The 57,671-nt window shown below is 38.0% G+C and carries 52 protein-coding genes, 1 tRNA gene and 1 pseudogene; 11 read left to right on the top strand and 43 right to left on the bottom strand.

The genetic code is table 11. From position 1 onward, the window contains the following. Positions 1-48 precede the first annotated feature (48 nt). The 5 genes from PTRA_RS02370 to PTRA_RS02350 all read right to left on the bottom strand — a co-directional run bounded on the left by PTRA_RS02370 (position 49) and on the right by PTRA_RS02350 (position 5,498). The gene (locus PTRA_RS02370) at positions 49-468 is read right to left on the bottom strand and encodes a group I truncated hemoglobin (RefSeq protein WP_058372555.1); all 420 of its coding nucleotides are present in this window, start codon (positions 466-468) and stop codon (positions 49-51) included. Then, positions 468-1,301 carry a DUF3034 family protein gene (locus PTRA_RS02365; protein ID WP_058372554.1) on the bottom strand — a complete coding sequence of 278 codons (834 nt, stop codon included), beginning with the start codon at positions 1,299-1,301 and terminating at the stop codon, positions 468-470. Before PTRA_RS02365 ends, PTRA_RS02370 begins: the two co-directional genes overlap by 1 nt. Next, positions 1,288-3,603 (bottom strand): putative bifunctional diguanylate cyclase/phosphodiesterase, encoded by a 2,316-nt coding sequence (locus PTRA_RS02360; protein ID WP_058372553.1) that lies wholly within the window; start codon positions 3,601-3,603, stop codon positions 1,288-1,290. The genes PTRA_RS02365 and PTRA_RS02360 overlap by 14 nt, the downstream gene beginning before the upstream one ends. Beyond that, positions 3,596-4,273 carry a methylamine utilization protein gene (locus PTRA_RS02355; RefSeq protein WP_058372552.1) on the bottom strand — a complete coding sequence of 226 codons (678 nt, stop codon included), beginning with the start codon at positions 4,271-4,273 and terminating at the stop codon, positions 3,596-3,598. Before PTRA_RS02355 ends, PTRA_RS02360 begins: the two co-directional genes overlap by 8 nt. 121 nt (positions 4,274-4,394) lie before the next feature. Continuing rightward, positions 4,395-5,498, bottom strand: coding sequence for a phosphoribosylaminoimidazolesuccinocarboxamide synthase (locus PTRA_RS02350; RefSeq protein ID WP_058372551.1), 1,104 nt, complete (start codon positions 5,496-5,498; stop codon positions 4,395-4,397). 287 nt (positions 5,499-5,785) lie between these two features. Between PTRA_RS02350 and PTRA_RS19200 the strand changes: the two genes are divergently transcribed. The 5 genes from PTRA_RS19200 to PTRA_RS02330 all read left to right on the top strand — a co-directional run bounded on the left by PTRA_RS19200 (position 5,786) and on the right by PTRA_RS02330 (position 9,574). Beyond that, positions 5,786-5,980, top strand: coding sequence for a helix-turn-helix domain-containing protein (locus PTRA_RS19200; protein WP_237113467.1), 195 nt, complete (start codon positions 5,786-5,788; stop codon positions 5,978-5,980). Further along, positions 5,916-6,815 carry an RNA-guided endonuclease InsQ/TnpB family protein gene (locus tag PTRA_RS02345; RefSeq protein ID WP_237113466.1) on the top strand — a complete coding sequence of 300 codons (900 nt, stop codon included), beginning with the start codon at positions 5,916-5,918 and terminating at the stop codon, positions 6,813-6,815. Before PTRA_RS19200 ends, PTRA_RS02345 begins: the two co-directional genes overlap by 65 nt. Positions 6,816-7,131: 316 nt before the next feature. Further along, positions 7,132-7,818 (top strand): ABC transporter ATP-binding protein, encoded by a 687-nt coding sequence (locus PTRA_RS02340; protein ID WP_058372550.1) that lies wholly within the window; start codon positions 7,132-7,134, stop codon positions 7,816-7,818. Beyond that, a complete protein-coding gene (locus PTRA_RS02335; RefSeq protein WP_058372549.1) occupies positions 7,815-9,062 on the top strand; it encodes an ABC transporter permease in 1,248 nt (415 codons plus the stop codon). The genes PTRA_RS02340 and PTRA_RS02335 overlap by 4 nt, the downstream gene beginning before the upstream one ends. Before the next feature lie 11 nt (positions 9,063-9,073). Further along, a complete protein-coding gene (locus PTRA_RS02330) occupies positions 9,074-9,574 on the top strand; it encodes a DUF3299 domain-containing protein (protein ID WP_058372548.1) in 501 nt (166 codons plus the stop codon). A 159-nt stretch (positions 9,575-9,733) separates the two neighbouring features. Here the strand turns inward: PTRA_RS02330 and mutM are convergent, their stop codons facing one another. After that, positions 9,734-10,543, bottom strand: a complete 810-nt coding sequence (gene mutM, locus PTRA_RS02325) for a bifunctional DNA-formamidopyrimidine glycosylase/DNA-(apurinic or apyrimidinic site) lyase (RefSeq protein ID WP_058372547.1) — start codon at positions 10,541-10,543, stop codon at positions 9,734-9,736. Between the two features lie 26 nt (positions 10,544-10,569). Beyond that, entirely contained in the window at positions 10,570-11,076 is a 507-nt protein-coding gene (locus PTRA_RS02320) for a hypothetical protein (protein ID WP_058372546.1), read from the bottom strand. 119 nt (positions 11,077-11,195) lie between these two features. On the opposite strand from PTRA_RS02320, the gene PTRA_RS02315 reads away from it, so the two are divergent. Continuing rightward, the gene (locus PTRA_RS02315) at positions 11,196-12,119 is read left to right on the top strand and encodes a manganese-dependent inorganic pyrophosphatase (RefSeq protein ID WP_058372545.1); all 924 of its coding nucleotides are present in this window, start codon (positions 11,196-11,198) and stop codon (positions 12,117-12,119) included. A gap of 250 nt (positions 12,120-12,369) precedes the next feature. Here PTRA_RS02315 and PTRA_RS02310 read toward each other — a convergent pair whose 3' ends face one another. The 16 genes from PTRA_RS02310 to PTRA_RS02235 form a co-directional block, all read right to left on the bottom strand. Further along, complete coding sequence (locus PTRA_RS02310) at positions 12,370-13,536, bottom strand: nucleotide sugar dehydrogenase (protein WP_058372544.1); 1,167 nt, start codon at positions 13,534-13,536, stop codon at positions 12,370-12,372. Positions 13,537-13,986: 450 nt separating this feature from the next. Next, positions 13,987-15,069, bottom strand: coding sequence for a UDP-N-acetylglucosamine--undecaprenyl-phosphate N-acetylglucosaminephosphotransferase (gene wecA, locus PTRA_RS02305; RefSeq protein WP_058372543.1), 1,083 nt, complete (start codon positions 15,067-15,069; stop codon positions 13,987-13,989). Between the two features lie 186 nt (positions 15,070-15,255). Continuing rightward, positions 15,256-15,660: a WbuC family cupin fold metalloprotein gene (locus PTRA_RS02300; protein WP_058372542.1), complete on the bottom strand. Its 405-nt coding sequence runs from the start codon at positions 15,658-15,660 to the stop codon at positions 15,256-15,258. Then, positions 15,657-16,859, bottom strand: coding sequence for a glycosyltransferase family 4 protein (locus PTRA_RS02295; RefSeq protein WP_058372541.1), 1,203 nt, complete (start codon positions 16,857-16,859; stop codon positions 15,657-15,659). The genes PTRA_RS02300 and PTRA_RS02295 overlap by 4 nt, the downstream gene beginning before the upstream one ends. After that, positions 16,859-17,989, bottom strand: coding sequence for a non-hydrolyzing UDP-N-acetylglucosamine 2-epimerase (gene wecB / locus PTRA_RS02290; protein ID WP_058372540.1), 1,131 nt, complete (start codon positions 17,987-17,989; stop codon positions 16,859-16,861). Before wecB ends, PTRA_RS02295 begins: the two co-directional genes overlap by 1 nt. Before the next feature lie 172 nt (positions 17,990-18,161). Next, the gene (locus tag PTRA_RS02285) at positions 18,162-18,857 is read right to left on the bottom strand and encodes a dTDP-4-dehydrorhamnose reductase family protein (protein ID WP_237113465.1); all 696 of its coding nucleotides are present in this window, start codon (positions 18,855-18,857) and stop codon (positions 18,162-18,164) included. 2 nt (positions 18,858-18,859) lie between these two features. Further along, positions 18,860-19,897, bottom strand: coding sequence for a polysaccharide biosynthesis protein (locus PTRA_RS02280; RefSeq protein WP_058372539.1), 1,038 nt, complete (start codon positions 19,895-19,897; stop codon positions 18,860-18,862). Beyond that, positions 19,890-21,035 carry a glycosyltransferase gene (locus PTRA_RS02275; RefSeq protein ID WP_058372538.1) on the bottom strand — a complete coding sequence of 382 codons (1,146 nt, stop codon included), beginning with the start codon at positions 21,033-21,035 and terminating at the stop codon, positions 19,890-19,892. Before PTRA_RS02275 ends, PTRA_RS02280 begins: the two co-directional genes overlap by 8 nt. Further along, complete coding sequence (locus PTRA_RS02270) at positions 21,032-22,360, bottom strand: O-antigen polymerase (protein ID WP_058372537.1); 1,329 nt, start codon at positions 22,358-22,360, stop codon at positions 21,032-21,034. The genes PTRA_RS02275 and PTRA_RS02270 overlap by 4 nt, the downstream gene beginning before the upstream one ends. Before the next feature lie 32 nt (positions 22,361-22,392). Then, complete coding sequence (locus PTRA_RS02265; protein ID WP_157756037.1) at positions 22,393-23,613, bottom strand: oligosaccharide flippase family protein; 1,221 nt, start codon at positions 23,611-23,613, stop codon at positions 22,393-22,395. Positions 23,614-23,648: 35 nt separating this feature from the next. Then, complete coding sequence (locus PTRA_RS02260) at positions 23,649-24,755, bottom strand: CDP-glycerol glycerophosphotransferase family protein (protein ID WP_058372535.1); 1,107 nt, start codon at positions 24,753-24,755, stop codon at positions 23,649-23,651. A 184-nt stretch (positions 24,756-24,939) separates the two neighbouring features. Further along, positions 24,940-25,404: a glycerol-3-phosphate cytidylyltransferase gene (tagD, locus tag PTRA_RS02255; RefSeq protein ID WP_058372534.1), complete on the bottom strand. Its 465-nt coding sequence runs from the start codon at positions 25,402-25,404 to the stop codon at positions 24,940-24,942. A 141-nt stretch (positions 25,405-25,545) separates the two neighbouring features. Further along, entirely contained in the window at positions 25,546-26,517 is a 972-nt protein-coding gene (locus PTRA_RS02250; RefSeq protein ID WP_058372533.1) for a Wzz/FepE/Etk N-terminal domain-containing protein, read from the bottom strand. A gap of 391 nt (positions 26,518-26,908) precedes the next feature. Further along, a complete protein-coding gene (locus tag PTRA_RS02245) occupies positions 26,909-29,581 on the bottom strand; it encodes an SLBB domain-containing protein (RefSeq protein ID WP_058372532.1) in 2,673 nt (890 codons plus the stop codon). Between the two features lie 122 nt (positions 29,582-29,703). Next, positions 29,704-30,486: a DUF481 domain-containing protein gene (locus tag PTRA_RS02240; RefSeq protein ID WP_058372531.1), complete on the bottom strand. Its 783-nt coding sequence runs from the start codon at positions 30,484-30,486 to the stop codon at positions 29,704-29,706. A 31-nt stretch (positions 30,487-30,517) separates the two neighbouring features. Further along, positions 30,518-31,336 (bottom strand): mechanosensitive ion channel family protein, encoded by an 819-nt coding sequence (locus PTRA_RS02235; RefSeq protein WP_058372530.1) that lies wholly within the window; start codon positions 31,334-31,336, stop codon positions 30,518-30,520. A gap of 260 nt (positions 31,337-31,596) precedes the next feature. On the opposite strand from PTRA_RS02235, the gene PTRA_RS02230 reads away from it, so the two are divergent. Continuing rightward, a tRNA-His gene (locus PTRA_RS02230) sits at positions 31,597-31,672 on the top strand. A 436-nt stretch (positions 31,673-32,108) separates the two neighbouring features. Here PTRA_RS02230 and PTRA_RS02225 read toward each other — a convergent pair. Together PTRA_RS02225 and PTRA_RS02220 are read right to left on the bottom strand one after the other, a co-directional pair. Then, positions 32,109-33,677, bottom strand: a complete 1,569-nt coding sequence (locus PTRA_RS02225) for a hypothetical protein (protein WP_058372529.1) — start codon at positions 33,675-33,677, stop codon at positions 32,109-32,111. A 439-nt stretch (positions 33,678-34,116) separates the two neighbouring features. Beyond that, on the bottom strand, positions 34,117-36,270 hold the full coding sequence (locus tag PTRA_RS02220; RefSeq protein ID WP_058372528.1) for a YjbH domain-containing protein: 2,154 nt from the start codon (positions 36,268-36,270) through the stop codon (positions 34,117-34,119). A gap of 339 nt (positions 36,271-36,609) precedes the next feature. On the opposite strand from PTRA_RS02220, the pseudogene PTRA_RS18845 reads away from it, so the two are divergent. Then, positions 36,610-36,750, top strand: a pseudogene (locus PTRA_RS18845) (MBL fold metallo-hydrolase RNA specificity domain-containing protein); the annotation flags it as partial. Positions 36,751-37,112: 362 nt separating this feature from the next. Next, positions 37,113-38,480: an MFS transporter gene (locus PTRA_RS02215; RefSeq protein WP_058372527.1), complete on the top strand. Its 1,368-nt coding sequence runs from the start codon at positions 37,113-37,115 to the stop codon at positions 38,478-38,480. A gap of 65 nt (positions 38,481-38,545) precedes the next feature. Here PTRA_RS02215 and PTRA_RS19320 read toward each other — a convergent pair whose 3' ends face one another. From PTRA_RS19320 to PTRA_RS02150, 14 genes are all read right to left on the bottom strand, one after another. After that, the gene (locus PTRA_RS19320) at positions 38,546-38,680 is read right to left on the bottom strand and encodes a hypothetical protein (RefSeq protein WP_257720825.1); all 135 of its coding nucleotides are present in this window, start codon (positions 38,678-38,680) and stop codon (positions 38,546-38,548) included. Between the two features lie 175 nt (positions 38,681-38,855). Further along, on the bottom strand, positions 38,856-39,269 hold the full coding sequence (locus tag PTRA_RS02210) for an acyl-CoA thioesterase (protein WP_058372526.1): 414 nt from the start codon (positions 39,267-39,269) through the stop codon (positions 38,856-38,858). A gap of 87 nt (positions 39,270-39,356) precedes the next feature. Further along, the gene (locus tag PTRA_RS02205; protein ID WP_069188179.1) at positions 39,357-40,130 is read right to left on the bottom strand and encodes an SDR family NAD(P)-dependent oxidoreductase; all 774 of its coding nucleotides are present in this window, start codon (positions 40,128-40,130) and stop codon (positions 39,357-39,359) included. 21 nt (positions 40,131-40,151) lie between these two features. After that, positions 40,152-40,700: a 3-phenylpropionate/cinnamic acid dioxygenase subunit beta gene (locus tag PTRA_RS02200; RefSeq protein WP_058372525.1), complete on the bottom strand. Its 549-nt coding sequence runs from the start codon at positions 40,698-40,700 to the stop codon at positions 40,152-40,154. 13 nt (positions 40,701-40,713) lie between these two features. Continuing rightward, entirely contained in the window at positions 40,714-42,018 is a 1,305-nt protein-coding gene (locus tag PTRA_RS02195; RefSeq protein WP_058372524.1) for an aromatic ring-hydroxylating oxygenase subunit alpha, read from the bottom strand. A 30-nt stretch (positions 42,019-42,048) separates the two neighbouring features. Further along, the gene (locus PTRA_RS02190) at positions 42,049-43,899 is read right to left on the bottom strand and encodes an AMP-binding protein (protein WP_058372523.1); all 1,851 of its coding nucleotides are present in this window, start codon (positions 43,897-43,899) and stop codon (positions 42,049-42,051) included. Continuing rightward, positions 43,892-44,881 carry an NAD(P)H-dependent flavin oxidoreductase gene (locus PTRA_RS02185; protein ID WP_058372522.1) on the bottom strand — a complete coding sequence of 330 codons (990 nt, stop codon included), beginning with the start codon at positions 44,879-44,881 and terminating at the stop codon, positions 43,892-43,894. The genes PTRA_RS02190 and PTRA_RS02185 overlap by 8 nt, the downstream gene beginning before the upstream one ends. A 2-nt stretch (positions 44,882-44,883) precedes the next feature. Continuing rightward, the gene (gene dmpG, locus PTRA_RS02180; protein ID WP_058372521.1) at positions 44,884-45,906 is read right to left on the bottom strand and encodes a 4-hydroxy-2-oxovalerate aldolase; all 1,023 of its coding nucleotides are present in this window, start codon (positions 45,904-45,906) and stop codon (positions 44,884-44,886) included. Positions 45,907-45,909: 3 nt separating this feature from the next. Beyond that, positions 45,910-46,851 carry an acetaldehyde dehydrogenase (acetylating) gene (locus PTRA_RS02175; protein WP_058372520.1) on the bottom strand — a complete coding sequence of 314 codons (942 nt, stop codon included), beginning with the start codon at positions 46,849-46,851 and terminating at the stop codon, positions 45,910-45,912. 10 nt (positions 46,852-46,861) lie between these two features. Continuing rightward, positions 46,862-47,644, bottom strand: a complete 783-nt coding sequence (locus PTRA_RS02170; protein ID WP_058372519.1) for a 2-keto-4-pentenoate hydratase — start codon at positions 47,642-47,644, stop codon at positions 46,862-46,864. A 22-nt stretch (positions 47,645-47,666) separates the two neighbouring features. Then, positions 47,667-48,554, bottom strand: a complete 888-nt coding sequence (locus tag PTRA_RS02165; RefSeq protein WP_058372518.1) for a VOC family protein — start codon at positions 48,552-48,554, stop codon at positions 47,667-47,669. Between the two features lie 27 nt (positions 48,555-48,581). Next, the gene (locus tag PTRA_RS02160; RefSeq protein WP_058372517.1) at positions 48,582-49,832 is read right to left on the bottom strand and encodes an NAD(P)/FAD-dependent oxidoreductase; all 1,251 of its coding nucleotides are present in this window, start codon (positions 49,830-49,832) and stop codon (positions 48,582-48,584) included. Beyond that, positions 49,829-50,143 (bottom strand): bifunctional 3-phenylpropionate/cinnamic acid dioxygenase ferredoxin subunit, encoded by a 315-nt coding sequence (locus tag PTRA_RS02155; RefSeq protein WP_197108560.1) that lies wholly within the window; start codon positions 50,141-50,143, stop codon positions 49,829-49,831. The genes PTRA_RS02160 and PTRA_RS02155 overlap by 4 nt, the downstream gene beginning before the upstream one ends. Before the next feature lie 5 nt (positions 50,144-50,148). Next, a complete protein-coding gene (locus PTRA_RS02150; RefSeq protein WP_099046583.1) occupies positions 50,149-50,979 on the bottom strand; it encodes an alpha/beta fold hydrolase in 831 nt (276 codons plus the stop codon). A 183-nt stretch (positions 50,980-51,162) separates the two neighbouring features. Between PTRA_RS02150 and PTRA_RS02145 the strand changes: the two genes are divergently transcribed. Continuing rightward, positions 51,163-51,729 (top strand): TetR/AcrR family transcriptional regulator, encoded by a 567-nt coding sequence (locus tag PTRA_RS02145; RefSeq protein WP_058372514.1) that lies wholly within the window; start codon positions 51,163-51,165, stop codon positions 51,727-51,729. A gap of 507 nt (positions 51,730-52,236) precedes the next feature. On the opposite strand, the gene PTRA_RS02140 is transcribed toward PTRA_RS02145, so the two are convergent. Further along, positions 52,237-53,532: a DcaP family trimeric outer membrane transporter gene (locus tag PTRA_RS02140; protein ID WP_058372513.1), complete on the bottom strand. Its 1,296-nt coding sequence runs from the start codon at positions 53,530-53,532 to the stop codon at positions 52,237-52,239. 235 nt (positions 53,533-53,767) lie between these two features. Between PTRA_RS02140 and PTRA_RS02135 the strand changes: the two genes are divergently transcribed. Then, a complete protein-coding gene (locus tag PTRA_RS02135; RefSeq protein WP_058372512.1) occupies positions 53,768-54,346 on the top strand; it encodes a TetR/AcrR family transcriptional regulator in 579 nt (192 codons plus the stop codon). 86 nt (positions 54,347-54,432) lie between these two features. On the opposite strand, the gene PTRA_RS02130 is transcribed toward PTRA_RS02135, so the two are convergent. Genes PTRA_RS02130 through PTRA_RS02120 form a run of 3 tightly spaced genes read right to left on the bottom strand, consistent with a single transcriptional unit; the run spans position 54,433 to position 57,266 of the window. Further along, entirely contained in the window at positions 54,433-55,719 is a 1,287-nt protein-coding gene (locus PTRA_RS02130) for a TRAP transporter large permease (RefSeq protein ID WP_058372511.1), read from the bottom strand. After that, complete coding sequence (locus PTRA_RS02125) at positions 55,719-56,207, bottom strand: TRAP transporter small permease (protein WP_058372510.1); 489 nt, start codon at positions 56,205-56,207, stop codon at positions 55,719-55,721. Before PTRA_RS02125 ends, PTRA_RS02130 begins: the two co-directional genes overlap by 1 nt. Before the next feature lie 30 nt (positions 56,208-56,237). Next, the gene (locus PTRA_RS02120) at positions 56,238-57,266 is read right to left on the bottom strand and encodes a TRAP transporter substrate-binding protein (protein ID WP_058372509.1); all 1,029 of its coding nucleotides are present in this window, start codon (positions 57,264-57,266) and stop codon (positions 56,238-56,240) included. Between the last annotated feature and the right edge of the window lie 405 nt (positions 57,267-57,671).

Raw genomic sequence — 57,671 nt, 5'->3', positions numbered from 1 at the left:
GGCTACTTTTTTAAAAGTGAACAGCTGAGCGATGCCCCTTTACAGCTCTTAAATCTTTATTATTTCACTGCGCAGTGGTGCCATTTTCGCTATTATTTTATTTTGTAGTGGATGGGGTATATTTTGCTCGTCCATCGCATTAATTAGTAGATCGACTACATGATTAAAATCTTTTTCATTAATATTCATACCGGTATGAATAGCGACCATAGAGTCGCCTTTATACCCACAAGGGCCGTTTGTTAGCGCGCATAAGTGGCTTATAAAGCCTTGGCGAAAATGAGTAATGTTACTGTGCTCAAAATAATGAAACACTTGTTTGTCATTACCTATTTGATAAATAAAGCTATCCACTAGTTTTTCTATGCCGGCATTACCATTTATTTGCTGATACAAACTCTGTTTAGGCTTGCTGCTACAGCCAGCTAATACACTTGTAGCCAATAAAAATAGTATAAAAATTCTCATTACCAATATCCTGTCACCGATAAATACCAACCGGTTTGATCGCTTGCTCCAGCTATACTGCCTAAATCTAAGTAGGCGGCGGTTACGCTCATATGTTTATTTGGCATCCAAGCTACAAACACATCTTTCCAATCTTGCTCGCCTAATCCAAGGTTATTTGTTTTTTGACGATACTCAACACCTAACGCTACTTCACGGCTTAAAAATATCGCTGTGCTTGCCTCAAATAACAATTTATTGCTGGTATTATTACCGCCATAACCCAGTAGCCCTAGTTGGTTGGCTTTGCTGTAACGGGTGGTCACGTTCCAAAACCAGTTGTATCCTGCAATAGCACCTAAGTGTAACTTGCTTGCCGCTAAGTAAAAGTCGGTGCCGCTGGTGCTCTGTGCACCCACTAGCTTTGCAACCGTGCCATCGTCTAACGACTTATGTTGTATACCTAAACTTACTTGCGGCCAACTACTGTAAACAATGTCGCCATATAAACGAACTTTAGCACCAGTTATCGACTGCTCTATTTGCGTACTCAGCGCGGGTACATCAAACTCTTGCTGCGCATAGCTAAGCTCAACGCGATTAAACAAATTAAGCTGTGCGCCACATACATCTAACGTATAGTCGGTTACATCTGCACGGCTACAAAAACCATTAATCGAAACCTCATCTTCACTAGCATACCCAGCAAGTTGCGCCCACGGAACAAGGCCACCGCCACCAGCCCCCTCAACTTGAGACACCCCTGGAGTAGCTAATAATTTACCGCTACTCGCAGCTGTAATAAAGCTGGCAGTGAGTAATACCCCCGCCATAAAACACTTAATGTACGCCATCGTATTCCTCTAACCACTGCTCTAATAGCTCAGCTTTTAATGGCCGACTTAAATAATAACCTTGGGCGTGATCGCACTGCATTTGCTTAAGTAGCGCTAAAGTACCTACAGTTTCTACTCCTTCGGCAACTACCGAAAACCCTAATTGATGCCCTAAAGTAATACTCGACTGCACAATAAATTGATCTTTTTGCGACTCATCTAGTTTTAAAATAAAGCACTTATCTAATTTAAGCTCATCAATTGGCAGCATTTTTAAACGCCCTAACGATGTTTGCCCTACGCCATAATCATCAAGCGATATTTTTACCCCAATGGCTTTTAAGTTCTCGAGGGCAATTATGCCTTTTTCTTCATTTTCGATCATATCGCGCTCGGTGAGCTCAATGGTGATCAACGCAGGGTTAACCTTATGCTTTTTTAAAGTACGTACTAATGACGAATGAAACCCTGCAAACGCAATATCTTGCGCCGATACATTAATAGCCGCTTGTAAATGTATGCCTTTTTGCTGCCAAGCGGCAACTTGTGCAATTACAGTATTAACCACCCAGGCAGTGAGCTCTACAATTAATCCCGACTGCTCTGCTAAATCAATAAACACCTCAGGCGACACCCAACTGCCATCTTTACGTTGCCAGCGAATTAAGGACTCAACCTTATCGACCTTTTGTATTTTCATATTTAGCTTTGGCTGATAGGTCATAAATAACTGGCCGTCATCATCGCTTATAGCTTGCTTAAGCTCGTCAAGCATAACTAAGCGCTCTAAATGCGCTTCGTCTTCGCCTTGTTGATAGTAATGAATATTTTGATCATGGCTGGTTGCGCTTTCTACTGCTATAAGTACTCGGCGAATTAGATCCTCAGCTTGTTCACCGTGTAGCGGATATTGCACCACCCCCACACTAAAGCGTAAATTTATTTTTAAGTTTTGAATGGTGTAACCCGCTTGGAGCTGCGCCATTAAAGCAATAATGCCGCGTTTAAATTCGCCCACGGCCGCTGCCGGAAACACAGTTAAAAATTCATCGCCACCAATACGCGCATGAAACCCGTCTAACTCATCCGAAAATTCACGAATACGATGTGCCACCGCCTTTAAGCACTTATCACCAATGCGTGGCCCCAACTTATCGTTTATATGTCGCAAGCCTTTAATATCGATAGCAACTAGCGTGTGTGTGGTGCTTTTATTTAACTGCTTAGCTAGCATTTCTAGCATGGCCGAGCGGTTATAAAACCCGGTTAGTGCATCATGGCGAGCCTGGTAGCTAATTTGCTGTTCACGCTTATTTATATCACTACCCATATTATGAAAAGCATCCATTAGCGTAGCTATTTCACTACTTTGTTTACGGCCTTTAAATTCAAAATTATAATTACCCTTTGCAAATTGCTTAGCCACCACGGCCAATTGCGACAATGGCGTAGTTAAGTTATTTGCTAATAAACTACTAGTCACTATTCCAACAATTAAAGTGAGTATGGCAAGAATAATAAGCGTAAAAAATAGCTGTTCAAAATCGCGATAGCCTTGGGTTAAATCGGCGCTGAGTAAAATTATTACCGGGTGAGCTTGCAGTGCAGATAGCTCAATTTCGCGATTTTTATACACTAAATAATCACCAAAAAAGCGCGACGTCGTTTTGCTATTAAAATAATTAACTGGTTGAAAATTTGCTGGAGGAGCTACCAGTGAGGTTTTTACTAAGCTATCTACGCTCGCTATAAAGCTTACTTCCATACTGGTTAGGCTTTTAAGCTCTGAGGCTACATTACTGGTTATTTTAAAACCCACTAAACTGTAAGCTATGGTGCGCGGGGTTTTAACAGGCAGTAAAATAACCTGATACAGCTGGCCATTTAATACCACAAAACTAGATCGCTCCGAGACAGTTAATAACTCATTCATTAAAGGCTGCAGATTATCGGTAAAGTTGTCTTCATCATTATTGGTCGATATTAACTGCCCCGACAAATCTAGCAGCAGCATTAAATCGGCGTCTATACGTTGGCTATGATTGTATAAAACACTGCTTATAGTAGCAGCGTCACGCGTGGCAACCGCTTGTTTAAAGCCAAAATCGGAGGTGAGTACTTTAGCGGCAGTTAATAGTAGGTTTTCTTTTGAGTTTAAATATTGTTTATAAACATTTTGTGCCACGCTTATGTCTTGATTGACTTTTTCTTCTTGAAACTTACTTGTAGACCACCAAAAACTCAGCAAACTAACCACAGTGGTTAATAACACCAAGCCTACACATAAAATGGTTATACGGTTTCGCAAATTGTTAGTCATTACCGCCCTTAAACTGACTGCCAAAGGTGTTACGTGGTGCTGGCGAGGAAGTATTTATAGTTATAGGTAAAATAGCTTGAGGCTCTATATTCATCATTTTTTTATTTTCTAAAGGCGCGGTTTGCAACGCATGCCACACACTTATTTGCAACGGCTGCGTAGTAATAGGCAAACTTACAACTCCGTTTTTATCGGTTTTATAAACTTGCTCGCTCTTAGCCACATAAATATAACCCACCATAGAATCATGAATATTACAGCCTAGTACCACAACACCTTGGGTGTCAAAAACAATTGGCTCTTTGGGTTGCCCTGAGTAGAGCTTTAATTGAAAAGATTTAGCGCTTGAAAACGAATACACGTTATGGCGAATATTATCGCTATTAGGAAAGTTAACTAATTGCCCTTGCTGCACAATAAGTAGCTCAGGTAAAAACTGCTTATTTACCTGATCCATTACCGCCACGGGGAGCTTTTTAATACTTGAATTTACAGACTTAAAAGCAGTGTTTGCTTGGCCTATTTCAACAACGGCATTAGGTAATACCACACCGTGTTGATCTTTTATTACTAAATCAATATTTGCGCTAACAGCAGCGTGGCTAAAAAGCACACTTAAAGCGAATAAATAACGTTTTTTTGCAAAAACTTGCAATGCTCGTTCAAACATAACCATACTCAAATATTAATTTTAAGTTCAGTTAATTAGAGACGAGCACCAATTGCAAGAAATATAGTTCAGTCACTAAAAATAAACACTTTAGCATTGCTTATATCTTGCTTTAATCGTATTACCTTACAATCAACCCGTAATCGGCATCTAAAATTGCAATTACTTCTTGGCGCGGATCAGCAGGAATAACAATTTCTTTGCCTACAATTTTACTGGCAATGCCCACGTAGGTATTTGACACCTCAAGCATTACTGACTCAGGTAAAATATAATGTTTAGCTAGCTGCTCACGCTCATCCATGCGGTCTTTATTAAGTAGTACGTCGCTCTCTGGCACGTTATTAATTAACAGCTGACGAAAACCTTCTTTTGAATTTTCAACAATTTTACCGTCGCGGTAAGATGCCTCATCCCAAATACGTGATGAATCAGGCGTGCCTACTTCATCAATATAAATAAGCTGCTCTGCGCCATTTATATCTTCTACATAGCCAAATTCAAATTTAGTATCTACAAATATTTGCCCAAGCTTAGCCAGCTCGCCACTTATTAGCTCAAAACCTTCCACTAATAACTTTTCGTATTGGGCTACATCATCAGCCGTTCTAAAGTTAAATACGCTTAGGTTATTAGTAATATTGCTACGCGTTATATTTACATCATCAACTGGGGGAATATCTGCCACGCCAGTAATAATGCCTTTGGTAGAGGGAGTAATTAATACTTTATCGAGCTTTTGATTAGCTGTTAAACCTTCTGGTAAATTAATACCACAAAAGTCTCGTATGCCTTTAGCGTAGTCGCGCCACATGCTGCCAGTAATATATTGGCGGGCAATGGCTTCTACTTTTACCGTACTGGCTTTACGTACAATCCAAACATACGGATGCGGAATATCAACAATGTGATTACCCGCAAGTCCTGCTTCATCAAATAACTTAAACCAATGCGCAGCCACCGAGTTTAATGCTATACCTTTACCTGGCACGCCATTTAAACCGTTTTCGCCTTGCCAAATACAATCAAAAGCTGAAATTCTGTCGGAAATAACCATAATTGCCAGCTCAGTATCGGCTGGTACTTTATAGCCCTTTTCGCTAATTAAACGTTTGCTGTCTGCGTCGGTTAGCCAATAAACCGAGCGTACTTTACCACTGTGTACTTCACCTTTGGTACGAATAGGTAAATCATCGTTTACGTCTAAAACTTTATAGCTAGTCATGCTATCTCCGGGGTTAGGCATGCTCAAAGAGCAAAGTATGGGATTGGGGTTATAAGCCACATATAATAATCTAGAGTCATAAAAAGCTCAATCGCTTTGGCTAAAGAGCCGATTTTAGCTAGTGATTTACTATTTAGGTTTTAGGATTATTAAAGACTACCGCATAACTGTTTATTTATCATTTGAGCCGAAAAACTCCGTCCTTTAGGTCGGGGATGTAAGGTTTTAGCGCAACGCACTAACAATAGAGCTTGAATCTTACAAAAACACTGAGTATCTTGTAAGGCATGAAAGAGATAGCGGTTAAACAACGGTTCTACCCAACACCTGAGCAAGTAACCTTACTTGAACAGACGTTTGGCTGTACGCGTTTTGTTTACAACTCTATTCTTCGTTGGCGTACTGATGCTTACTACAATGAGCAAATCAAGATTAACTACAGCAAAGCAGCAAGCAATCAGAAACCAACAAACTGCTTTTAAGAACTTCTTTGAGGGTCGAGCTAAATACCCAACTTTCAAAAAGAAGCGCTCGAAACAAAGCGCACAACTAACCAAAGCAGCATTCAGATATACTGATGGTCAGTTGTTCATGGCTAAATCTAAGCAACCTATAAATGTTCGTTGGTCGCGAGAGCTGCCTAGCGAACCAACCACCATTACAATTAGCAAAGACAGTGCGGGTCGCTACTTTGTATCTTGTCTGTGTCGCTTCGAGCCAAAACCACTATCGATTAGTAAAAATACAGTCGGTATTGATTTAGGTTTGACTGACCTTGTTATTGCCTCCAACGGTTTCAAGTCTGGAAATCCCCGTCACACCAAGCGTTACGCTAGTAAACTAGCTAAGACTCAACGTGTGCTATCGAAGAAGAAGAAAGGTTCTTCTAACTTCCACAAAGCCAGAAAGAAAGTCGCTCGCGTTCAAGCAAAGATTGCTGATTGTCGTCACGACTTCACCCACAAACTGACTTCCCAATTGATAAACGATAATCAAGTGATTAGCTGTGAAAGTCTGAGCGTAAAAAACATGGTCAAGAATCGAAAACTTGCTAAAGCAATTAGCGATGCCAACTGGGGCGAGTTCGTGCGCCAACTTACCTACAAAGCTGAGTGGTACGGTCGAACTGTAGTTAAGATTGATAAGTGGTATCCAAGCTCTAAACGCTGTAATTGCTGCGGTCACGTTGTCGATTCCTTGCCGTTACATATCCGCAAATGGTCGTGTCCTCAATGCTCTAGCGAGCGAGACCGCGACATAAATGCGGCACTGAATATTAAAGCTGTCGGGCAGACAGTGTTAGCCTGTGGAGCGTAAGTAAGACTTTAGATTCTTTTGAATTTAAAGCGATACGCTATGAAACAGGAATCCCCCTCCTTTCCCGACTTGTCGGACGCGAAGCGAGGTGGGGGAGGATGTCAATAATATCACTGTATTGCTTTTCATTTACTCTCTTTCATACCCATTATATGAATGCTTATATTTTAAGCCATGCGTAAAGGGTTTGATTAGATCATTGCTTGGCTAATATTAAGCTGGCCGCTGAAATATAACCACTGAACGCGCCCTTCCTTCCTTTCCCTTTTATTATCGCTTAACATCACAACTATAAGTATTTAACTATTAAGTTGTTATGATCACACTTTCTAAGCTGTTATTTAAATGGCATAAAAATGCAGTTAGCCCCACACTTAATATTAACCAGCTGAACATTAAGCAAGGCGAGCATGTATTTTTACATGGACCAAGTGGCTGTGGTAAATCTACTTTACTGGCGTTATTAGCGGGTATTAATACCGCTACCAGCGGTGAGGTATGTATTTTAAATAAAAACTTAAACACCTTAAGTAATACTCAGCGCGATGTGTTTAGAGCGGATCATATTGGTTATATTTTTCAAAATTTTAATTTACTCCCCTATTTAACGCCGCTGGAAAACGTAAGCTTGGGTTGTCAGTTTTCAAAGCAGCGCCAACAACGAGCGCTGCAGCAATCACACTGCTTAACCGCAGAGGCCGCAAGGTTGCTTAATGCCTTAGGGTTAGAGCAGCATTTACATCATCAAGATGTGGGTAAATTAAGTATTGGCCAGCAACAACGTGTGGCTGCTGCGCGTGCATTTATTGGCAGCCCAGAGCTAATTATTGCCGACGAGCCCACATCGGCGCTCGACACCAACAACCGCCAAAGCTTTATAAAACTGCTGTTTGAGCAAGCTAAGCACGCGAACAGTACCTTAGTCTTTGTTAGCCACGACGAAAGCTTGCAACCACTTTTTAATCGCAGCATCGATTTAGTTAACTTGCAGGCAGCATCATGATCTTAATTAAACTCGCCTATAAGAGCCTTTTAAACCGTCGTAGCAGCGTGCTGTTAACTCTGTTTACTATCGCTATTAGCGTTATGTTACTGCTAAGCATTGAACGGGTACGCATAGACGCAAAAAGTAGTTTTAGTAATACCATTTCGGGCACCGATTTAATTGTCGGTGCGCGCACTGGGGATATTCAATTACTGCTCTCGTCCGTATTTCGAATTGGCCACACTAACAACGGTGTGAGTTGGCAAAGCTATGAATACATAACCGGGCAACGCGGCGTAAAGTGGAGCATTCCAATAAGCCTTGGCGACAGCCACAAAGGCCAAGCAGTATTAGGTACCACCCTTGATTACTTTAATTATTATCGGTTTGGCAAAAAGCAGCCACTGAGCTTTAAGCAAGGCCACGCATTTAGCACGATTAACCAAGTCGTGCTGGGGAGTGAGGTGGCGAGTAAATTAAACTATAAACTGGGCGACAGCATTGTTATATCTCATGGTATGGGCAGCACCAGCTTTCATCATCATGATGACAACCCGTTTAAAGTGGTCGGTATTTTAAATGCCACCGGCACCCCAGTAGATAAAACGCTGCATATACCGCTGGCTGCTATCGATTTAATTCATGGTGGCCATAGTGCTGAGCATGACGAACATGAGCACGATGAACATAGCAACTTAGTTGGCCACCCAAAACAAATTACTGCGTTTTTAATGGGCTTTAACTCACCACTTTACACGCTGCAAATTAGGCGCAATATAAACCAATATAAAAAAGAAGCACTACTGGGTATTATGCCTACAGTAACACTAAAAGAGTTATGGGAAATGCTCGCCATTGTTGAAAAAATACTGCTGTTATTTTCTGTTGTGGTAGTCATTATTAGCTTGCTTGGCATGTTAACCACGCTCCTAGCTAACCTTAATCAGCGCCGCAGAGAGCTTGCCATATTACGCTCAGTAGGCGCTCGGCCATGGCAGTTATTCACTCTCATTAGCATAGAGTCACTGCTTACCACCTTACTCGGCTGCATAGTCGGATGTGTATTATTTTATGCGCTGATGTTTTTTGGCGCAGGTTACTTACAAAGTCACGCGGGTATTAGCATTAATATTGCCATGCTCTCTTACTATGAACTCACACTTATAGGCGTTATTATGATTGCAGGATTTATTATTGGTTTAATTCCCGCAACTCGCGCTTACTTTTACTCGCTCAGCGATGGCATGAGTATAAAAATATAACTAGGACAATCATGACGTTTTTAAAAACAACTTTTCAATACATCGCCTTGGTAAGCTTAATGCTAACCAGCTTTATTAGTAGTGCAAATCCACCTAAAGAAATTTTTTGGGAAGACCTAATTCCACAAGGTCATATGCAAATAAACACCCAAGCGCAAGCTAACCACGAAGGCAGTGAGCAAAACTGGGTTCAACCAGATCTAAATGCCCCTGTAGTAAAGGTACTTGATGGTAAATCGGTAAGCCTACCGGGTTTTGTAGTACCGCTTGAAGGCGACAGTGAAGTAATTACCGAATTTTTACTGGTTCCTTATTTTGGCGCCTGTATACACGTACCGCCGCCGCCGCCAAATCAAATAGTACATGTAACTATTAAAGGCGGTGTCCCCATCGACAGCCTATACGACGCCATAGTAGTGACTGGTGTAATTAGCACCCAAACATGGTCTGGCGAAATAGCCCAAGTAGGCTACACAATGAAAGCCGTAGGCGTAGCCCCGTTTGAACTTTAAAACCGGAAGCTTCAGCAGATAAGATTTATCTCTCCACATCACGCTACTCCCCCCTCTTTGTGAATTAATTACTTAAAAGCATTTTGCACAAAGAGGGTAGATCAGAATATCCAATGCTTATATATTTTCATTTTTCTTATGGTTCGAGACTCGCTGCCTTTATTTCTGACATTTCCCACAAAACACAGTACTTCTTTGCCCTAACCTTACTTCTTGTAATTCGCTTTTACACACCAAGCAAGGTTGCCCTTTACGACCGTACACTAAAAGTTGCTGAGCAAAGTAACCCGGTTTCCCGTCGCTTTGGGCAAAATCTTTTAAGGTAGTGCCACCTTGGGTTATTGCCGCGGCTAGCGTGTCTTTAATTATAGGAATAAGCGCTTCAAAACTTTTCAGCGATACTTTACCGGCTTCGCGGCGAGGATCTATTCCCGCTTTAAATAACGATTCATTAGCGTAAATATTACCGACCCCTACAACGATGGCGTTATTCATTATAAATTGTTTTACCGGCACTTTTTTATTGCGTGATTGCTGATACACCTGTTTCGCAAAAAACTCGTCAGTAAGCGGCTCAGGCCCGAGCTTTGCCAGTAACTTATGAACTGAGCCCGGCGCTTGCCATAGGCAGCAACCAAAGCGGCGCGGATCGTTTAAGCGCAGCGCTTTACCGTTAGCAAAAATAAATTCTATATGATCATGTTTTTTAAGTGGCTCGTTAGCACTTACTACACGTAAATTGCCCGACATACCTAAATGCAAAATTGTAGAGCCTAACTCACAGTGTAATAACAAATATTTTGCGCGGCGCTCAACGCCCGTTACGGTTAAACCCGTTAGCTGATATACATCGTCTGGCACCGGCCAACGCATGCTGCCATTATGAATATTTACCTTAGTAACAACTTGATTTAAAACATGCGGGGTTATGCCCATGCGGCTTACTTCTACCTCTGGTAATTCAGGCATTTAATACACTCACTTTATTATAAAGATTATTGTTCGCTCGGGGTTGAACTAGGAAACAACTGTTTAACTACGGCTAAATCAAGCGCAAATACACGCTGGCTATTTTTTTCGAGTAAATAATACTGACCATCGCCCTTGTAAAGCAAATACACCCAAGGTAATGGTTCGCCCGCCAGTTCAAAGGTAGCTACCGAAAGTGGCGCATTAGGATTAAACACAACTGACTCATGAACCGACATAAGCTGAGCACTTTGCCACACGTTAACCAGTTCGCCTAGCTGCTGCTCCGTACCTTGCCAAGTAAGCGGCACATCGGTTTGTAATGCGGTTGTACGCCAGCTTGTGCCTATACGTTCAATTTTTTGATCAACAAAACTCAACGTTAATACAAAACTTTGTATTGGTAACACTGGTTGCAATACCGGCTCGTTATTATTACCACCAATATTTTTATGCCAACCATTTAAAAAGAAGATCATAATCAACATCGAAAAAATAATAACGTTGTTCCAACCTTTACGGCTTAATTGCATGCTCGATGTTCCTAATTAGTTCAATAGCTTAAAGTGTAACCAAAACTTAATTACACTGTCTATATGTTAAATCCACTATACTTTGTTAGAATACGCGCAAATTTTTAGGAGTTTCATCAATGTCAATGTATGTAGTGGGCCATAAAATCCCAGATTCAGATTCAATATGCGGCGCAATTGCACTCGCTTATTTAAAAAACCAAATTAATGAACCAGCCATTCCAACGCGTCTTGGTGAAATTTCACCAGAAACTCAATTTATTCTTAATAAATTTGGCTTCGAAGCGCCAGAGCTAAAGCTTAGCTACGCCGGCGAAGATGTGTATATTGTAGACCACACAGAAAAAACCCAAGCACCAGATGATATAGACCAAGCCCGCATAGTTGGCGTGGTAGATCACCATAAACTTGGCGACCTAACTTCATCAGCACCACTTGAGTGTTGGATCCGCCCTGTAGGTTGTTCAAACACCATAATTAAAATGATGTACGATTTTTACAATGTAGAAATCCCTAAAAACATCGCCGGTATTATGATGTGCGCTATTTTAAGCGACACCGTTATTTTTAAATCGCCAACGTGCACTACTGCCGATATTAAATGTGTTGAAGCGCTAGCAGAAATAGCCGGTATTGACGATCCTAAAGAGCTCGGCATGGACATGTTTCGCGTTAAATCGGCAGTTGCCGACACGCCTATACGCGACCTAGTTATGCGCGACTTTAAAGACTTTAACATGAACGGCAACCTAGTAGGCATAGGCCAACTAGAAGTGATCGACCTTGCCGTATTTGACGATATTAAAGCTGATTTAGCAGCCGATATTGCCAAGCTTAAAACTGAGGGCAATCGCCACTCAGTATTTTTACTGCTTACTGACATCATGAAAGAAGGCTCAGAAATGCTAATTGCATCAGACGACGCAAATCTAGTAGAGCAAGCTTATGGTGAAAAACCAGCAGACGGAAAAGTATGGCTAGACGGCGTACTGAGCCGTAAAAAGCAAGTAGTGCCACCACTACAAGACGCTTTTCAAAAGTAGAATGTAAGCAGATACTAGAGATCAGCAATCAGACTTCAAAAAAACACCGCGTTTAAATAAACGCGGTGTTTTTGTTTAAAATCGTAATAATCAAATATTATAAAGTCACACTATCAACAAATACTATTGTGCCTTTTATGTATGGCCAAAACCTGACCACTGCCCTTGAATTTTTAGCCTGCTCTTTCGACTCTTATTTTTACCTGAGTCCTTGATACCTAAAATCCACTCTTTAACCAGCTATTTACCTCTAATCACTACCAAATAAATCGCGTGTATATACTTTATCTGTAATATCACTCAACTCTTCAACCATGCGGTTAGCGACGACTACATCTGATATTTGTTTAAATTCATTTAAGTTTCTAATAACGCGAGAGTTATAAAAAACATCTTCTTTAAGTTCTGGCTCATACACCACCATTTTCACATTACTGGCTGCAATTCGCTTCATGATCCCTTGAATGGCAGACGCCCTAAAGTTATCAGATCCCGTTTTCATAACGAGCCGGTAAATTCCAACGACTTTAGGATTCCGCTTAATAATTGAATCCGCTATAAAATTTTTACGTGTGATGTTGGCATCAACAATAGCGCAAATCATATTATTGGGTATGTCTTTATAGTTTGCTAATAACTGCTTGGTATCTTTTGGCAAACAATAGCCGCCATAACCAAACGACGGATTGTTATAATGATTACCAATGCGAGGATCAAGTCCAACCCCTTGTATAATTTGTTTGCTATTTAACCCATGCGCCTCGGCATACGTATCAAGTTCGTTAAAATATGCGACCCGCATTGCAAGATAGGTATTTGAAAATAATTTAATTGCTTCAGCTTCGGTCGATTCAGTAAACAACACTGCTATATCTTGTTTAACCGCCCCTTGCTTAAGTAAATTAGCAAATACAGCAGCACGCTCACTTTGCTCACCAACCACAATACGTGATGGGTGTAGGTTATCGTAAAGCGCTTTACCTTCACGTAAAAACTCAGGAGAAAATATAATATTGTCTACGCCCAGCTGCGCTTTTATCCGCTGCGTAAAACGTACTGGCACTGTCGATTTAACAATTATTACCGCGTGTGGATTATAAGCCAAAGCGTCGTTTATCACGGCCTCAACAGAGCTGGTATTAAAATTATGAGTGTGGGTATCGTAATCGGTAGGGGTCGCTATAATAATAAAGTCAGCGTTGCAGTACGCCATGCTTTTATTAGTTGTTGCAGTAAAATTTATATCATCTCGTTGTAAATATTCACTTATATGAAAATCGACTATCGGCGATTGCTTATTATTTAAAAGGGCTATTTTTTGCTCATCTATATCAAGTGCTATAACCTCGTTATGCTGGGCTAGTAACATGGCGTTCGACAAACCCACATAGCCAGTACCTACAACCGTTATTTTCATATTAATCCCGAGTATTTAAAAAAGATAAATATCTTAACCAGATTAAAGTATAGTAAAGGCTAAATTATAGGCAAATTGAAAAGTATAAAACCAATAGCTCCCATTTAAATTTGAAATTGGTATAAAGCTTTATCTAGCGTCAATAAACTTGGCCGGTTCCGCGTCAAATTTTTAAGTAAAAGTATCATCATCGATGATTAAGAAAGCGCAGCGCTTTAAATGTATTAGTTGACGATATCAGAAAGTCCAACCAAGCACCGAACTTGACTAATTTTCATCTAACATCTAAAAATCTACTTTGTATTTTTAACCTACAAAAAACAAAAAAACACCGAGCTCAAATTGAACTCGGTGTTTATTCTAGTTTATCGAATGCATAGCGAAAAAACCAGTGTTCAGAGCGAAGCGATGTCGCTGGGTAGTTCACTAACTTACTAATAACCGATCTTTTTAATTCGATGAATACTTTTTTTCTGGTAAGCCTAACTTGTTTCTAAAAAAGTTAATTACCTTACAATAATTGGCCAAAAAGACTAAATATCCAATAAAAACAGCTATAAACCCATAAAACATAAAATACTCTGGTATTAATAAGATTTCGCCTAACATACCTACACCTGCTAATAGCGAAGCAATAAAGCAAATTAAAGCGAGTGTTTGCAATGACGAAAAGCCTAAACGTTGGCAAATATGATGTAAGTGATCTCGATCAGGCTTAAATGGTGACTTACCCTGCTTAACTCGGCGAACCATTATAGCAACCATATCCATAAGTGGTAAGGCAATAAGCCATAGTGCAGTTACAGGACGAATCATTGGGTTACCAGCTGTTTGGCTAGCGCCTATCAACAACCAAATAACCGTAAAACCAATCATCATACTACCTGCATCACCCATAAATACTTTTCGCTTATGGCCAACTAATCCAAGATTCATTAAAATATAAGGAACCATGCAAACTACTAGTAATAAACATAAATAGCTTAAGCTCTGCTCACCTGAAAGCGATAACAATATACCCACACTGCCAAAGGTAACTATTGATAAGCCACCTAAAAGCCCATCAATACCATCAATACCATCAACCATATTAAAAGCATTAATACAACCAATTACAGCTAATACGGTTATTATCCCACCAAAAAATTCTAAATCAATAACACCAAAACCTAACAAATCACCTAAGCTATGTAGCTCTGCATTAGCAAAATAAATCATAGCAATAGATATTAGTGCTTGTACTACCATCCGTATTTTCACACTTAAGTCAAAGCGATCATCCAATGCGCCAACAACAGTTAAACCACAGATACAAAGCATATATAAGTTGGCGTGGTTAATCATACCTGGGTGTGAATAAATATAATTGACGATAGTAATACAAATAGCGACACCACCAACTAACGGTATATTACCTGTATGTAATTTTCTACCCGTAGGTTGATCAACTAAGCCGACTCTACGTGCAACTTTACGCATTAAAAATAGAATTGCAAAGGCAATAAAAAAGGTGAAAAGAAGATCAAGAAACATATAAAGTCCAGATGTAAATTTTTAAATAAGCTTAATCTCACCCTAAAACTATAAGATAAAATTAGGCCTGCTGATATTTGAATATTAAATAATAAAGAGTAGCTAGCTTTTAATTGAAATGTGTCTTTTTAAGTACTTATTTCATAAATTTTATACTTCAGCTATAACAACCCTAAGGCATGTAACTTAAAACTTTAATAATGTTTTTGCTTGTTCTTCAATAAAGGGTCCCTCTTTTATTTCTAATATTAACGCCCTATCTGAAATACACTCAACACTATGAACATCACCAGGTTCAAACTCAACAGCGTGAACATCCTGTTCATCACCGATTAAAAAAGATGTGATACTAGAGCCATCAGGATTATGAAGTGTTACTTTCAACACACCACTTTGTACAACAAACATTTCCCACTGATGTTCTTTTTCATGAAAGTGTGGCTCCACATAGCTTCCTTTAATAAGAGCAATATAGAGCCTTTGAACCTTGTCTTCAAAGCTCGTATGTAAGTTTAAATGGGCGCGTTTTCGAGAAGAATTACTTGCCTTTTCAAACAATGACTCGATATTGAGTTTGTCAATTTTTTTCATTTCACTTCTAATCTTTTAATAATATTTTTAGCTATAGATGTGACCGAAAATTCATTTTTTAATAATGAAAGCGAATTTTCTCCAATGCTTTTACGTAATTGAGGATTTTCATAAAGCTTAATTGCATTTTCTAACAATTGTTTATCGTCACCATTTACCGTAATAAAGCCTGCGCCTTGTGAGTTAACTAATTCTTGCAGGTCGTTATTTGGGTTTACACTCCCCAAAATAGGTATTGAATCGACCATATAGCCTAATAGCTTGCCGGGAAAGTTATGCGCCGTATGTTTGCCCGATAAAGAAAACAAGCCTATGTCTATCTCAGATAGCATTTGCTTAAATTCATGTTGGTTAATCGAGGGCATATAAGTAAAGTTAGTTAATTGCCATTGCTGCGCAAGTTGGTTTATCAGTTCAACTTCATCACCTTGTCCAACAAAAAGAAAATGTGCATTGTCATTATGTTGCATACTTTTAACTAAACGCATTAGGTTTGCCATGTCTTGCGCATGCCCAATATTACCACCATAAAAGTAAATTATTTTATTTTCTAAATTAAGCCGTTCTCTAATAGAGGTAGTGTTTTTATTGCTGTTGGTTGGATTTAAAGCCGCCCAATTTCTCAATATTTCAGTGGGATAAACAACACTATTGCTTTGGCAGAAAACCTCAACATTTTTCTCCGACATAAGTCCAATAGTATCTGCAGCTTGATATGAGCGCTTTTCAAAAAATCTAAAGTACCGCTCTATTAATGAGCCTTTATTTATCATTCCAGCGTCTATCACCCACTGAGGAAACAAGTCTCTTAATACTAAGTAAGAGGGGCACTTACAATACTTTTTAATTTTATTGACTAAGCCACCAAAAAAAATAGAAGGAGAGTAATAAATTACGCCATCAAATGTTTGTTCATTCACCTTTTGCTTAATGGCTGACCAAGCCCTGAACGAAAGTAACGTTTCATTTAGCGCTCTAGTTACTTTGCCAACATCTTTAATTGGACCTGAACTAAAACGCCAAACTTTTACACCATCTATGCTTTGTTCAGTAAATTTTTTCGCCTGCCCTACAGCAGGAGTAATTACTGTTACATGATGCCCACTTGCCATGAGCTCAAGTGCGAGCTCATGAAACATTTTAGCACCAACCCTGGTGCTATCTGGCAGGTAGTCATCAATGATTAAAGCAAGTTTCATTAATATTTTTTCCACACAACTCTGTTAACATAGTCGGTATAACTAATAATAGTTCTTAAAACTTTATCTGACACATTAGGCGCAATATAGTTTTGAACTTTATTAATCAGTCTGTGCTCACCACGAAGCTGCTTATCTAGTATTTCGATTGCTTGTAATATGCGTTCAACATTCATACCCGTAAACATAACAGCCCCCTCTTCAAATCCTTCAGGGCGCTCTTGTGCATCTCTAATATTAACTGCTGGAAAGTTTAATATTGAAGATTCTTCGGTAATAGTGCCGCTATCGCTTAATACTACTTTTGCGTCCATCTGAAGTTTTACGTAATCACTAAAACCAAGTGGTTTTAACAATTTAACTAATGGATGAAACTCGAGATTTAATAAATCTATTTTTTTTCTGGTACGCGGGTGGGTAGATACAATAATAGGATGCTGATATTTTTCTGCAATTGCATTTAATGCTTGCACATAATTGTGAATATTTTTTTCAGAATCTACGTTTTCTTCTCTGTGCACACTTACCACAAAATACTCACCTGATTTTAAGCCAAGCGTTGTTAAAATTTTAGCATTCGAAATTTTATCTTTGTAGTGATTCAGTACTTCATCCATAGGACTGCCTGTTTTAACTATTAGGTCAGGCTTTAAGCCTTCAGCCAATAAATACTCACGGGCAATATCCGTATAAGGCATATTAACATCTGAAATATGATCAACTATTTTACGGTTAATCTCTTCTGGTACTCGCATGTCAAAACAGCGGTTACCTGCTTCCATATGAAATATTGGAATTTTTTTACGCTTAGCCGGAATAGCCGCCATTGCACTGTTAGTATCCCCCAAGATCAGCATTGCATCGGGCTTAACTTCTGCAAACATAGCATCTGACTTACTAATTACTTGCGCCATTGTTTCAGCCGCGGTAGCGCCGGCACATTCTAAAAATATGTCTGGTGCGCGAATACCTAAGTCTTCAAAAAATATTTGATTAAGTTCGTAATCATAGTTTTGTCCTGTATGCACTAATATATGCTCACAAAATTCATCAAGCTTTGCTATGGTGCACGACAGTCGAATAATTTCAGGACGAGTACCTACAACGGTAACAACTTTTAACTTTTTCATGCTTTATACCTTTTTACGTAATCTGTATGCATATATTCAACAAGGTCGCTCCACGCCGGTGGGCTAAACTGAGTTAATTGCCTAAATTTATCTGAGTTTAGCGAGCGATCTATAACCAGCTCTTGCGACTCAGCAATAGTGATTTGTTTTTGATATTGCTCCGCAATCAATTTTAATAGCGTGTATTTGTCAATGGGCTCTGCCGATAAGTGTAATAACCCTGCAACCTCTGGGTTTGGCAAAATATATCCACCAACAACTTGGCTATATAACAGGTAGGCAAGCCAGAGAACACGGCTTTAGAAAAACCTTTAGTGCTTTCGCCTTGCGATAAAAACCAGTCAACTAAACTTACGGATGAGGCTAATTCGTGCCCTATAATTGAGGTTCTTAAGGTTAAGTGCTTGCCATAACCCACTTCACCAAGACATTTAGATTTACCGTATAAGTCGCGCGCATCGGGTAACGAACCTTCGTTATATAAACCTTCATCGCCAGTAAACACACAGTCGGTTGAAAAGTGAATCAATTTTGCATTAACTTGATCACAAATATTAGCCAGCTCATGCGGAAGCAATGCATTAATTTTAACGGCATCTATGTGTTGCTTTGAAATACCATGCTGCTTAATTAAACCCACACAGTTAATGACTACATCAGGTGCCACGGTTTCGATTGCGTGCTGCAATGAGCTAATGTCGTAGGCGTCAACGCCGGTAATTAATTGCTGCTGTACATTGCTAAAAAACGACTCTTTGCCGGCAATACTGCGCACTGTGCCAGATACTGATAAGTTAGCGTGTTCATTTAAGTTGCTAAACAGGCTGTAACCTAGCATGCCTGTAGCACCAAGAATTAATATTTTCATGCCTAAACACCTTCCGGAACAATGATGTTTCCAGACTCAATTTCACGCATGAAATCAAGCTTACGTAGCAGCTGCTTCATACCTTCAACGTCTAAACGCTCAGTATTATGCGAGTTATAATCTTCAACTTTTGATAAGTCAGACTCACCTTCCTCAAAAAACTTTGAGTAGTTTAAATCTCTATTATCTGCTGGCACTCTAAAGTATTCACCTTGCTCTTGTGCAACAAACATTTCTTCGCGGCTACAAAGTGCTTCAAACAATTTTTCGCCATGGCGGGTACCGATTACATTTACAACATGCTCAGGCTTCTTCAGCATTTCAAGTAATGCAGTTACTAATACTTCAATAGTTGCTGCTGGTGCTTTTTGTACAAAAATATCGCCATTTTTTCCGTTTTCAAACGCATGTAGCACTAAATCAACTGCATCATCAAGTGTCATCATAAAGCGGGTCATAGTTGGGTCGGTAATGGTGATTGGCTCGTTATTTACAACTTGGCGTATAAACAAAGGGATTACTGAACCACGTGACGCCATTACATTACCGTAGCGCGTACAACAAATAGTTGTATTAGTGTTTTCAAGATTACGACTTTTAGCAACAATCACTTTTTCCATCATTGCTTTTGAAATACCCATAGCATTAATTGGGTATACCGCCTTATCTGTACTTAAACACACCACTCTTTCAACATTATTGACTATTGCGGCTTCTAGCACGTTCTCTGTACCTAGTACGTTAGTTTTAACGGCTTCTAACGGGTAAAATTCACATGATGGAACTTGTTTTAACGCTGCAGCATGGTAAACATAATCAACACCACGCATCGCAGTATTAACACTTTGGCTGTCGCGTACATCACCTATATAAAACTTTAATTTGTCTGACTGAAAATGCTTACGCATGTCGTCTTGTTTTTTTTCATCACGTGAAAAAATGCGAATTTCTTTTATGTCGGTATTTAAAAAGCGACGCAATACTGCATTACCAAATGAGCCTGTACCGCCGGTGATAAGTAAAACTTTGTTTTTAAACATTTAAAGAACCTTTTAATTTCTTGATTATAGCCATATAACTATCGACTTTAGTGTCGTTATCTCCGGACTCTAGTAATATCTGCGGGTAGAGTGATTTTTTAAAATGGATCAATTGACTATTTATATAAAACTCGCGAAGAACTGTGTCTAATACTTTAGAAATATCATTAACACTATACGGGTTAAAATAAAATGCAGAATCTAAACATATATTTCTAGCAAACGGCAAATCGCTAGTTAGTATTAAAGTATTAGAAGCCATCGCCTCGAGATAGCTAACAGTAAAACATTCTATCAATGTTGGCAGATATAATGCATCACATGCTTTATAAACTGCTTTGCAATCAACAATATCGATTGGGCCTATATTGGTTGTATATTTCTTAAATTCACTATCAAGCAACTCATATTCAGCAAAATCAATAGTGACTATAAAAGTGAAGTCAAAGCCATTCTTTTCTAATTGCTGGCCAACCAAGGGGATCGTTTTCAAGTTTTTATGAGGGTAATTATGAGATATTGTAACAAATTTAAATTTTTTAATATCTCGTAAACCGTACTTATCCGTTTCCTCAGATGACTCTATAAAGTGTTGTGATATACAATTCCCCACAACGCTAATTCTATCCTTTTCACATTTAAAAACCTTACAAAATTGCTCTTGCATATCTAAGGTTTCAGTGACGTAAACAGCTTTCTTTTTAAAAAGTAATTTTCTTAAAATATAGTTTTTTACTTTTTGCTTCCATTTAATAAAACTACTAAAAATAGTATATGCTTTTGAGTTTGGAGAAACTAACCACGCATTTGCAAAACCTATCAGGTGCTTAGCTTTAACTGGATGCCAATAACTAGGGCCGAAAATAGTGAAGGCAACACTAATATTGAATTTTTTTTCTAATTTGTTCAAATATTTATAGCTTTTTATAAAACTAAAAATATTTTTAAAACTAAAATCACAAACAAAAACATTTTTCAACTTTCCTTCTGGTATTGACAGTTGTTGGTAAACCCTCGAGCTTGTAACAAAGTAAATATTCTCGCCTCGAGGATTTACTAGCAAAGAGTCAATCACAGAAACCGCTACCTGTAACCCACCACCCACTTTAATATTCGTTGCATTTATTAAGATACTCACAGAGAACGTCCTTTAGTGTTAAATAAAAAATTAACTATGAAGAATGAAAATAATGCTGACATAAAAAATGCAAAGCTCGATAATAAATCACCCCGTAATACAAAAATCAAATAACCTATCAAAAATAAATAAAATATAGCTGATGGCTTATTTATAACACCTTGTTCACTCCAAAATAAGCGGTCAAAAAAAGCACATAACAAGCTTAAAAGAACACAAAAAATAACCACCCCTAAAATGCCAAAATTAATGAAACCTTCACCAAAGAAATTCATGGAAATATTATTAAATGTATAACCTAATTCTTCCGCAACATAATATCCTGAACCAACAGGCTTATCTTCCCAAATACTTCTCGGCACAAAAAAGAATAGAACACCTATTAACTGGTTTCCTCCTGTTGTTATATTTTCAGAAAATACTCTTAGAAAGTTTTGATAAGAATCAAAGTGCCCTTTAACAAAGAAGGATATATCTGGAATAAACTGCAATTCTAAATCGTCTCTAAACACCCTGAACTGTTCTAAAAAAGGGAATATTAATAAGATCGACAAAATAAAAAATAGAATACCTTTGATACCTTTTAATAAACTTGGAAAAGCAATTAGTAAAAGAGGTATATAGATAGAAGCAGTTAAAAATCGCGCTATTCCAAATGGGAATGCACATAACAAAAGAGTTATACAACTAAAAGCAAGCATGAGTTTATTCTGTTTATAAAAAACCAATATAAATGCAGTGATAAAGAAAGGAATAAATTTACTTGTATATGAAAAAATGAGTGTTTGACTCGATACCACTTCCGCTGTTTCTTTTAAAATACCACCTCTTAAAAACAAACTGATAATAGAAAAATTATTTATATAAAGAGCTAAAAAAAAACAAATAAAACACAATCCACTTAAAACGATCTTTGTAATAAAAGGCAATCGTTTTATTGCCCCAGGAATCATGTAACTTACCCCTTCTTTTTTTTCAAATGTTAATTTATTAAACATGTAATAAACCACAAAAAATAAAAAATTAACTAGAGTTATAAGCACATTAAAAAGTAGATAGTCTTTCTCATAAAAGGGCTCTCCCCCCCACATGACAAAATCACCAATAAATTGCATATAAGGTGCAATGCCCATAAATATAAACTGGAAAAAATAAAAAATTCTTAATAATGTTAGCCCATTTTTTCCTGCAAAAAATAAGAATACCAAGGGCTGGATTATCACTATATAGAATGATAAATGCACTAAATCATATGAAAGCTGTTGCTCAAAAAAAATAGAGTTAGCCACATAAAAAATAAATAAAAAAGAAATTGCTTTGATCATATTATGAGTCTGAACTTAATAACATTATCTAATTAAACCTTTTGCAGTTTGTAATATTTAACAAAAAATGAAAGTCGCCACAAAAACGTACAGATCTCTGATGCAATTAATGTGTAGATTAGGTGTAAAGGAGATATTGCATTTACTAGATACAAAACAACTACACCGCAAAAATATACAATTAAACAAAAATACGAACTGTAATTAACATAATCATATTTTGAAAACAGACTTGCAGCCGGATAACCAAAAGTAACTGAGAGTACATTAAATAAAGCTAAAACAATAAATGCCTCTATAAATGGAATTGCGAGCAAATAAGAGGGTCCATAAAGGAGCTGAATGACATCATGTGAATAAAGCTTAAAAAACAATCCAATAATAAAAATAAATAATAAAAGTAAAAACAAGGTCTTAAAGAAAATTGTATAATCCTTACTCTCTGCGATCTGAGGGAAAAGAGCTTGCGTAACTACACTCACTAAAGATTGAATTATTTTGTATATATAATCTGCAACACCATAAACAGCAAGGTTCACTGCTGATAGAGTTGATAGAATGAACACATTCGAATAAAGGTATGATGATACAGCCAGCCTAGACAAATAAAAGTCGCGCACCTCTTTAAAGAATAAAATTAAAGGCTCTCTACTAACTATTACACTTACTGTATAGCCCAACGAGTTTAGATATTTTAGAGAAACGCATGACGCAATAACCCAACCAAATCCAGTTGCTAAAATCACGCTGTATATATCAAAGCCAAAAAAAACAAAAAATACAGAAATAATAATACTACTTAATCTCGAGGCTACATTTATCAATGTCACAACTTTCATTTTATTAATACTTTGAAAAAGCCAGTAAGGAATAAGTGATTGAAAAAATATCGAAATAAAAGAAAAAACAACAACTTTAATATAGCTATTATTTTGGTTAATATAAAAAACAATTCCAACAACAAGGAATACAAGCAAGAAAAATAAGAATTTAACGGTTAGTGTAATTGAAAACAATTTAGATATTTTCGCTTGACAATATTCAACTTCTGCTGATTTTTTAATCCCATATGTTGACAATCCAAAGTCAAAAATCAAATAAGAAAATGATATGACGGATACAGAGAATATATATAAAGCGACATCCGACAATCCATAATACCTAGTTAAGAGCGGCAAAAGAAATAATGGAATTAGAAGCGCTGATGCTTGTGCTAAAAGCAAGTAAATAGAATTAAGCATTAATTTAAGCAAGTTTATAACCTTGTTTATAGCTATCTTTTAGTTTATTACTTAATAACATTAGAGCTTTTTACCATGGCATGTTCATACTTTTTAGTAACATTAAAAAGTTTTCCGTTTCCTATATCCATAAACAAAGGCAAGGAATTCAGGAGTGTATCGAACAGTTCATTTTGAGTTGTAATAACTAACCCTGGTAATTTTATTTTCCCCATATCGAACGTGAATCCCCTAGTATTTTTGTAAAGCTCAATATCAGGAACTATGAATAGAATATTTTTTTTTGTTACTAAGTAATCAACAAAAACGGATGAGTAATCGGTCCATAAAGCATCTGAAATAGAAAGCAGTTCATACAATGTTGTATCGTTATTAGTAAGCCAGTGCTCATTAATAATTTTAATATTGGAAAGCTTTTCTTCAAACACATCTAGAACGGCCATTGGATGTGGCTTTATAATAAGCAGCTCATTTTTTTCTGATAATATTTTGTTTAGCTTAAAATAATCAAAACTTTCAAAGCAAAATATATTAGAGGTATCTCCATCAACCCGTATATCCCCTTCCCCTGACTTTCTGTATGTAGGTAGCCATACATAACAGTTATTATAATTTTCTTTAATAGTTAATAGCTTAGCGTTTGTTGTTTGTTTAGTTAAGATGTCGTTTCTGGGTAATCCTGTTATTAGTACATCTTCTTGTTTCATTCCAAATGCTTTAGCATGTATTTTTTGAAAAAACTCCGATGTGCAAATAGTTTTATGGCTTTGTGGCAAGTTACTTTTACCATCTAATAACCCTATATTTTTTAATGCCATACCGTGCCATAAATTTACCACGAGCTGCTTTTTACTCGATATAATTCGAAAAAATGACAACAATCCATGGGTATAATAAATGTATCTTGCGGTGAGTAAATGGCTGATCCCTACAAGGCTAAGCTTTTTCACAAGTTCAACTTCAACAGGTAACCATGAAGGCCTGACAACGTTGGGATTTTTAACTAATACTATTACCCTACCGTTTAGGTGAGGTATTAAACCACGCAGCATATCTTCTAGATCTGGATAGCTACAAAAGACAGTTTTGTTTTGTGACTTTGGAATGATATAGTTAAAAAAGTAGAAAAGCTTACCTAAAAATTCTGTTAGCATCACACCGCTCTTAATAAGTTAATTGTCATTTTTTCAAATCTGTTTAATTTTGTCATTATCTATTCAAGTGTAACCAACTGTTTTATTATAGCGTGGCTTAGGATAATTAATAAATATGCTGCGAGTTTAAATATAAAACACTAAGTAATTTTAAGCGTAAAATATGCTTACAATTGTGAATTGATTATTTTAAAGAGAGGCTTTTAACTATGCTGATAACATCATGCAATGAGGACTCGATTCTATCTAATTCTTCAACATCGATTTTAGATAATGATTTTTTTATTTTTGTAGTTGATACATCTTCTGTTCTTGTTAGATATACAACTTCGCATAGATCAAATAAATCATCAAACTTACCTTTCCAGTCATCACCCATGGCAAAGATATCTGCGTCGTACTTAACTATATCTTCGCGTTTTTGCTGCCAATCATGCTCTGGAAAAACACTTGAGACGTATTTACAGCTTTCTACAATCTCGGCTCTTTCTTCGTAAGAGAAAAAAGAGCTTTTACCTTTTAATAAGTTAAATTCGTCTGACGAAATGCCTACAATAAGCTGATCGCCTAACTGGCTTAGCCTTTTCAGTAGCCTCACATGTCCTACATGAAATAGATCAAATGTTCCATACGTAATTACTGTCGTCAAAGTAAACTCCCAAATTAAATTTTCCGGACAATTAAACCCATAACTTTATTATAACACGGCCTTTTATATTGAGGGCTAGCTCCCTAATCCTAGGTACTGCTTACTAAGCTAACTTACTAGAATAAAGTAGTTAAAATAGAGTCAAAGCAATTTATTTTTTGTAAAGTAATGCAATAAGGTGCACATAATTGACAGTACAAGACCAAGTAATGTAATTAAAATTACAATTAAAGCACGTTTTGGATGTGCTTTTTCGTCTGGTGCATTTGCTGGATCAATCGTTTTCACTACGTATTCTTGTGCAACTTCAGCAAGCATTATTGTTTTAGTTTGCTCTTCTATTAGCTGGTAAAATACCGTTTTCATATCTGCTAATTGTGTTTCTTGTAGTTTTTTTGCTAGGTATTCAATGCTACTTTTTGCTTCAAGCTTATCTTGGTCACGCATTGTTTCGTTAATATCACTTACTAGCCAAAGTAACCACTGTTTAGCAATTTCAGGAGAATGATGCTCAATAGCAAGGGTAATCATGCCAGTTTCTTTGTCTGTATTAACCGATAAAACTTTTTTAAAAGCTTTATATGCTTCCCAAGTTGATGGCTCTGCTGTTTTTGGCGCCTTAACTTCTCTGATCCAAGTTTTAGTCTCAGCATTATATAATTCATCATCTAGGAGCAGTTCATTATTCACCGCATTCCAATTTTTAGCTGCGATTAAAGGAACCAACAGCTGATGTTCGACAATAAAGCTTTCGATAAAGCGACGTGATTGTAATACTTCAAGAGCTAAACCCGTTTTATCAGTGCCACCTGCACCTAAATTAATACCGGCAAGACTCGCTAAGCCACCAAACTGTCCTGCCATTTTTGCTAATCCACCTGCACCACTTTGATCGCTCACTGGCGCAAGTAAAGTGGTTGCTCTATAGATGTTGGGCTGTTTAATTGCATAAACCACAGATGCAATAGCAAATAAAGCAGTGATAATAATGACAATCCATTTACCCTGCCAAATAATTGAAAAAAGTTCACGTAAATCAATATCTTCATCAACAACACTATGGTTTTGAGCATATGCATTGTTTGTTTTCGTGCCTGTTAAATTATTATCCATATAAATCTCGGTTAATGTAAGCTGTCATAAATTGTGTATAACCTGAATGTAAGCTCAAGTTATTATATTTTTAAAAAACCACTTAAGAAATAGCAATGCTATACTCCGCGTTAGCAAGCTTAATGCCTAAAGTAGAATTAGAATCAGTTTATAACTTTTCAATTGAAGACTGAGCTAAAGCTAATTATTAGTCATCCATCTTGTTCGTTGCAGAATTCCTCTCGCATCAGCTAGAATGTAAAACTATTTACTTTCTAGTCTTTCGGACACGCTTCCGCCCCTAGGTTACAGTTCCTACATACTGATTTAATTGCTAATTTTTTACTATTTTGTACACACCAACTAAAGCCAAAGGGTTGCTTTGGCTTTAGTTACTAATTTATTACTTTAATTAAATACTGGTGATTGCCGCTACTGCTACACCTAATTGGTAAAGTATTTGCGTTGCGGTGCTCCACAGGGTTAGCTTATCCATATGGCCGGCATCCATGGGTATGACAATGGTGTCGCCTGGCTCTAGCTGTTCTGAGTTATTAGCAGCAAACCAACTACCTGTGGTGGGTATTTTTACCGAACCATTAGCTTTAATTATATAGATACGATCGTCGTCTGCGCGTTCTTTTAAGCCACCGCTAAGCTTAATATAGTCATCCACACTTATTCCAGCTTGGTATAAATGCGTGGTTGAGTAGTTAACCTCCCCCACTACGCTGATAGAGTCGCGTTTGCTCGGTACATATAGTGTATCGCCATCTTGTAGTACTAGGGTTTGCTTATTATTTGCAATTAAAGGAAGGTCGATAACTAAACGCCCGACTGCTTCTACATCGGCTAGATCATTGAGCAGTTTGTTCATTTCGTCGTACGAAAGTGCACTACTGCTTACTGAGTCCTGAAAGCTTTTTGATGCTACATCGCGGCGTAGTTCTGTGGCTAAACGCGCTAATTGCTGCTGCTCTTGCTGTTTAACCGACTGGCGAATAAATACCGCAGCTTTTTGCTCTGCAAAATCTGAAAAACCCCCCGCACGCTCTAGTAAATTAGTTAATGTTTCGCCGCGGCGAATTGTGTAAGTTCCTGGGAATAATAGCTCGCCCTTTAAAGTTACTTTTACGTTTTCTTGCCAGTTTGGAATTGCAAAAATATTGATACTGTCTTTACTGCGCAGTGTGATGTTACTTTGAGGGTTTCCTTTAATGGCACTTGCTAAATCGAATCTAACATGCTCAATTTGAGATCCATCGTTAATTGCTATGCGTGTTATTTCTGCTTGTTTTGTATAAGCCGACTCAAGTAAACCGCCTGCAGCGGTAACTAAATCAACAACACTTCCGTTAACCATTAATGGGTAAATACCTGGGTACGTTACACTGCCATTAATTTCAACTAGCTGCATTTCTTTATTAAGTGATGCTTGTTGTTTTAATTTAGCTATTATCGGCGATAACAATTTATTGCGGCTAAAGAAGGTAAACTCCTCTGGTACTAAGCTTTTATTATCCGCTGTTTTTTTAGATACCTGTGAAATAGTTAAAGTTTGATCGCTATTTTGCAATGCAGTATTAATACTTAGTTCGGCACCAACGTATTTTTCAAACTCTTTTTGTTGATATTTATGCCACAGCTCTGTTTTGAGTTGCTGTTCTTGCTGTTTTTGGCTTAGTGCCATATTTTTAAGCGCTAACTGCTCAGCTTGTTTTTCTTCAAATCGGCTAAATATAATTATTTTATCGTTAGCGCTCAGAGCTAAGTCGTTTTCGCTATTTTTAATAATGGCGAGAGCTACATCAAACTGATGTACTTGTATATCGCCATTAATGTTTACTTCTCGTACTACTAAACCATAGCTTAAATCAGCTTGCGGAAGTAGGTCGCCACGTACCGACTTTAGTACATCGGAAATACGTTTACCTTGATGCCATTGATAGCTACCGGGGCGTACTACGGCACCAATTAAATTAACTGAGTTTTTATATTGCGAGCTTATAGTATTAAACCTAATGCGATCGCCATCTTGCGGAATATAATTTATATTTTCAGCTGAAAAGTCTACAGTTAGCACTTCTTTACGGTTGTTATTAAAACGCTCTACCACTGCATTTTTAGTGTAGGCACCTGGTTTTAAGCCACCAGCCATAGCTAACAACTCTTTCGCAGTTTCGCCTTTTTTAAGTTCGAAAATAGCCGGGCGTTTAACTAACCCTTCTACCGTTACTTGAGCACCAACTGAAGGTACAAATACTGCATCACCAGGCTTTAAAGTGATGTCGTTACTGCTATCACCATGAATTAGAAGATCGTACAAATCAAAATTAGCAACTACCTTACCCGCACGCTTTACCTGAATATTACGTAATGAGGCAATATCCGACACACCACCACTTACAAATAATGCATGTGATACAGTAGTTAACGACGATACGTTATAACTACCAGGCTTGTATGCTTCGCCAAGTACTAAAATACGCATACTGCGTAACTGACCAAGCGACACAAATACTTTAACGCCAATAATTTCTTGCTCTACTTTAACTTTAATTAACTCTTTAACTTCAGAAAAAGTTAAACCTGCAACTTGTACTGGGCTTAAGTTAGGGATGCTAATGCGTCCTTCACGATCGACTATTACTTCAAAGCTATCACTTTCTTTACCATAAAAGTTAATAAGCAGCTGATCGCCACGCCCCACTAAGTAGGTGCCGGAAACTGCTGCCGTTTCGCTAGGCATAAATGTAGTAGGTTCGCCGGCAAAAAGTTCGTAACCAAATGGTTTTACTTCGTCTGTTTTTGGTTTAAATTGGTTTTTGTTAGTTTCTGCTTGATTTTGCTGTTGTGTAGAATCGCGTTCACCTATTGTTGGTTCTTCTGCTTTAGGTTGATTACTTGATTGGTTTGACCCAGTTATTACCGATAGGTCAACACCATACTGCTTTGCCAATGCCTGCTGTTGAGACTTTGGTAATTTTTTAAATTGCTCTAGCTGCGAGGCACTCGGAGTAAGTGCTAATGCGCTAAAGCTGCATATTAATACTAAGGCACTAAATAAGTGTTTAAGAACGTTCACGAGTAGGTATTTCCCTAGGTCTACAACAAGAATTGCTGTGTATTGTACATTACTATTAAACTAATAAAAAAGGGGCTTTTGCCCCCTTAGTCATTTAAATGTCATTAACTTAGTGTTATTGGTTAAAAACTGTAAACCAATGTTAGCGAGGTCTCTGTATCGGTGCTTTCTTTGTCATCAGCAACATTTGAGTTATTGATTATGTTGTAAGCAACCTTCATTTGTAATGAACCATTTATTTTAGCAAGTAGTGCAGTTTCTGAGCGTGTTTTGGTATTAGTGTCACCATACTCTACTGTTAATAATTGCGTAAAACGGGCGTTATCAGAAATCTTCCAGTTATAATCTAACTTACCTAAGGCAATAATTTCGCCTTCGTATTCACCCGCTAATGAATTACCGTTTTCGTCAACTTCAGTGCTTACATCTGGATACTTAAAGTACTTATAACCTGGACCGATTTCGGCATTTAACCACATGCTTTTTTCGTTTAATAAACGTAAACCATAACCAGCAGAAACTACCGACTCACTTCTATAGGCACCAAAATAGTCTGAAACGTGTGAACCATAAATGAATAGGTGCGAGTGTTTTTCATTTAATTTGTAATTGCCTTGTGCAGAAATAGCGTATTTTTCGTTAGTACGTTGTTTGTCTTTTGTACCATCGTCGTTTTCTACTTCGTCTTCTTTGTAAATACCGTCGAGTTTGTACTCATTATTCCAACGCTCTAGATGATGCAATACCTTAATACCACCTTTAAGTGTGGTGGTTTCGGTATTACCACTAGTAATAATAGCACCTAGCTCACTGGTAACTTCCCAAGTTTTTTGCTCAGCGTCGTCTGCAAATGCGTTAGTTGCTGCTGTTGCTGCAACTAAAATTGATAAAAGCTTTAGTTTCATTAAAAATAACCTTTGTATAGCTGTAAGTAAATTAATCTTGTTTGTGTAAATGTACATCCATTTGAGGGCTTGGAATATTGATCCCTTGCTCATCAAATATAACTTTAATTTCTTCGAGTAAACTCCAGTACGTAGGCCAATAATCGGCTGATTCAACCCACGGGCGAACTATAAAGTTTACGCTTGATTCAGCGAGTTCAGACACTGATACGTTATAAGCCGGATCTTTTAAAATGCGCGGCTCGTTATCAAGTATTGATTTAAGCACTTCTTTCGCTTTGCGTAAATCGGCATCGTAATCTACACGTATCACTAAATCTATACGGCGTGTTGACTCTCGTGAGTAGTTAACGATTGCATCTGACATAATTTTTGAATTTGGCATTATGATAACTTTGTTATCTGGGGTGCGCAGCTCTGTTGAAAATATTTCTATTTTTTTAATGGTGCCGGCTTTATTACCTGCCTCTACGTAGTCACCCGATTTAAAAGGGCGTAGTAAAATAATCAGCACACCTGATGCAAAGTTAGAAAGCGAGCCTTGTAGTGCTAAACCTACAGCTAAACCTGCAGCACCTAAAATAGCGATAAATGAAGTTGTTTCGATACCTATTTGCGACAGCGCCATTAAAACGGTCGCCATAAATACTATGGCAAATACAATACTAGAAACAAATGAGCCTACTGCTTTGTCTACTTTCTTTTTGTCGAATGCTTTTTCGGTTAAGTTTGCACAAAACTTTGCAATTCGCCCACCTAATAAAAAGATAACCAGCGCTATTACCGCTTGCATACCATAGTGTAAAATTAGGCCGGAATTTTCGTTAAGCCAATTGAGTACCGATTCCATTTTTGGTCCCTGAAAGAGTTCATCTGATTTTATCGGCAAATTATATATTATTTACATTTTAGATTCATTAGATAATGGGTTTGCATAAATGAACTTTAATCCAGTTACTTATTAAAACAACAATCAACTTGGCTATTTTTCATGCAAAACACACCCTAAACATGCTATTTCACTCTTTTTTTAATTTTTTTCACTTTTTTGCTTCACAACTTTTAATACTTTATGTATTATGCGCCTCACACCAACCAAGGTGTGTTGTGGCGGTTGTAGCTCAGTTGGTAGAGCCCCGGATTGTGATTCCGGTTGTCGCGGGTTCAAGCCCCGTCAATCGCCCCAATTTTCTTTCCTCAGAAAATTCAAAGAACATTATTCATATAAAATTTCATTAAAAACTTATACGCTTTTAAAATCTAAAATTAGCGTTATAAACAAAACTGTATCTATATCTAATTTTAGCACCGAGCTTGGTTTTTACTTAGAAGCGCTCAGCTTGCTGTCGCGATACTTTCAAACTGCACTACTGAAAAATACAATGCATATGCTCTCTCGCCCTGCGCGACGTGGTGGCAAGCTATTCAAGCACATTAAATTCAATACACCGAGCTTGCTAACTCCTACTTAAAACATCATGTTGGATCCCTAAAACCTTTTTTATTTCTACTCGGTACCTGATCACTTATTCTAACGTTTCATTTTTAATAAAAACAAAAAAGCCGCATTGCTGCGGCTTTTGTTAGAGCTTAACTTTAGCTCTTATGTATTCACTGAATAATTAATTACCGCCGGTGCTACCTGTGCTGCCGGTAGTTGTATCACATGTTAGTAATTCAGTTTGCGACTCATCCACGCCGTCAGCAGTTACTGTGTAAGCTTTAGTACCGATAGCTTTAAGGCTGCCTTTATACTTAACTGTTACATTGTAAGTTTCACCATCAACCATATTGGTTAGTGCATAGTTACCAGCACCGTCGCCTTTAGCAACTTTCATACCTTTACCGTTACGGCTGTACTTAACCAATGCACCCGATGCGCCAACAGATTCACCATCGCCATTACTACATTCAGCTGTAATTCCAAAAGTTTCAGATTGATAAGTTACTGCTGGTGCTGTTAAAGCAACATTTACGTCACCACAGATTGCTACTTCAGACGCTGAATCATACCAAACGTTTCCTTCAATATCACGAACTCGTATACGAGTCTTTGCAGTATCACTAACACCAATAAATGATACTAGAGGAGCCGGCACATTCAAGTTACCTTTAACACCTGGGAATGTATAATCGATATCTGATGAGCTAAGACGTAAGTTCAAACCTGCTGGATTTGGTATGGTGTCACCAGAAAACAGGAAGCGAATTGGCGTAGCACATACTGCCGAAGAAGTAGTTGCAGCAAAGAATGTTAAATGGTTAGTAGCAAAACTACCTACATCAGCAGAAACTGTAACAGTTTCACTTTCTGCAGACCATACACCGGTTGCTTCATTTTGAGAAGAAAGACCTAAAGGAGCAACAGTTCCAGATCTAACTGCCATATCTATATTGATAGGGCTAGAGAACTTTTTAACTTTAACACCATCGGCATTAACCATTTCAACACTTGTTACACCCACTGGTGTAAGTACTGTTGTAGAGTCAGCACTGTTTAATCCCTGTGGAACAATAGCTGCTGCTGCTGCTGAACCAGGTTTAGCAGTTGTTACTTTAACACTAACAGTACCTGTTACAGGGTTACCATTCGCATCTTGTAAAACGGTATTTGCTGGGATAACAACTTTAGATGTAGCACCGTTACTGTTATCAACTGTAACCTCAATCGCAGTTGCGCTTGTACCGTCTTCGCTAATAGTCGCTTCTACTGGATCAGCTACGATAAGGCCATCAGTATCAGCAGATGTTAAACCTAGCTCAACTGAAACATCACCATCACTAAGTGCAGATAAATCAACAACAAACGCTTTTGACACATAGTTTTCAGATGTAACAACGGCTGTAATTTGATCGATGTCAGCGCCGTCTTTTATTTGGAAAACAAAACCGCCATCTTCAGAATTAATTGTAGCAGTAACATTACCATCAACATCGACGATATTCTCTGATGCTACACCCGCTTCAAAGAAAGTGATTGTTGAAGGAAGAGCAGCTACATCTTCTGCATCAACAACGTTACCATAAACTACTGCGCTCAGTGCAACAGGTGCTTCTGGCGGTACAACTACAACTACAGGTGGCTCAACAGGTGGAGCCGGCTTATTGTTATCATCATCAGTACCACAACCACTTAAAGCAAGAGCAGATACCACAGATAGAGCAAGTAGCGATTTTTTGTTAGTAAACATAGAGAGTCCTTTTATTCCATTTCAATTAATATTCAAAATCTATAATAATTTGTTAAAAATCCAACAAAAATTAGATACCAATTTTAACAGCAGTAACATAGGTTGCAAATTTAGGTTGAATTATATCCAACATATATAAAATTAAACAGCTAATCATTAAAAATTCATACAAATTTATTATGGTAATACACAGTAATACTGTAAAAAAGCCGCATCAAACAACAATAACCTTGCAACTGAAGCTACGCTATACCTTCTAATCCATCATTAACAACAAATTTGAAAGTACAACACATGCTTTAAGTAGCTATTATCACCAAGCTATGACTTAACATCACCCGGCCAAAACCTTTTGCTTTATATCTTCTATATATCTGCTATCTGATTTTTATTTTTACCGTAATCTGGCGTCTAAAATCTAGGTTTTACCTTTGTTCTTTTATTTGTATTTTATATAAACCTCTTTAAGCCTTAATAGGTTTGCGTATATATAATCACTCGACATACGCCCTTGGTTTAAAAAGGTTCTATCTAAGGTGATTGCCGTTTTAGGGGTAAACCCTTGGTTAAACACCAAACGATTATGAGACTGACCGATCTGAGTGCTGGCGGTATGTCTCCATGCCTCAGTACCTTTTACTTGTCCGAAACGTGTTACGTTCATATCTTTTTGTGGCGAAAGTGGAATACTAAACGCTACACCCGCTTTACGTACCGATGTATCTTCATAAAATAGCGAAATATAACTATCGCCAAACCAAAAGCGGCTCTCTAGCCTAGCACCTGTGTCTTCACTCCAAAATTCACCTGCGGTAGCGTGTAAGGTTATATTTTGCTCAACCCAGTTATATTGGTACGAAAGCGTTTTATACTCACGGCTGCCATTGTAATTTTGATACTCAAAGTAACCTAAATCAGCACTAATTTTATGTCGGCCAGCATCACTTAACCATGCTGTTTCGTTAATAATACCAGTGTAGTCGTAGGTTTCTTTAAAGAAACCCACTTGTGTTTGGTTATATAAACCAAAAGGAAGTGCAAACGTTTGATAAAACACCGCACGATCAATGCCGGTTTCCTCTCGTAAGCGTCTAAACGACCCCTTTTTTTCAAAGTCGTCACTATTGGCAACATGCACTTGCCCGCCAACGGTTACACCGCCACCTTGCCAAAGGGGTAAATCAATATCGGCACGTAGCGCAAGCGAAAAATCGTAAACACCTAATTCGGTCGCATAGCTATTGGTTATAGCGGGGCCAAAGGTAATACGGGGTTTAAAATAAGGGCTATTAGCGCGAGTTAAACCCACCCACGTAAGCGCTTTGGGCATAGGTAGCGTGCCTTTAGTAATATTTAAATCAGGCGTTATACTGCCCTCAATAAACTCACGGTAATTACTCACCTGGCCACTCACACTCATTAGGGGTATATCATACTTAGCAAGCACGACATTAAACTCAGCATTACTTGGGGTAACATACTCAGCTATCCGCCCCAACACTAAACCAAAGGCATCAATGTCGTTACGGTTAAATACAGAGTTTTCAAACTTAACCACAATTTGGTTTTGCTGGTTATAGGCTACTTGTAAATTTTCAAAGCCATCAGCAGCAAGCGCTGTTTTTAAGCTCGCCACTTGAACATTAATACTTTTTTTAGCATTACTTTGTAAAGAGTGGTTATCGGCCATATCATCTTTAACAGGCTCAATTAATGTAGTATCAGCTGTAATCGCATCTACAGTAACTACATCAGCAGTAATTAAGCTTGCGGGCTGGGTACTTACTGTCTTTGTTGGCTGACTATTATTTTCAGTATAAGACGTAGGAGCAGCCGAAGCAGTACGAGGCGCCGCAGTGCTCGACAATGGCGTACTAAAGTTAACACCCCAATAAGTACTTTGCTCATCAAAGTCGCTATTACTATAAAAGCGACTTGTTAAAGTAAGCGTGCCTATATCGTAAAGCCACTCTTTAGGTATAGTTATACGCGCGGCCGCATTTTCAGCTTCGCCATCATGTTCAGCTTGTAGCGTAAACCAATCAAATAATTGCCACTCCACCCCAGCAAAGGCACCATCCATTTGGCCAGTTAAACGCTCACTTTTAGCAATACCCGCGCTAAACCTAAAATCGCCAACCTCTTTTGAGGCAACAGCATAATAGGTTTCGTAGTTATTAGCCGCACCGCCAATATCTTTCGCGCCAATAGCAAAGCTAAACCAATTTTGAGGAATATACGGCAACTGGTACTTTGCATTAAACGACAAATCCCTTAACTGCCCACGTCCTTCGCTTCTAAACATGTTGTCGTGCATTGAGCTAGAGGCTATTTGCCCGCTCATCTCAAAACCATTAAACAACCCAGCGCTAAAAATAAAGTTATGGCCATCTAAGTATTTCGTACCACGTAAATCAAGCTGATTATTATAGCCAATATCAACTATGCCTTTGTTCAAAACCTCAGCAGTAGGTGTATTAATTAACCCGGTATAACCCGTAAACGACTGAAAGCTGTTTAGCTCATCGGCTGCAAATACCGGTGCACACAAAGCGGCTAAACCGCCTACTAACAAAGGTTTTACTCTATACATAATAAATAATCCGTATAATCATTGTTTTAGTTTTTTATATTAACGCAAATATAACATAGTCCCTCAACAGGGAGTATTAACTTATTTTAATTTTACTCTCGAATTTTTAGGCTTTACTTTAAAACCTGCTATTTGCATCTAACCTAATCAAAACTACGCTGTTACAAATAAAGTAGCAAAAATACGTAAACGCCGCTTTAACCACTCACTAATTTATAGCGGCTATTAACTGACCACTGTCCTTCTGATTGATAACATTTTTTAGAACGCTTTTATGAAAATACTGCATCATGGATGCTATTAATGGCGTTACCGGTTCGTGCCATGAATTGGTAACAAATAAAACTTGTAACCGGCATGCGCAAAAAGCCCAACCATATAAAAATAGTGCATGGCGATGATGATGCTAAAAATGCGCTCGCAAATAAATATCGCGAAATTTTAGGAGAAAAAACATTCGTGGAAATAGCTAAATCATAAAAATTAATCATAGGGTATGAAGTCTTAGTACACAATGTGTAAAGCTGTCATTTAGTTCAATTATCCACAATGGAAACTTTTATTGAACCGCATATTAATATTGAATACTTTAATCTTAAAATCATAAAGATATTCCCCCCTTTTTTGGTCATAATGCGTAACACATATAAGCTCTGTTACGTTCGCTGGTAATGATGTACTGAGCCAGGTGTTATATGCCAACCTGTTAAGTGCTTACCTGCTTGAGGGGATCACGCATTATGCTGAACTAAAGTCATTGCTTCACTCTCAACAACATCAAAGCCTGTACAAGTAAATATCTTCACGTATCATTTTAAGGCCAGTAAATAAAAGGATTCTTCTTGTTTAAACTTCCCCCGACTACTATTGCCCTTATTATCGTTTGCAGCGGATCTATTATTGGGCCGCTTGGCATGGCGGGCGTTAACATAGCGATCCCAAACCTCGCTGAAGACTTAAATGCGAGCGCGAAAATGATCGCGTGGATGCCCACTTTGTATTTACTCAGTAGCGTCATGTTTATGCTACCGTGCGGAAAAATAGCAGACAACTATGGCCGCAAACGCGTATATGCTTCTGGCTTAGCCTTAAATGCACTGGCCTCGCTGATGTGCGCGCTGGCAACATCGATTGAGTGGGTGCTTTTTTGGCGCTTTATACAAGGGGCCGCAGGCGCCATGATTTTTGGTATAGGCGTTGCGATCATTACCTCTGTCACACCTGATAATAAACGAGGGATGGCACTGGGTACCTCTGCGGCATGTGTGTATATAGGGCTCAGCGCAGCCCCGGCAATGGGTGGTTGGCTCACTGAAATGTGGGGATGGCGCGCCGTGTTTTACTCGCAGATCCCGCTGGTACTTATGCTGCTCATTACCATTAAACTGTGTTTACATGGTGAGTGGAAAAACGATAAAAAATCGCCATTTGACTGGTGGGGCACCGTTATTTTCTCGCTTTTTTCACTGTGCTTAGTGTTAGGGTTAAGTAATTTACCAAGTATTCTTGGCTGGCTTTTAACATTACTTTCAATCATCTTTTTGATGTTATTTATTGTTCATCAAAGTCGCAGTAGACGACCACTCATTAGAGTACAAATGTTTTTAGAAAGTCGTGTATTTAGCCTCTCGTTATCCACTTCCTTTTTAATGTATGCCAGTAACTTTTCACTGGCCTTTTTATTAAGTTTGTATTTGCAATATATTAAAGGATTAAGCCCCGCACATGCTGGGCAAATCGTATTACTCCAAGCCGTATCAATGGCTATTATGGCGCCACTGGCAGGTAAATTTGCTGATAAAATACAGCCGCGCTTACTTGCCACATTAGGCTGTATCATTGTTATGGTTGGCTTTTTTCTACTTTCTCTACTAACGGTGAACTCAAGCACGACTTATATTAGCGGCTCACTGTTATTGCTAGGCATTGGCTTTGGCTTGTTTTCGACCCCAAATAACAATGCCATTATGGGCGCCGTAGATAAAAGTGAGTTAGGGGTCGCGTCTTCTTCAATGAATTTGTCACGCACGATTGGTAATTTATTTGGTATGAGCTTAATCAACTTAATTGTGCAGTATTACCTTGGAGACAGTACTTTTTCAGCGCAAAATAGCCCCGCATTAATGAGTACTATTTCATTGGCGTTTAAAATGTCTTTAGGATTTGTAATTCTCGCAAGCTGTATTTCTGCACTGCGTGGTCGAGCTTAAATTGTGTTTAAAAATAATAAAAATGGATAATGCCCATCCTTAATTGGAGCCTGGCATTGTCGCAATTATCGACCCATTTCGAATGGTCGAATAGTTGACGTGTTAGATATTTCATTTTTAGCCTGACACGAATTTTGAACGCCCTCCTCGGCATAATCGATAATGGTTAAGCCGCTGGTTTGTTGTTCGTTAAGGATCATTCGCCATTACTCCTGACTTCTAGTTATTTTCATCTGTTACTCCAAATCATTGTTTAAAGTAACTTAACTTGATCTCCATTTATTGTTTAGATGCACTTTGCCGGACGTTTACCTTGCAAAACTCTGTAGTATAATGATTTGATTTTTCCGAGTCCCAACCTCTCAAACCATTGAGTTATAAAATAACAGAATCACTTAATCTTTTCTGACAAATTAATAATTTTTCTAGAAAGTTATTAATGAGAGGAGTAGTTTTGTTGGTTTTTACATCAAATAGAACAAATGTAATTTCTGCATCTGCAACTATGTCATTCGTTTTTTTACATTGGATGACTTGGGTAACAACCCCACTCTTATTACCAATTTTGCTAACTGCAGTCTTAATTAGAAGACTTTGTCCTAAAGTTGCAGGTAGACGGTAATTAATATTGATATTAGCAATAACCCATGTAACCCCCTGCTGTGAAAAGTATTCTAGCTCTTCACTCATACAAGCCCAACGATCTTCCTCTAAAAACTCTAAATAACGTGCATTATTTACATGCTGATAACCATCTAGATGGTACCCTCTGATTATAACTTCTGTCATGATTGAAACCTTTATGAATAATTGACATCCTTCCTTTCCTGAACATTTGCAGGAAAAGAAGGGAGTTTTGATTAGATAAATGAAAAATTATTGCCCTGCAGTCAAGCCACCATCACTTACTAAAACTGTTCCTGTTATGTACCTTGCGCCATTAGCACTTGCTAGCATCACATATAAATCTGTATGCTCCTCAGGAGAAGATACGCGTCCTAATGGGATGTGCTGCCCCATTGAATCTAAACGTGACCTATCAGAATTCATTGATTTTTGTCGCTGATTTAATGCATCAGTTCCACTGATCGGAGTATCCGTTGCGCCTGGCGCAACCCCACAAACTCGCACATTAGGTGCAAAGTCTAAAGCTAATTGACCAACAATACCTCTTAATGCATATTTGGAGGCTGTGTATAACGGCCCGCCGCCGCCGGGACGGAAACATGCATTAGAACCAGTTGTGATTAAGCACCCATTGGTTTTATTTAATTCTGAATAGCTCGCATGTGCTGCCATTAGTACAGCCTTTACATTTGTAGACATTATTTGCGAAAAACCATCTTCAAGCTCTGTTACTGACATTTTTTGTAATTTTTTAAAAAAATCCCAAACGCCAGCATTTGCAATCATCACATCTAGACCTCCCCACTTTTTTATAGCGGAAGTAACGGCTAATTCATTTGTTGAATAATCATTCACATCACCTACTACGAATGAGAAGTCTTTATGCGAAGCAAACTCTTCTACTTGCTCTGGTTTACGTACTACAGCAAGGACACAAGCACCTTCCTTTAAAAAACGTTTAACAATAGCTTTTCCAATACCACTACCTGCTCCTGTTACAACCACGCGCCTATTAAGTAACATATGCCTAATACCACCTTTAAATTACATAAATACGTTTAAATTTTTAGTCAATAACGTAGATTGCTGTAGCAGAATAAGTCGACCCGATAACCGGTAATCGTTACCCACTTTACGCCAAATATCTTTCCGACGACCCATTAACGTAGAATCATCACGCTCAAATCGACTTCTATATAGAGTAAAAACAGTATGAACTTCAAACTCATCGACTTTATCTGTATGGAATACTTCCAGGTTAGATATAGCCGTTACTTGGCGCGTTGGTGGATCTTCTGTCCAGCACATTCCACTATCATTACGTCTCAATCGCATAGCTATTGAGTCTTTACTTTCTTCGAAAAGTGGAACCCTAAAAGTCGTTATTTCGGGTGTGCGGTTTCTTCGCAAGATGTTTTCACGCAAGGGAGCCCAATAAATTAGATCCTCTTCAAGGCTGTTATACCACTCATCAAGCTTTTCATTATTTAACAGGTAAGCTTCTTTGTTGATATACTGTTGGATTGAAAAAAAAGTTTCGATATCAACATGTTTACCCTTAGCGTCAAGCGCTAGCAATTGATCTTTAGTCATTTTTATACCCTTACTAAAATTGCGGTTTTGCTAATGGGATATCTGCCCAACTTTTAGCATCCATAAATTCAGCATACCTTTTGAAGAATAGTCGTTGGTTAGCATCATTAAGTTGACCCTTAGTTACTATCCCAGGTAAATCGATTGGTATACTTTCGCCTTTAGTTGGGTTCATTTGATAGCAAAGCTTTTGATTACGAGTTACATAACCTGAATTACCGATTGTTGCATGCTCCCAGTTCTCACCATCATCCATCTCTAAAATACCGCTGGGAGAAAACGTACGCATAGCTCCTAGACGCCAGCGATCTTTAATTTCATCAGATGCTTCACTTGGTACTAATGTCCAACTATGTAATTCAGTCTCCATTGGCCCCTTTGGTAAAAAGGTTCTAAACGTTAAATACCCGGGCAGGAATGCAAAATTTGGAAAAATAGCGCCTGATGCAACAGAGCCGATCATTTTTGCACGAACACTTCCGAGGCGTTGACTTATCTTTTCTTCACGAGAACGTAAGTACTTCACGATTTCCTTATCACCCATTGTCGCAGCATTTCCGAAGTTGTTTGCTAACGAAAACTCCCAACCATGCCCATTAACGCTACTTTGATATGAATCTTCATTCGATACATGTATTCCACCAGAGCTTTTCAGTGTCGATTCTGCAGCACCAAGGTGAGTCCATAATGCATGATAGATATCACCAACAAAGTTATCAGCCGGATACTTCCAATTACATTTTAATAATGATCGAGTTGTACCTGGAATGAACTCAGTTCCTTTATCATCGATATCAAGAATTGCGTCCATGTACCATCTAAAATCACCAAGATAATCACCAAGAGAAGGGGCTTCCTCATCAAATGTAGCAAAAACTAAACCTTTATAAGTTTCTACTCGCGCTTTATGCAGCCCCCAATCAGATTTATCAAAGCCTTCTGTATTATCGTATAATTGGTTTTCAGGCATTCCATTTAGTTTACCGTCTAACCCAAACGCCCAACCATGGTAGTTACATACAAATGAACGGATTTTCCCTTCCCCTGCAAAACAAACCTTATTCCCTCTATGTGGGCAAGAGTTAAGCATTACATTGATACTCTTATCTTTAGCTCTAGCTACGATAACAGCATCTTCACCAATATAAGTGGTGATAAAATCACCAAATGATTTAACTTGTGACTCATGTGCTACAAAATGCCAGCAACGAGCAAATATTTGCTTTAGTTCTTGTTGGTATATAGCGTTATCCCAAAAAATGCGTCTATCAATTAACCCATTTTCATGGTCGATAAGTGACTTTATATTCATCGACATAATTAATCCTCTGTATTCTTTATTAGTTTCTTAAAATGAGTAGAAGTTGATAGATGATGCTTTTTCTTTATTGTGCATTTTATCAACTAAGTCAGACCAATTACCTAATAGCGCTCTTTGATTAAGGTAACCTTTATCTGTAATTTCATTTTTCTCAATGGATGGAGGTTGGGGTAAAAAAGCAAACCGACAAACTCTAGTACTATTGCTGTAATGAGTTTCGTTGTATTCTTTTAATAGTTTTACAACAGATTCAATAAGCTCATTTATAGTTTGCAAGTACGATGAGATTTGCTGCTCTTCTGTTAAATTATATTTCTTTTTTAGGTAAGTCATATTTGGAACAAGTAACAAGCCAATATCTGCCTGATTATGTCCAGTGATTACAGCATCTAAAAAGTAAGGCTTAAGTGTAGTTACGATTGCAAGTCTAACTTGATTAACATTAACCCATGTACCTGAGCCAAGCTTAAAGTTTTCTGAAGTGCGTCCATCAAATACTAACCCTTCTGATGGTTCATCTTCATTAACTAATCGCCCGGCATCCCCCATAGAATAAAAGCCATCTTTATCAAAAGCGGCTGCAGTGGCTTTTTCATCACGCCAATATCCTGGGGTTACATTTGGTCCTCGTACAGCTAATGCCTGTTTATCTTGTGAGTTCGTAAGTTTTATTTCAGTTCCAGGCATTGGAACACCGATATTTACTGACAGATCTGATTCAAAATTCAAACACGTAGAAAATGGGGCTGTTTCTGTAGAGCCCCAACCGGCCAGTAACTTAGGACTCTTTCCGACAAGATCCATAGATAAAGAAGTCAATCGATTTCTTGTTTTCTCAGGCAACGCCGCTGCTGCAACAAAAATAACCTTAACTGAAGTAAAGAATTTCCGTGCAACTCTATGATCATCTTCAAACTGAGCGAGTAGCGCTTCAATACCAACTGGTACATTGAAATGAATGTTTGGCTCTATTAAACAAATATTTTCGATCGTGCGGCCAATTTGTCCAGGGATAGGCTTACCATCATCAATAGTCAGTGTGCCGCCATTAAATAATGTGATATTGATACAGACATTTCCACCGAACGTATGGCTCCAAGGTAACCAGTCAACTAAATTAGGGGTCATATCTTGTAAGAATGGCCACATTTTATAAAGTGCCACTTGATTGCTATACATCATACGATGAGTATTAATAACCCCTTTTGGAAGCCCTGTAGATCCTGAAGTCATCATTACTTTGCAGATTGTATCTTGTGTAACTTCACTTCTTTTAACTGCAACTTCTTCATCACTAATTTTTGGTAAGTCACGTACTGCTGGTATATCATCTATATTTGAGTACGACGCAATATATTGAATATCGTGTTTTTGACGAAGGACATCTACTGCTTTTTTAAAGAACCTAGTATCACTAAAATAAATAGCACCTGGTTTGACTATATTTATAATATTGTCGAGCCGTTCGAAGGTATCCCCATGCTGGGCATACGCAATTGAGACAGGAGTTACTGGCACACCGATTGTCATTGCAGCAAAGGCTACTAAGGCATGATTAACCGAATTAGGTGCTATGATCATAAGTGGCTTATCTGCAGAGATATCAAGCGTTCCTAAATTAGCTGCAACTCCCTTTACTCGTGATAAAAACTCCTTATATGATATCTCTGACCAACCATCAGAAGTTCGCTCTCGCATACATACTGTATTGGGAGCTCTCTCAGACCAGAAATCCAAGCAATCAAGCATTGTATGATTATCAAGATTTAGATCTTCTTCATTACGTAAGATTATGGCACCTTCAGTACTTTTATCCGCAATAACGTTATGACATCCGAGTTGAATTTTTGGGATAATTTTTATTTTACGTTCAATCATTATTATTATCCTTCAAAAATTTGGGCCAACGTGACAACTCATTAGCTAAATTCGGTTGTAAAAGTGCAAATTCATCTACTAGCGAATCCACTATCTCTTTAACCGTTTCTATATTCTGCGTTGCACTAACACCATGTCCGGCTCCCCAAGTGTCTTTCCACGCTTTTCCTTCGCCTTGAATATCTGAGAAATCAATTTCGGTACTGCCTTTCTTTGATTTCAAATCAAAACCGGCTTTACTAAGACTAGCCTTGAGCCAGTTGGCCATTACCCCCGAAACAACATCAGATGTAACAACATCATCCATTGATGAACTGACAAGCATGTCGCGGTATTCATCAACAACTAAACTTTCAGGACAACCGATAAAGCGAGTCCCCATATAAGCAAAGTCAGCGCCTAGTGCAATTAGTGCAGCAATAGAACGAGCACTTTGCATTGCACCACCTACAATCAGAGGCCCATCGTAAAAACGTCGGACTTCTTCAACAAATGAAAATGGTGAATACTTTCCTGTATGTCCGCCGGCTCCAGAACACACTAGGATAAGACCATCAACCCCAGCTGCGATGGCTTTTTTTGCTTGTTCCATATTAATAACATCAGCAAACACTTTTCCACCAAAAGCATGGACTCTATCAAGTACTCGGGTTGGGCTACCTAATGCGGTAACAACAAATTTAGGCTTATAACGCTCAACCAAGGCCATTTCGGCTTCGAATCGGTCATAGCTTTTATGAACAATCATATTAATTGCCCACATGCCTTCCTGCTTAGTACCTTTAAGCTCAGATTTTATTTTCTCTAACCATTCTTCTAAATCATTAATTGTTCGAGCATTTGGTGTCGGAAAACACCCTATTATTCCTGCTTTTGCAGCAGCTATTACCAAATCTGGACCTGATATGAGGAACATAGGAGCAACGATTGTAGGTAGCTTCATTGAGTCATAAAGTGAAGATACGATTGCGCGATCTGTCATAATTATTTCTCCTTAGAGCTATTTATTAAATCCAGTGCAACGTCAACGATCATATCCTCTTGACCACCTATCAGTTTTCGCTTTCCTACTTCGACTAGGATTTCTCTAACATCTATTTTATAACGCTCTGCTGCTTTTTCAGCATGGCGTAAAAAGCTTGAATAAACACCCGCATAACCTAATGTTAAAGTTTCACGATCAACACGTACCGGTCTATCTTGAAGTGGTCTTACTAAGTTTTCGGCAGCATCCATTAACTTGTATAAATCACAGTTATGGCTCCAGCCTAAGCGATTGATTGCGGCAATAAATACTTCTAATGGTGCATTTCCTGCACCAGCCCCCATACCTGTTAGGGACGCATCAACACGATTCACACCGTTTTCGACTGCCGCTATACTGTTAGCCACACCCAAACTTAGATTATGGTGAGCGTGAATTCCTAATTCTGTATTTACGTCTAATGTGTCTTTTAATGCTTTCACTCTAGAACTAATATCATTCATATTCATAGCACCACCACTGTCAACTACATAAACAGTTGTTGCACCGTACGACTCCATTAGCTTTGCTTGTTTCGCTAACTCTGAAGGGGAAACCATATGAGACATCATTAAAAAGCCAATAGTATCCATACCCATTTCACGGGCTGTTTGAATATGCTGTTTTGAAACATCAGCCTCAGTGCAATGTGTTGCAATACGTACAGATCGTACACCTAAGTTATAAGCCCTCTTTAAATCTTTTACTGATCCTATTCCGGGTAATAATAAAGTTGTCAGCACCGACTTTTCTAGCACATCAGCAACAGCTTCCAACCACTCCCAATCTGTATGTGCACCAAAACCATAATTAAAACTGCTTCCACTTAGACCATCTCCATGAGCGACTTCAATAGCATCAACACCTGAGTCTTCCAGTGCTTTAGCTATGCTTCGAACATGATCTGTACTGTACTGATGACGGATTGCGTGCATACCATCTCGAAGAGTTACATCTTGGATATATAGTTTTTTATTATTCATGGGTTACTCTCCACCTTGTAAAGATCTAGCAATGGCAATTTTTTCAGCTGTTTTAAGTGCCGCAGAAGTCATTATGTCCAGATTACCCGCATAAGATGGTAAGTAATGAGCAGCCCCCTCCACCTCTAAAAACACTGACGTTTTCACTCCACTTAATGCACCTATACCAGGAAGGTATAATGGTTCTTCTTCTGTGTAATACTCAAACTGTACGCTTTGTTTTAAACGATACCCTGGCACGTAACTTTGAACAGCTTTAACCATGTCTTCAATACTCTGCGTAATCTCCTTTTCACTTCCTCCTTCAGAGAAAGTAAAAACAGTGTCACGCATTATCATCGGAGGCTCTGCAGGATTAAGTACTATTATCGCCTTACCTACTTTTGCCCCACCAACTTTTTCAATTGCCTGTGAAGTAGTTTCTGTAAATTCGTCAATATTCGCACGTGTCCCTGGTCCAGCAGACTTAGAGGAAATTGAAGCAATTATTTCTGCATAAATAACGGGAGAAACACGAGAAACTGCATGAACGATAGGAATAGTCGCCTGTCCCCCACAAGTCACCATATTGACATTCAACTGTTCAAGGTTTGCGTCCCCATTAACCGCTGGAACAATAAATGGACCTATTGCCGCCGGTGTTAAATCCACAATAACTTTACCCGCTTCATTACAAATTTTTGCGTGTGTTGCGTGAGCTCCAGCTGAAGTTGCATCAAAGACAATACCTATTTCTTGCCATTCAGGCATTTCAACTAGCCCTTTGATACCTTCATGAGTAATTGCTACTCCCATATTTTTTGCGCGTGCCAAACCATCAGAATTCGGATCAACTCCAACCATCACAGCCATTTTAAGAGCATCAGATGTCCTTAAAATTTTAATCATCAGATCTGTCCCAATATTCCCAGAGCCAATAATGGCAACTTTTGTTTTAGTAGACATATTTCTTCTCCTATTCTGTAAAAGTGACTGAGACACTGTTTAAGCCATCAATGGTAGCGGTAAATGTATTCTTAGCTTGAACAGGCACCATTGGGCCTAAAGCACCTGATAACACAACATCACCTGCTCGAAGTGGTAGGCCATTTTTAATCATGATATTAGCTAGCCAAAGAGTCGCTAGTAATGGGTTTCCTAAGCAAGCACGTCCTTCACCTTCAGATACTAACTCACTATTTTGAAACAGTTTCATGGTGCAGTTTTCAAGGTCTAATTGACTTAATTGGACAGGAGTTGTACCCATTACAATCCCGCCATACGACGCATTATCTGCGATAGTGTCAAACAGAGTGATATCCCAATTTTCTACACGGCTATCAACAATCTCTAAGGCTGGCACTGCATAATCGATAGCATTAATGATGTCTACTATAGTTAAACTTTCTGAATCTAAATCAGACTTTAGGACAAACGCTATTTCAGCTTCTATTTTAGGCTGTAAAAATTTAGATACTGATAATTGAGCGCCCGAGCCATAACAAGTGTCAGCGTAAACCATGCCGTAGTCTGGCTGATCTACACCTAGTTGAGTCTGAACAGCTTTCGATGTCAGTCCTATTTTTCGACCTATTGTTATACGGCCTTCTTCACTCCAACGGAGATGGTTTTCTTGCTGGATTTGATATGCCAGCGAAATATCTGCAGATTCGACCAACTCTCTTAAAGGTGCAACTACACCTCCTTCATACGCATCAGAAAGTAACTTTGATAAACTTAAAATGGTTTTATTGCTCATGATCATGACTCTTATATAATTATTATTTACGCGGAGGACGCTGGAATTTATGGCCCCAGGCTGAATTAGTATGGTGCACCTTTACATGCCAAGTATCGTCATCGACCTCTATTGCTCCCCATCCAAACTCAACGTCAAAACCTGATGGAGTCATTGTATAAAATGACAACATTTCATCATTTGAATGGCGCCCTAGAGTGAATGAGAAATGTACTCCATCTTTCTCTGCCGCATCCATTGCACGACCAACATCATCAATGCTGTCTACTTGAAACATAATATGTGCAACTTTTGCAGGTATCGGAACCGGAGCAAGTGCCAACGAGTGATGACGTCCGTTACAACGCAAAAATGAAATATTAAAGGGCTTGCCTGGCACAACCTCAGTATTAATATAATCTGATAACTTAAAGCCTAAAAAATCAGTATAAAATGCTTCTTGCGCATCATGATCTTTAGTTATAAGGACAATATGCCCAAGTCCTTGTTCTCCTGTAATAAAGCGAAACCCTTTAGGACTTACAAATGGTTTGTTCGTTACTTGTAAAGGGCCATAAAACACTTCGCAACATGTACCATCTGGATCATGAAAAGTTATTAGATCTTTTACTTTCCTATCTTTTATTAATTTCTCTGATCCAACTTCAAATACTATTTTTTGTTCTGTTAAACGACTTTTTAAACTTTCCAGATTTTGTTTATCACTCACTTCCCAACCTATGTAATCCAGTTGATCATGATCTGATTTTTTTAAATGGATTCGCCATGCATAAGAATCAATTCTGAGGTACATATCACCATTATCAGTTTCAGTAACACTAACTCCGAGTATATTTTCTGCATATCTTTTCCATGCATCTGGATCGGAGATAGAAAAGCCGAGGTAGCCTAAAGCCTTAATTTCTGACATATATTTGTCCAACGTTATAGTTTTTGTTTAGCCACGCATTAATTTACGTAACGGCAAGTCTGTGTTCTCAAGTTGTGCTACGTCTACTGTTACTGCGTTTTTAATCATTCGCATAGCTGCGCGCACCGCATTGGGGTTATTAACACTTACAGCACCAACAACACGATTGTTCAGCACACTAAAATACACCGGCCAATCCCCTTCATTTCTAACAACTAACTGCTGCTCATTGGGTAAAAACACACCAGCCATTTCAATATGTAAATCCCCCTGATCTGACCAAAACCAATCAACGGGCTCTGAAGGAAGTGATATATTAAGAATTGAAGCTGCTGTACGTTCTCCTTGAAACTGTGCAGATTGCCAGTGCTCATGACGAATTACCGAGCCATTACCTTGAATTATTGCTGCAACATCTCCAGCAGCATAAATATCTGGGTATTTAGACTCTTGGCTTTCATTAACCTCAATCCCGCCTTTGGCTTTATTTAAGATCTTTGCGTTAACTTGTTCAGAGAAGTAAGGTGTATAAGGAGCCATGCCAACGCCTAAAACAATCGCATCAACATTTAACGATTCTCTGTCATCATTAAATAAAATAGATAGGCTGCCATCGTCCTGCTCTACAAACTCTTTTATTCGGCAGTTAGTAATAAGGTTTAACCCATCATCACAATGTTTATTGACTATTTTTTCGCATAACTCGTAAGGTAATATATGCGCCAGAGGTAGCTCCGCTGCATCCAACCAATGAACTGAAACACCTAGCTTACAAAGCGAGGCTGATGTTTCTGCACCAATAAACCCACCACCAATTACTGCAACTCGTGAGTTGGGTAGTAATTTCTCACGTAGTTTTACAGCGTCTTGAAAGTGACGAAGAACAAATATATTAGTTAATGCAGAACCTTTTATAGGTAATCGTCGAGCCTCTCCACCTGTTGCTAGCACAATCGCATCAGCAGCAAGCTCAACTCCAGATTCAAGAGTAACCTTACGCAAATCTGGAAGTACATAGGTTACCGACTCACCAAAATAACTTTCAATATTCAGATCAGATAATTCGGTTGGTGTTATTAAAGATATGTCTTCACTTTTTAGCTTTTGATCTAAAAGGATTTGCTTAGACAATGGAGGCCGTTCATAAGCACCATACGTGTCTTTGTCGATAAGTATAATTTTGCCAGTAAATCCGTTATTACGAAGTCCTCTTAAGCAACTCACACCTGCAGCGCTAGCGCCAACGATAATTACCGAGTTCACATTCACAGTACTCATCTTTGCACCTCGATAAATACATCCCCATCTTTTATGTTCACGATGTGAGTCGCAACCGCTTTAATTGCAGGCGGATTATCTGGCGCACCAGTCTTGAGGCAAAATACTGACATATGAAGAGGACACTCAACCGTATCACCTTCAACAAAACCATCACAAAAAGATGCTTCAGCATGCGTACAAGTGTCATCAATTGCATATACTTGACCACTTTCACCACGTATTACAGCAATAGGTGGCTTATACTGCTCAAGCTTAATTGAATCGCCAATTTCCAAGTCGTCTAATTTACAAACATAAAACATGGTCATGCGTCCTACTCTGCTAAAAAGTGGTTAATTACAAGCCGCAAGAACTCTTTTGGTCTCTCAGCCATAACCCAATGTCCACAGTTAGCAAAAATGTGCATATCAGCGTTAGGCATTGAGCGACCGAGTTTTAACCCCATTTCAGTCGGAACAACTTTATCTTCACGACCATGTAAGACAAGTGTAGGGTGAGCTATTTTAGCCACTACATGCTCTGGCATACCTGAAAGCGCTGTCTCACCGTCTTCACTTGGTTTTACTAACAACTTACGTAGGCCTTCTTGAGCACCTGGAATAAGGCTAGTTTGATAGCGCTCTTCAACAAGTTCATCCGTTATCGTTTTTTCTGAAAATGGAAAATGTGACATTGCTTTACGCATATTTTCAAGAGATGGTGTGTAATCCCAACCAGAGCGAAGCCCAGGTGTCATAAAAAATTTATCGCAAGGAGTACCCATTAAGCAAAGCTTTGAAAATCGCTCCGGAAAGCGTGCTGCAGTTGCTAGTGCGAGAGAGCCACCAAATGAATTTCCGATAACGTGAGCTTTTTCAATACCTAATGCATCCAAAAAGCCTAATAAATGTTTGCCCCAATGCTTTATGTCATAAGAAAAACCTTCAGCTCTTTCTGTGTGTCCAAAACCGGCTAAATCTGGCGCTATAACTCGAAAATGTTTTGCTAACTCTGGCATTACTTTGCGCCAATTTGTACTTGCAGAAACACCGGGACCTGAGCCATGCAATAAAATTAATGGCTCGCCTTCACCTAGCTCCAGATAATTTGTCTGCAACCCAAAAGCTTCAATTGTTTTACCTTTACCTGAATCAATTATTCTCATTCCCATTCACCTCTAACATAAATAATCACAATTACGTAACTTGTTTACTTTTAAGTAACACTAATCCAAACATACACAACTGTCAATACGGTAGCGTATGTTTTTTAATTCTATTCATAAAGTCTGATTTTTTCATTCCAAATGAAATACAATCTATTATTCTCAAAAAAAGGAGCTTATGTAATGGCTATAACAAATGAAAAGCCTTCAAAATCAAACAAACTGACAGCCAAAGATTGGTTAAATATGGCAGAGTGTGAACTGTCTAAGTTTGGTATTTCAGCTGTAAAAGTGGAGCCTTTAGCAAAAAAATTAAAAGTCACAAAGGGAAGTTTTTATTGGCATTTCAGTGGGAGAGAGGAATTATTTGAACAACTACTAACAAGCTGGAGAGTTAGATCCACTAACGCAATCATAGAACGATTAAGTGATGCAAACTTTACAGCTAAGGAACAACTCAGGGAGTTATTTTTCCTTCCACATAAAAATATTAAAAGCATTAATGGTGGTGCTTTAGAGTTAGCTATTCGCAACTGGTCGCAACATGATGAAAATGTAAAGGAAACCATTAATGAAGTTGATAATCATAGACTTAAGTTCATATCAGATAATTTTAAATCATTAGGTAGCGATCAAGAAGAAGCTGAAATTAAAGCCTATCGATTTTACTATACAATGCAGGGATATAAAGTTGTGGGGATTAATATGGATGGCTGCCACCTAGAAAAAGTGTTTAATACTTTATTATAGTTCATCAACGATGCAGCTTAAAACAGTGTTCAATTTAATAAAAAAGTCGCTTTTCACGCCTCGATAGAATAAACAGCCTCGACTCTTGTCGCTACCAGCGCGAGCAATGATTATGCTGGCCCCTGTTCGCAAGAGTCCTCCTTTCTAAATATAAAGCTTTAATATGACTTTATATGCTGACACCAGTTAACTACCTCCCCCTGTCTTTTCATTACTTTACAAATATAAAAGCTTTATAAATATATACTCTTCATTTAAATGATAAAATCCAGCTAGCTTTACATATAAAAAAAATACACACATGTATCTTTGCTTTTTAAAAATAGATTAAAAGCAAAATAAAAACGCTTAATTGTTAACAAATTAACTCTGCAGTAATTTACTAAAAACAACTGATACAGTCCATGTTCAGAGCGAAATGATGTTGCTGGGTCGTTCACATGTAAAAAGGTTGAGCTGCAATATTCTTAGCGCAGCTCAGCCTAAACACTTCAAACAGTGAAGAACTTAAAAGTTATACTGAGCCGTCATTTGCCAGCGATAAATATCTTGCTTTAATCCGTTAGCTAGCTCTATACCATAGAGGCCATACTCTAAACCGAATGTTGTTTTTTTGATTGGATCCCAAAACACATTAGCTTGCAGTGATGAGGTTTTATCTATAGAAGATGGAGAAAAGTAAGATAAATCTTTAGCGGAAGCTGTATAAGCTAATGCGAGAGTCGACCTAAGACCAGGCCTCCAAGTATGACCGTAAACAGCTGAAGCACCTTTAGCAAGGAAAGCTCTTAACTCACCATTTTCAACATATGAGTCAGGATAAGGCCCTAACTCTAAGTAGCGCCCTAGTGCCCCATAGTTTGCTTGTAACCCAACACTACCTTTAAGAATAGGAAAGCGAGCAGTCATGCTCACAGCTCCGCTTATTGTCGAATCATCAACACTCCCTGGTTCACTATTATCCATCACAAGCTTTCTTGCCATCATAGCGAGACCTGCGGTTCCCCAATCACCTTTAAGGTCTACACGACCAATTAAATCAGGAATTAGTTGGTCATCTTTATTCGTATCTTTTATGTCACCTGATATTGTAACTGATTTGCTTTCATACGGGTTTTCAGCAGAGACACTCCAGCTACCTCCCTCAAATTTACTTGTATACTTAACTTGAGTCTGCCTAATGAAAAGAGCATTAGCATGCTGACCAAGGTTGGCAATCTCTCCTAATGATGCAAAGTTTAAAAAGTTAGTATATGTCTGACCTATTAACCAACCATTGTATGTAACATATGCTTGTCGAATTCGAACATCGTAACTATTTGTAAAGTTTTCATCACCACCGCTGCCGAGCATATCAACTTCGATATGTGTTTGTATTGATTTATCTTCTATAGGAGTTTTTGTATTAAGTCGCAACTGACTGCGACGTATTGACATGTCAAATGTGTCTTTTTTATCGCTGCCTATCACTGTTCCATTAAGTATGGGTGCATAAGTTGAAAAGTTTGTATTATTAATACCAGAACCACTTTCCATTACTCCCGCATCTAAATGAACGAAACCACTTATTTTAAATTCTGTTTCAGAGCCTAAAACAGAAAAATATCCTGGCGTTGCTGATAAAAGTTCTTTTTCAACTTTATCATGAGTATTTTGTTGTTTTTTAACTTCCAGTAAAGATTGCTGAAGTAACTCTATTTTTTTTTCTATTTCATCGACCCGATCACCATCATAAGCATTCACATATGTACTTAAAAAAGCAGATAGCAATAGTGTTATTTTTAAATTCGTTTTATCAACCATTTAATTAAACCTTATATTTATGATTTATTTGATATTTATTTGATATTTATTTTAACCACCAACTTCAATTGAAACAGTAATGCATTGCTGTTAAAACGAAATTAACATACAGACATGTATTTAACAAGAATTAAACAATTGAAGTATAAAAATTTACAATTTTTATATTTTTAGTCGTGTATGATATAAATAATTTGATATTGATTAGCTTGGTATTTTTATAAAAAGGAAAATTGTGAAAAAACGTCTAACAAAAGATGACTGGATAGAAGCTGCTACTAATGTTTTAGTATCTGGTGGAGGTATCAGTCATGTAAAAATTGATAATTTAGCTAAAGAGTTAAAAATAACGAGAGGCAGCTTTTATTATCACTTCAGTAATAGAGAAGAGTTATTGACTGCTGTACTGGATAAGTGGAGAACGAGTGCTACAGAATCAGTTATTTCAAGTTTGCGTATTAAACACACTTCGCCTAAAGAGCAACTTATTAGCCTTGCTGCCCTGCCTTTAAAAGGTAAGCGCGCATATGATGCAGCTTCTACAGAGTTAGCTTTACGTGCTTGGGCGCGAAGAGATAAAGTTGCAAGAGCAACTCTTGAAGAGATTGATAAGTATAGGGTGTCTTTCATACAGTCGCTATTTACTGAAATGACCAACGATAAGCAGAAATCTGAAGATCTTGCTTTTTTATTTTATTCTTATTTAGTAATGACATCACTTTTACCCGTAGATAGAAACACGTCCGAATCACAGGATCAGGGAGAGAGAATTATGGAGTTACTCTCTTCACTGAGCAATAATCATTCATCATAATTATTCCTGAGAAAGTTGATAATTTATATAAAGGACACACTAATTGGTATGTCCTTTATCTAATACGCCTATTTAATAAAGCTAAACTACATCTGCTGTACCAAAAATAGCGATATGCTTGGGAATGCTAATAAAATAGCCAAGCGAATAAGGTCTGCTATAACAAATGGAAATACTCCTTTAAAAATAGTTTTCAACTCCACTTTAGGTAGTACTGATTTAAGTACAAATACATTAAGCCCTACAGGCGGTGTTATTAAACTTATCTCCGTTGCAACCACCACTATGATACCAAACCAAATTGGGTCCATTCCCATTCCTGATACGATAGGAAAGAAAACGGGAACAGTTAGTAATAGCATTGAGATTGATTCTAAAACTGCGCCTAAGACAAAGTAGATTAATAAGATAACGAATAAAACACCAAATAACCCCATTTCCATACCTTCAATCCAATCAACAATATCAAAAGGTAGATCAGATACATTTACTAAGTTAGCAAATACTAAAGAGCCGATAAGTATAGCTATAAGCGTTACGGTTGTAGATGCGGAATCATCAAGGGCTTCGAGTAAACTTTTAAATGAAAACTTTCCTCGTAAGACTGTGATAAATATTGCCCCCACTGATCCTATTCCTGCGGCTTCAGTAGGTGAGAATAAACCGAAGTAAATCCCACCTAACACTGATATTACTAATAAACTAAATGCCCATAGTTGACTTAAAGCTTGCAGCTTCTCTCGAAAGCTAACTTCTTCACATTCTTGCGCTTTACTATCAGAGAAATGCACAACAACCAGCACAGCACAAACATAAAGTATAACTCCAAGAATACCTGGTAATGCCCCAGCAATGAACAATTCACCTATATCAGTCTCAGTTATAATCCCATAAAAAACCAAGGCTATTGAAGGCGGTATTAATATACCAAGCGTCCCTCCTGCAGCGATAGAACCTGTAGATAATTCATCACTATAGCCAAACTTTTTCATCGATGGATAAGCGATTTTAGCCATCGTTGCTGCCGTAGCAAAGCTTGAACCACAAAAAGTACTAAAACCGCCAGAAGCTCCAATAGTTGTAATAGCCAGACCTCCTCGATAGTGCCCCACGATTGCATTCGTTGCATTATAAAGCTCTTCAGCTAACCCCGAGCGACTGATAATATTACCCATTAAAATAAATAATGGAATAACCGCGAACTCATAGGAAAGTACTGTTTCTGTAGCGATCATCCCTAGCTGACTTAAAGCTATAGCCCATCCTTGATAGTAGGCCAAACCTAAAATTCCGAGTCCTCCTGTTGCAATCGCAATTGGTACTCGAATAAATAGCATAACGAGTAGTATTATAAACACTATTGACATTACCATTAGCGACTTCCTTCCATATTTACTCTTCCAGCTGCCGGAAACGCTTGTAGTAAACTAATCAGAGAAACAAATGCCAACCCAAATATAAGCGCTAGCACTTTCCATTTTTCTACATTCAGAAACATGAATACCTCACCAAAATCAGCTGACATTACAACTTGCTCATATACCATTACTACTAGTGCCGTAAAGAAGGTGAGTTCAACTAAGTAGCAGAACCAATTTAGAATGACTCCAATTGTTCCTTTAAAATATTTATTTAGTAAATCAATTTGAATATGCTGACGCTTCCTATTGACTTGGCAAAGTCCTGCATAAAAAGAGATGGCTAATAATATAGCCACTAACTCATATGCAAAACCTAAAGGCTCATTAAAAAATAGTCGCCCAAAAACGTCTGTGAATGTAACCAATGCCATCAATAGTAGCGAATAGATACAAATCTTATTACAAATAGATTCAATGCTTTTTAGTAGCTTTTTGTGCATCAATTTCCCCAGAATTATATAAAGTGAAATTTAAAGTTTAGAATCTAAGTTAATTACTAACTTTTTATAATAGTCCAGAGCCTGTTCACCGTTAATTCCTTGCTCTTTCGCTTTTTCAAACCATCTTGTACGCCCTTCTTCAAAAGAAGTATCAATCGCTTTAATTAAGCTTTCACTGGCAACTTGATAATCATCGCCTAATGATTCAATAAGCTTTGCACGTGCATCAATATCGTTTTCATGCCATAAACGCCCCATTTTTACTGATAACTTTTCCCCCGATATTTCCATAATCGCAGTACGATCTTTTAAACTAATTCTCTCCCATTTCTGCTTATTCATAATAATAAAAGCGCTGTTTGTATAAATGCCACCTGGAATTTGAGTGACTTTGTTTACATATTTATTTACTTTAAATCCGTAGAGTAATTCATCAGACAGCATAGTTCCGTCGATAATCCCTCTAGATAAAAACTCTCGAAGTTCTGACAGAGAGCCTGATATTGGAACAGCCCCTAACGACTGCAAAGCATTACCTAACACACTTGTTTGGACACGCATTTTTTTACCATAAAAATCATCTGGTGTTGAGATGTCCTCTGTTCGCATATGTATATTACCGCCTGAAGTAACATGCATTGCTAGAGTGATAACGCCATCCTGCATACCAGTAGGCTCAAAAAACTTTTTATATGTACGCCAATATGCTTTTGAACTGATCCCAGCATCGTAAGTTAAAAAAGGAAACTCCACCATTTCAGTTAATAAGAAAGCTCCAGGTGTATAGCCATGTGGACCCCATGCTATATCTGCAATTCCACTTAATACAGCTTGGTAGTTTTTTGTAGGTGGTGCAAGAGGCTTAGCAGATGGGCGAACTTTCACACGCCCCTCTGTTACTTTTTCTATTTCTTCAAAGTATTTATATAATCCATCTTTTTGTGACCAATGTTGAGATGGGAACCACTGATTGTACCTAAGGGTTACATCCGCAGCTAAACAAGCCCCTGAACCCAAAGTAAGCGCAGCCCCTAGTATTAGTTTTTTAAATATATTCATTATTTTTCCTCTGTCATTTTTATTTTTCAACAAAATAAAGATACAGAGATGTATGCATAAATTCAACATAAATTAACAACCATTAACAACTAATACATCCCCAGGCAACTCGATCACCAACAAACCTTGCAATTAATTGATTTTAAAGAACTTTAAATTATTCAGTTAAAAAGCACATTAACGATGAAGTATCAAAAAAAACCACCAGCAAGATACATAAGTGAACTTTAAAGTGCTTATAAGTAATGTTTACAAAATTAAATACGTGCAAATGATTAAAACCTAATAATGAAAAGAGCTGAACGACTGGCTTTTGAATAGTATTAGGCGAATGTGAACGATCCTGTAACATCACTTTGCTCTGAACGCTGGGTTTTTTAAGTTTTTTTCGATAAAATATATATT

This window comes from Pseudoalteromonas translucida KMM 520 (assembly GCF_001465295.1).
Taxonomy (GTDB): Bacteria; Pseudomonadota; Gammaproteobacteria; order Enterobacterales; family Alteromonadaceae; genus Pseudoalteromonas; species Pseudoalteromonas translucida.
The sequence above is the reverse complement of the archived record's forward strand: the minus strand, read 5'-3'. Positions and strand labels throughout refer to the sequence as shown.

Excerpts from the sequence above, each read along its gene's own strand:
- PTRA_RS02370 (WP_058372555.1), bottom strand. The coding sequence starts at position 468 with ATGAGAATTTTTATACTATTTTTATTGGCTACAAGTGTATTAGCTGGC.
- PTRA_RS02365 (WP_058372554.1), bottom strand. The coding sequence starts at position 1,301 with ATGGCGTACATTAAGTGTTTTATGGCGGGGGTATTACTCACTGCCAGC.
- PTRA_RS02360 (WP_058372553.1), bottom strand. The coding sequence starts at position 3,603 with ATGACTAACAATTTGCGAAACCGTATAACCATTTTATGTGTAGGCTTG.
- PTRA_RS02355 (WP_058372552.1), bottom strand. The coding sequence starts at position 4,273 with ATGTTTGAACGAGCATTGCAAGTTTTTGCAAAAAAACGTTATTTATTC.
- PTRA_RS02350 (WP_058372551.1), bottom strand. The coding sequence starts at position 5,498 with ATGACTAGCTATAAAGTTTTAGACGTAAACGATGATTTACCTATTCGT.
- PTRA_RS19200 (WP_237113467.1), top strand. The coding sequence starts at position 5,786 with ATGAAAGAGATAGCGGTTAAACAACGGTTCTACCCAACACCTGAGCAA.
- PTRA_RS02345 (WP_237113466.1), top strand. The coding sequence starts at position 5,916 with ATGAGCAAATCAAGATTAACTACAGCAAAGCAGCAAGCAATCAGAAAC.
- PTRA_RS02340 (WP_058372550.1), top strand. The coding sequence starts at position 7,132 with ATGATCACACTTTCTAAGCTGTTATTTAAATGGCATAAAAATGCAGTT.
- PTRA_RS02335 (WP_058372549.1), top strand. The coding sequence starts at position 7,815 with ATGATCTTAATTAAACTCGCCTATAAGAGCCTTTTAAACCGTCGTAGC.
- PTRA_RS02330 (WP_058372548.1), top strand. The coding sequence starts at position 9,074 with ATGACGTTTTTAAAAACAACTTTTCAATACATCGCCTTGGTAAGCTTA.
- mutM (WP_058372547.1), bottom strand. The coding sequence starts at position 10,543 with ATGCCTGAATTACCAGAGGTAGAAGTAAGCCGCATGGGCATAACCCCG.
- PTRA_RS02320 (WP_058372546.1), bottom strand. The coding sequence starts at position 11,076 with ATGCAATTAAGCCGTAAAGGTTGGAACAACGTTATTATTTTTTCGATG.
- PTRA_RS02315 (WP_058372545.1), top strand. The coding sequence starts at position 11,196 with ATGTCAATGTATGTAGTGGGCCATAAAATCCCAGATTCAGATTCAATA.
- PTRA_RS02310 (WP_058372544.1), bottom strand. The coding sequence starts at position 13,536 with ATGAAAATAACGGTTGTAGGTACTGGCTATGTGGGTTTGTCGAACGCC.
- wecA (WP_058372543.1), bottom strand. The coding sequence starts at position 15,069 with ATGTTTCTTGATCTTCTTTTCACCTTTTTTATTGCCTTTGCAATTCTA.
- PTRA_RS02300 (WP_058372542.1), bottom strand. The coding sequence starts at position 15,660 with ATGAAAAAAATTGACAAACTCAATATCGAGTCATTGTTTGAAAAGGCA.
- PTRA_RS02295 (WP_058372541.1), bottom strand. The coding sequence starts at position 16,859 with ATGAAACTTGCTTTAATCATTGATGACTACCTGCCAGATAGCACCAGG.
- wecB (WP_058372540.1), bottom strand. The coding sequence starts at position 17,989 with ATGAAAAAGTTAAAAGTTGTTACCGTTGTAGGTACTCGTCCTGAAATT.
- PTRA_RS02285 (WP_237113465.1), bottom strand. The coding sequence starts at position 18,857 with ATGAAAATATTAATTCTTGGTGCTACAGGCATGCTAGGTTACAGCCTG.
- PTRA_RS02280 (WP_058372539.1), bottom strand. The coding sequence starts at position 19,897 with ATGTTTAAAAACAAAGTTTTACTTATCACCGGCGGTACAGGCTCATTT.
- PTRA_RS02270 (WP_058372537.1), bottom strand. The coding sequence starts at position 22,360 with ATGATCAAAGCAATTTCTTTTTTATTTATTTTTTATGTGGCTAACTCT.
- PTRA_RS02260 (WP_058372535.1), bottom strand. The coding sequence starts at position 24,755 with ATGCTAACAGAATTTTTAGGTAAGCTTTTCTACTTTTTTAACTATATC.
- PTRA_RS02250 (WP_058372533.1), bottom strand. The coding sequence starts at position 26,517 with ATGGATAATAATTTAACAGGCACGAAAACAAACAATGCATATGCTCAA.
- PTRA_RS02240 (WP_058372531.1), bottom strand. The coding sequence starts at position 30,486 with ATGAAACTAAAGCTTTTATCAATTTTAGTTGCAGCAACAGCAGCAACT.
- PTRA_RS02235 (WP_058372530.1), bottom strand. The coding sequence starts at position 31,336 with ATGGAATCGGTACTCAATTGGCTTAACGAAAATTCCGGCCTAATTTTA.
- PTRA_RS02225 (WP_058372529.1), bottom strand. The coding sequence starts at position 33,677 with ATGTTTACTAACAAAAAATCGCTACTTGCTCTATCTGTGGTATCTGCT.
- PTRA_RS02220 (WP_058372528.1), bottom strand. The coding sequence starts at position 36,270 with ATGTATAGAGTAAAACCTTTGTTAGTAGGCGGTTTAGCCGCTTTGTGT.
- PTRA_RS19320 (WP_257720825.1), bottom strand. The coding sequence starts at position 38,680 with ATGATCCTTAACGAACAACAAACCAGCGGCTTAACCATTATCGATTAT.
- PTRA_RS02210 (WP_058372526.1), bottom strand. The coding sequence starts at position 39,269 with ATGACAGAAGTTATAATCAGAGGGTACCATCTAGATGGTTATCAGCAT.
- PTRA_RS02205 (WP_069188179.1), bottom strand. The coding sequence starts at position 40,130 with ATGTTACTTAATAGGCGCGTGGTTGTAACAGGAGCAGGTAGTGGTATT.
- PTRA_RS02200 (WP_058372525.1), bottom strand. The coding sequence starts at position 40,700 with ATGACTAAAGATCAATTGCTAGCGCTTGACGCTAAGGGTAAACATGTT.
- PTRA_RS02195 (WP_058372524.1), bottom strand. The coding sequence starts at position 42,018 with ATGTCGATGAATATAAAGTCACTTATCGACCATGAAAATGGGTTAATT.
- PTRA_RS02190 (WP_058372523.1), bottom strand. The coding sequence starts at position 43,899 with ATGATTGAACGTAAAATAAAAATTATCCCAAAAATTCAACTCGGATGT.
- PTRA_RS02185 (WP_058372522.1), bottom strand. The coding sequence starts at position 44,881 with ATGACAGATCGCGCAATCGTATCTTCACTTTATGACTCAATGAAGCTA.
- dmpG (WP_058372521.1), bottom strand. The coding sequence starts at position 45,906 with ATGAATAATAAAAAACTATATATCCAAGATGTAACTCTTCGAGATGGT.
- PTRA_RS02175 (WP_058372520.1), bottom strand. The coding sequence starts at position 46,851 with ATGTCTACTAAAACAAAAGTTGCCATTATTGGCTCTGGGAATATTGGG.
- PTRA_RS02170 (WP_058372519.1), bottom strand. The coding sequence starts at position 47,644 with ATGAGCAATAAAACCATTTTAAGTTTATCAAAGTTACTTTCTGATGCG.
- PTRA_RS02165 (WP_058372518.1), bottom strand. The coding sequence starts at position 48,554 with ATGTCAGAAATTAAGGCTTTAGGCTACCTCGGCTTTTCTATCTCCGAT.
- PTRA_RS02160 (WP_058372517.1), bottom strand. The coding sequence starts at position 49,832 with ATGAGTACTGTGAATGTGAACTCGGTAATTATCGTTGGCGCTAGCGCT.
- PTRA_RS02155 (WP_197108560.1), bottom strand. The coding sequence starts at position 50,143 with ATGACCATGTTTTATGTTTGTAAATTAGACGACTTGGAAATTGGCGAT.
- PTRA_RS02150 (WP_099046583.1), bottom strand. The coding sequence starts at position 50,979 with ATGAGAATAATTGATTCAGGTAAAGGTAAAACAATTGAAGCTTTTGGG.
- PTRA_RS02145 (WP_058372514.1), top strand. The coding sequence starts at position 51,163 with ATGGCTATAACAAATGAAAAGCCTTCAAAATCAAACAAACTGACAGCC.
- PTRA_RS02140 (WP_058372513.1), bottom strand. The coding sequence starts at position 53,532 with ATGGTTGATAAAACGAATTTAAAAATAACACTATTGCTATCTGCTTTT.
- PTRA_RS02130 (WP_058372511.1), bottom strand. The coding sequence starts at position 55,719 with ATGGTAATGTCAATAGTGTTTATAATACTACTCGTTATGCTATTTATT.
- PTRA_RS02125 (WP_058372510.1), bottom strand. The coding sequence starts at position 56,207 with ATGCACAAAAAGCTACTAAAAAGCATTGAATCTATTTGTAATAAGATT.
- PTRA_RS02120 (WP_058372509.1), bottom strand. The coding sequence starts at position 57,266 with ATGAATATATTTAAAAAACTAATACTAGGGGCTGCGCTTACTTTGGGT.